The following is a 44,192-nucleotide window of genomic DNA, read 5'->3' on the forward strand; positions in this document are numbered from 1 at the left end:
CTCAGGTGAGGTCGCGCACGACCGCGTCGGCGAGCAGACGGCCTCGGCGGGTCAGGGCTGCGTATCCGCGGGCGTGGGCGCCGGGTTCCAGCAGCCCCTCCCCCACCAGGCGTTCGGCGGTGGTCAGACCGGAGGCGTCGAGCAGCTCCAGGGGACAGCCCTGTTCCATCCGCAGTTCGAGCAGGACGCGTTCGAAGCGGCGCTCGTCGTCGGTGAGGATCTCCCTGGCCTGTGCCGGTGTCTCCCGGGCGGCCAGGCGCGCGGCGTAGGCCGCCGGGTGCTTGACGTTCCACCAGCGGGTGCCACCGACGTGGCTGTGCGCGCCGGGGCCCACGCCCCACCAATGCCCACCGGTCCAGTACAGCGAGTTGTGCGCGCTGCGGCCCTCGGGCGTGCGGGCCCAGTTGGACACCTCGTAGGGGGTGTATCCGGCGGCGGCCAGGGCCTCGTCGGCCATGAGGTAGCGGTCGGCCATGGTGTCGTCGTCGGGTTCGGTGAGTTCGCCGCGGCGCACCCGGGCGGCCAGTCGGGTGCCCTCCTCGACGATGAGCGAGTAGGCGGAGACGTGGTCGGGGCCGGCGCCGATCGCGGCCTCCAGGGACGCCGCCCAGTCGTCGTCGCTCTCGCTCGGGGTGCCGTAGATCAGGTCGAGGTTGACGTGCTCGAACCCGGCCTCACGTGCCCAGGCCACGCACTGTTCGGGTCGTCCGGGCGTGTGGCCTCGCTCCAGCACGCGCAGGACGTGCGGGCGGGCGCTCTGCATGCCGAAGGAGACCCGGCTGAAGCCGGCCTCGCGCAGGCGGCGCAGGTAGTCGGGGGTGACCGTCTCCGGGTTGGCCTCGGTGGTGACCTCGGCGTCGGGGGTGAGACCGAAGCGGTCCCTGATGGCGGCCAGTACGCTCCCCAGGTCCTCGGCGGGCAGCAGGGTGGGCGTTCCGCCTCCGATGAACACGGTGCTCACCGGGGGGCGCTCGCCGGTCAGGACCCTGTCGGCGAGGTCGATCTCGGCGATGGCCTGTTCGGCGTAGGTCTCGCGGGAGGAGGTGGCGGTGCCGTCCCGGGAGACGAGTTCCTCGGCGGTGTAGGTGTTGAAGTCGCAGTAGCCGCAGCGGGTGACGCAGAAGGGCACGTGGACGTAGAACCCGAGGGGCCGGTCGCCGAGTTCGGCGAGGGAGTGCGCGGGAAGCTCCCCGGTGCGGGGCACCGGTTCGCCGTCGAGGGCTACGGAAGGCATGTTCCCAGTGTCGCCGACGGGGCGGGGTGGGCGGGCACGGTCACGGCCCGGCTGTGGCGGAGAGCTCGTGTCCCCGAGAGCTCGGACACACGCCGACCGGCCGCGGACGTGCGCGGGTGCGGTGATCCGGGGCTTGTCCGGAACGCCCGCCGAGGTGGGACCTTCGTCCTTGGGGGCCGTTACCACCGGGCCTCGAAAGGCGCTCGTACAAGGGGTTGTCTTGGAGGTGACACAACAGTTCGGCGAGAGGACACACGATGTCCGACCACACGACCATCCCTCGGAACGCGCCGCTGGAGGAGCGACCCCTCATCGGGTCCCGCGCGGCCCGTTACGTCTTCGCCGTCACCCGGATCTCGATCGGCTGGGTGTTCCTGTGGGCCTTCTTCGACAAACTGCTGGGTCTGGGGTTCGCCACCCCCGCCGAGGCCGCCTGGATCAACGGGGCGAGTCCCACCGAAGGGTTCCTCACCAACGCGGTCAGTGGTCCCTTCGCAGGAGCGTTCGGCTCGATCGCCGGGACGTTCTGGGCGGACCCGCTGTTCATGGCGGGGTTGCTGGGGATCGGAGCCGCCCTGGTCCTGGGCGTCGGTGAGAGGATCGCCGCCGCCACGGGCGCGCTGATGATGGTCCTGATGTGGGCGGCGGTGCTGCCCCTGGAGACCAACCCGTTCATGGACGACCACCTCGTCTACGCCCTGGTGCTGGTGGGCCTGGCGTGCGTGCGGTCGGCCCGAACGCTCGGTCTGGGCCGCTGGTGGGGTTCCACCGCCCTGGTCCGTAGGTTCCCCGCCCTGCGGTGACCCGAACTCCCGTCCCGCGGTGGGTGCGGGACGGGAAGCGGGGGTGCGTGCGCGCGGCACGCACCCCCCCTTTTTTCGTGTTCGTGCCTTTTCGTGTTCGTGCGCCCGGCCGGTCAGTGGCCCTGGGCGGTGACCCTGGGTTCGTACCGGGAGGGCGCCGCGACGGTGTGGGAGGGGGTGGCCGGTACGGCGGTGGTGGAGCCGCGCACGACCAGTTCGGGGTCGAAGACGTACTCGGCGTGGGAAACGGGGTGTCCGGCGATCTCGTCGCACAGGGCGCGCACGGCGGCCAACGCCATGGCGTTGATCGGCTGTCGGACGGTGGTCAGGGGCGGGTCGGTGAAGGCGATGAGCTGGGAGTCGTCGTAGCCGACCACGGAGAAGTCCTGGGGGACGCGCAGACCGCGCTGGCGGGCGGCGCGGATGGCGCCCAGCGCCATGATGTCGGAGCCGCAGACCATGGCGGTGACGCCGCGTTCGATGAGGCGATTCGCGGCGGCGTGCCCGCCCTCGACCCCGAACAGGGAGAGTTCGACGAGATCGTCGGCGTCCAGACCGTGTTCGGTCAGCGCCTGGTGGAATCCCTCGAGCTTGCGGTGGACCGGGACGTAGCGTTCGGGTCCGCTGGTGAAGCCGATGCGGGTGTGGCCGAGGGCGACCAGATGGTTGACGGCCAGGCGGCCGGCCTCACGGTCGTCGGCGGAGATGAACGCCGCGGGGATGGCGTCGGAGTAGCCGTTGACCAGCACGATCGGCAACCGCCGGGCGACCAGGGCGTGGTAGCGCTCGTGCGAGGCGGAGGTGTCGGCGTGCTTGCCCGAGACGAAGAGGATGCCGGAGACGTTGCGTTCCAGTAGCAGCTCGACGTATTCGTCCTCGGATATTCCGCCGGGGGTCTGGGTGCACAGCACCGGGGTGTAGCCACGCTGGGCGAGGGCCCCCTCCGCGGCTTGGGCGAACATCGGGAAGACCGGGTTGTCGAGCTCGGGGATCACCATGCCGACCAACCCGGCCGAGCGTTGTCGCAGTCGGGCCGGACGCTCGTACCCGAGGACGTCGAGGGCGGTCAGGACGGCTTTTCGGGTGTCGCCGCCGACGCCGGGCTTGTCGTTCAGCACTCGCGAGACGGTCGCCTCGCTGACGCCTGCGTGCCGCGCGATGTCGGCAAGTCGTGGACCCATAACGACAACTCTAGTCGAGATCGGCGTCACATGACAGAAAGTTGACGGTAATCTTGCGCAAGAACTTGCAACCACTCTTACGGAAGGATCCCGCTGATGCAGCACGAGGCGCACTGGTGGCGTGAAGCAGCCATCTACCAGATCTATGTGCGCAGCTTCGCCGACTCCAACGGGGACGGAGAGGGTGACCTGGCGGGGATCCGCGAGCGTCTCCCCCACCTGGCGGAGTTGGGCGTGGACGCGATCTGGTTGACCCCGTTCTACGTCTCCCCGCTCGCCGACGGCGGATACGACGTCGCCGACTACCGTGACGTCGACCCCCGGTTCGGAACCCTCGACGACTTCGACGCCCTGCTCAAGGACGCACACGAGCAGGGCATCCGTCTGATCATCGACGTCGTCCCCAACCACTCCTCCTCGGAGCACGTGTGGTTCCGCGAGGCCGTGGCCGCCGAGCCGGGCGACCCGGCTCGCGCGCGCTACATCTTCCGGGACGGCAAGGGCACCGATGGCGCGGAGCCGCCGAACAACTGGAAGTCGATCTTCGGCGGTCCGGCCTGGACCCGGCTCACCCGCCCCGATGGCACCCCCGAACAGTGGTATCTGCACCTGTTCGACCCCGGCCAGCCCGACTTCGACTGGACCCACCAGGAGGTGCACGACGAGTTCGACGACGTCCTGCGCTTCTGGTTGGACCGTGGGGTGGACGGCTTCCGGATCGACGTCGCGCACGGCATGGTCAAGGACCCGGCCCTGCCCGACATCGACCCCGACGCCAAGGCCGACATGCTCGACGGCAGCACCTCGCTGCCGTACTTCGACCAGGACGGCGTGCACGAGATCTACCGTCGTTGGTCGCGGATCGCCTCCACCTACGAGGGCGACCGCGCCCTGGTGGCGGAGGCCTGGGTCGAGGACTCGAACCGGATCGCGCGCTACCTGCGTCCGGACGAGCTGCACCAGGCGTTCAACTTCGAGTACCTGACCGCCCCGTGGGACGCGGCCCGGCTGCGCGAGGTGATCGACGGTTCCCTGAAGGCCAACGGAGCCGTGGGCGCCACCACCACGTGGGTGCTGTCCAACCACGACGTCGTCCGGCACGTGACCCGTTTCGGCGATGGGGAGCAGGGCCTGCGTCGTGCGCGCGCGGCCGCGCTGCTCATGCTCGGTCTGCCCGGTTCGGTGTACATGTACCAGGGCGAGGAGCTGGGCCTTCCGGAGGTCACCGACCTGCCCGAGGAAGCGTTGCAGGACCCCAACTGGGAGCGTTCGGGTCGCACCGAGCGCGGCCGTGACGGGTGCCGTGTGCCGCTGCCCTGGGAGGGCGAGGAGGCACCGTTCGGGTTCGGCCCCGAGGGTTCCACCCCGTGGCTGCCCATGCCCGATCGTTGGGCCGGCTTGACCCGGGCCTCCCAGCGTGGCGTGGAGGGCTCCACCCTGGAGCTGTACACGACCGCGTTGCGGCTGCGTCGGGAGCTGGACGCGCTGGGCGACGGCTCCATGAACTGGCTGGAGTCGCCCGGGGGCGTCCTGTACTTCGAGCGCGAGCCCGGTGTGCGGGTGGCCGTGAACATGACCGAGGCGCCGGTGGAGCTGTCCGCCTCCGGTGAGGTCCTGGTCGCCAGCGGCCCGGGGGTCGAGGTGTCCGAGGGCACCTTGACGCTGCCCGCCGAGAGCTCGGCCTGGCTGAGCGTCTGATCACCGACGCCGGGTGGTCCTCGTCCCGGACCGCCCGGCGTCACCCCCCTGTTCCACCCCCGGATCCCCTGACGCGGGGCCACCCCTTCCGTGTGTCCACGGTCCCCGCCGGCTCTTCCTTGGAGTGCATCATGAGGAAACTTCCTCTCTCACTGTGCGCGGGCACGCTGGCGTTGACCCTGACCGCGTGTTCGGGTGCGGAGGAGGTCGACGACTACTCGTCGATCCCCTTGACCATCTGGGCCGACGAGGACCGCGCACAGGCCATGCGGACCTTCGCGGAGGCTTTCTCCCGCGACGTCAATCAGCAGGTGGAGGTGATCGTGATCGAACACGAGGAGCTGCGCGCCAGCTTCCTGAGTTCGCACGCCACCGGCCTGGGCCCGGACCTCCTCGTCGGTCCCCATGACTGGACCGGTGAACTGGCCGCGGCGAAGTCGATCGTCCCGGTGGGGCTGGACTCCTCCCAGGCCGACCTGTTCTCACCGGGTGCCCTGGAGGCGGTGGCCTACGACGGTGAGGTGTACGGGGTCCCGTACGCCACCGAGAACCTGGGGCTGTTCCGCAACACGGACCTGGTCCCGGAGGCCCCGGAGTCGATCGAGGACATGGCCAGGGTCGGAAAGGACCTCGTGGACGCGGGGTCGGCCGATCAGGCGTTGAGTCTTCAGGTCGGCGAGGAGGGCGACGCCTACCACATCCACCCGTTCTTCACCTCGGCCGGCGGTTACCTGTTCGGCGAGGACGAATCGGGCGATCCGGACCCCACCGAGCTGGGGGTGGCGGCGCCGGAGTCGATCGCCGCCTTCGAGAAGTTGGCCGAACTCGGCGAGGACGGTTCGGGGTTGCTCGACCGCGACACCACCGCCGACAACGCCACCGACCTGTTCGCCACGGGCGCGGCCCCCTTCCTGGTCAGCGGCCCCTGGAGCGTCTCCGCCATCGAGACGAACGAGATCCCCTTCGAGGTGAGCCCGATCCCCGGGTTCGCCGACGGCGCCGCGGCGCGCTCCCTCATCGGCGTGCAGACGTTCTTCGTGGCCTCGGGCGCGGCCGACCCGGCGTTGGCCCAGGAGTTGGCCGAGGCCTTCCTCGCCGACCCCGAGCTGTCGGTGATCCTGTACGAGTCCGACCCCCGTGTGCCCGCGCTGGACGCGGCGATGGAGATGGTGGCCGGCCAGGACCCCCACATGGAGGCGTTCCAGCGGGCCGGGGAGGGCGGCGTCCCGATGCCCGCGATCCCGGAGATGGAGGCCGTGTGGAACCCGTTCTCCCAGGCGACCGCGGACATCATCGGTGGGGCCGACCCGGCGGATGCGCTGACCGAGGCCGAGCGCCTGATCCTGGAGGGTTTCACTCCCTGATCCGGCCCCTCGAACGAGCACCGGTTCGCGCACTCCGAGTGACCATCACCCGACTGTTTCCAGGGTGTATCCACATCTTTATCCCCAGAGTTTGCAAGGACTTTCATGTCCTGCAAGTTATTGCTAACGTCACATCATCAAGCATGCCCGCAACGGACCCGCAACCTCCAGAACCGCATGCATGCCCTCCGTCAGTCCTCCCGGAAGGAAGACACCATGAGATCTCGAAGCGCGTCAGCGGTCGCAGGCATCGCCGCGATCGCCTTGATGGCGACCGCGTGTGGCGGCGACGGCGACACCGGCGGCGGTGAGGAGGGCTCCGCAGAGGGCACCCTCGTCATCTGGTCCGACCCCGAGCGTGCCGACGCCATCCAGAGCGCCGCCGCCGAATTCGCCGAGGCCAACGGCATCGAGGTCGACGTCCAGAACGTCTCCTTCGACGACATCCAGGGCGACATCGTCAACGCCCACCAGGCCGGCAACGCCCCCGACGTCTTCATCGGTGCCCACGACTGGACCGGCAACCTGCTGCGCAACGGCACCGTCCAGCCGATCGAGCTGCCCACCGACCGCGCCGAGTCGCTGGACGAGACCGCCGTGGAGGCCATGACCCTGGAGGGTCAACTCCTGGGCGTTCCCTACGCGCAGGAGAACATCTTCCTCATGCGCAACACCGAGTTGGCTCCGGACGCCCCGGAGACCTTCGAGGAGCTCGTCGAGGTCGGCACCGACCTCAAGGACGACGGTGAGACCAGCGAGGTCCTGGCGATGGCGGTCGGTCAGGAGGGCGACCCCTTCCGCATGAACGCCCTGATGACCTCGGCCGGCGGCTACCTGTTCGGTCAGGACGACAACGGCGACTGGGACCCCGAGGACCTCGGCATCGGCTCCGACGAGACCATCGAGGCCATGGAGAAGATCGCCGAGTACGGCGAGGAGGGCGAAGGGGTGCTGCGCCGCTCCATCGACCTGGAGAACGAGGCCTCCCTGTTCTTCGACGGCGAAGCCCCGTTCTTCGTCGCCGGTCCCTGGAACGTCGGTGACGCCAACACCTCCGACATCGAGTACGAGATCAGCGCCATCCCCGGTTTCGACGGGCTGGACCCCGCCAGCCCCTACATCGGCTACCAGGGCTTCTTCGTGACCGAAGGCAGCGCCAACAGCGCGCTGGCCGAGGAGTTCGTGGTCAACTACGTCACCGACTCCGACTTCATCCAGACGCTCTACGACGCCGACCCGCGCACCCCGGTGCAGGCCGAGGCCCTGGAGGCCGTCTCCGAAGCGGACCCGAACATCGCGCTGATGGCCGAGACCGGTGAGAACGGCATGCCGATGCCGAACATCCCCGAGATGGGTGAGACCTGGGAGCCGCTGGGTGTGGCCCAGGCCCAGATCATCAGTGGCGCGGACGCCCGTGAGGCGTTGGAGACCGCCCACGAAGCCGTCGCCGAGCGGATCGGCCGGTAACTGTGGCGGCAGACCGTTCCGGTACCGCGGGCGCCTCCTCCAAGGGGGCGCCCGCGGGCCGCAAAAGCCCGGGAGGCCCACAGGCGGGTGGCTCCCTCGGCGGCCAGATCACGAAGATCCTCCTGTTGGGACTCTTCACCGCCCTCGGCGTGTGGGCGGTCCTGCCCCTGTACCTCGCGGGTCTGTGGTGGGGAATCGGTCTGGTCGTGGCCGTGGTGGCCTTCGTCTACTGGGTCTACTTCTCCAAGCGCACCGTCCCGGCCAAGTACCTCGTGCCGGGCGTGCTCTTCCTGATGGCCTTCCAGATCTTCCCGGTGCTCTACACGATGAGCACCTCGCTCACCAACATGAGCGATGGTCACCGGGGATCCAAGGACCAGGCGATCGCGTCCATCGAGGCGTTCTCGGTGACCCGCGACGCCGACTCCCGCGAGTTCGTCCTCACCGTGGCCGCCAACGGCGACCCCGAGACCGGTGAACTGGTCTTCCTCCTCAGCGACGGCGAGGGTGGAACCTACGCCGGCACCGAGGAGGGGCTGACCGACCTGGTCGGCGCCCAGGTCGACGACTCGGGCAAGATCACCGACACCATCGGTTACACCGTCCTGACGCCCGCCCAGGTGAACTCGCGCAGCGACGAGCTGCAGGAGTTCGCCGTCCCCACCGACAAGGGCGCGGGCATCCGTTCCAGCGGTCTGTCCAGTGCCTTCGAGGGCAACGCCGTTCGCGTCTACGACGAGTCCTGCGACTGCATCGAGGACACCGAGACCGGCGTCGTCTACCACGCGGACGACGAGCGCGGCGCGTTCTACGACGAGGACGGTCAGCGCCTTCCCCAGGGGTGGCAGGTCGGGGTGGGACTGGACAACTTCCTCCGGTTCCTGTTCGACCCGACCTTCGCGTCCTCCTTCTTCGGCACCCTGGTGTGGAACATCGTGTTCGCCGTAACGGTCACCTTCCTGGTGTTCGTGGTCGGCCTGGCGGTGGCCCTGACCCTGCACGTGCCCAAGATGCGCGGCAAGGTGGTCTACCGAATCCTGGTCGTGTTGCCCTACGCCATGAGTTCGCTGGCCATGTACCTGCTGTGGCGGGACATGTTCAACGCCGACTTCGGCCTGTTCAACCGCATGCTCGGGTTGCAGGTGGACTGGTTGGGCGACGTGTGGGCGGCACGGTTCGCGGTGATCCTGGCCAACGTGTGGCTGGGTTATCCGTACATGTTCCTGGTCGCCACCGGAGCGTTGCAGGCCATCCCCCGGGAGCTGGGCCAGGCGGCGCAGCTGGACGGGGCGGGGCCCTGGCAGGCCTTCAGACACGTCACCCTGCCGCTGCTGATGGTCGCGATGACACCGATCCTCATCTCCACGTTCGCGTTCAACTTCAACAACTTCAACGCGGTGTGGCTGATCACCAGGGGTGGGCCGTTCGGTTCGGAGGGCACCACCGCGGGTGGCGCCACCGACCTGCTCATCACCTACACGTACAGACTGGCCTTCAGTGAGGCCACCGCGCAGTACGGCTACGCGGCGGCGTTGTCGGTGATGATCTTCCTGATCGTCTCGGTGATGTCCGTGGTCACCCTGAGTCGGACCAAGGCCCTGCAGGAGGTGGAGCGATGAGCGTCTCCGAAGTCGCCGCCCGGCCCGTCTACCGACGCAGCCCGAGCACCCGGCTCACCCTGTGGGCCGGTCGGCTGGGTTGGCGTCACGCCGTCATGTGGGTGATCGCGGCGTTCGCGATCTTCCCCGTGCTGTTCGTGGTCTCGGCCGCGATCAACCCACTCGGTACCCTGAGCAGTTCCCAGTTGTGGCCGACGGGCGCCAGCCTGTCCAATGCCATGGAGCTGTTCCGCAACACCCCGTTCACCACCTGGTACGCGAACTCGCTGTTCTTCGCGCTCACCAACGCGGCGGTCACCGTGCTGCTGTCGGCGCTGGCGGCCTACGCCTTCAGCCGGATGCGGTTCAAGGGCCGTCGGGTGGGGCTGATCGGGCTTTTGGTCATCCAGATGTTCCCGCAGTTCCTGGCGATCGTGGCGATCTACCTGATGTTCTCCAACATCGGCGAGCTCTACCCGGCGATCGGCTTCGACACCCGTTGGGGCCTGATGCTGGTGTACCTGGGCGGTGCGCTCAGCATCAACACGTGGTTGATGAAGGGTTTCTTCGACACCGTGCCCAAGGAGCTGGACGAGTCCGCCCAGATGGACGGGGCCACGCACGCGCAGGTGTTCTTCCGGATCATGCTGCCGTTGGTCACCCCGGTACTGGCGATCGTGGCGCTGCTGGTGTTCATCAACACCATCAACGAGTTCCTGTTGGCCAGCGTGTTCCTGCGGGACACCGACTCCCAGACCCTGGGCCTGGGTCTGTACCAACTGGTGGACTCCCAGCGCAACGCCAACTTCGGCATGTTCGCGGTGGGCGCCATCATGCTGTCCCTGCCCACCCTGGCGGTGTTCTGGTTCCTCCAGCGCTACATCAGTGAAGGCCTGACCTCCGGAGCGGTCAAGGGTTAGCGAGTACGAACGACGCCTCGTTCATCGACGAAGGGCGGTGGGGACCTCCCCACCGCCCTTCGTCGTCGCCCACCGGCCGGAGCCGGCGACGGACCACTACTTCTTCTTCTTGTCCTCGGACGCGGACTCCGTGGACAGCGCGGTGATGAAGGCCTCCTGGGGCACCTCGACCCGGCCGACCATCTTCATCCGCTTCTTGCCCTCCTTCTGCTTCTCCAGCAGCTTGCGCTTACGACTGATGTCGCCGCCGTAGCACTTGGAGAGCACGTCCTTGCGGATCGCGCGGATGTTCTCGCGGGCGATGATCCGGGCGCCGATGGCCGCCTGGACCGGGACCTCGAACTGCTGCCTGGGGATGAGTTCGCGCAGCTTCTTGGTCATCTCCACGCCGTAGGCGTAGGACTTCTCCTTGTGCACGATCGCGGAGAAGGCGTCCACGGGCTCACCCTGCAGGAGGATATCGACCTTGACCAGGTCGGCCGCCTGCTCGCCGATGGGCTCGTAGTCCAGTGAGGCGTACCCCTTGGTGCGGGACTTGAGCGCGTCGAAGAAGTCGAAGACGATCTCGGCCATGGGCAGGATGTAGCGCATCTCCACCCGGTCCTCGGAGAGGTAGTCCATGCCCTGGAGCTCACCGCGGCGCTCCTGGCACAGCTCCATGATCTGACCGATGTGGTCGGCGGGGGTGAGCAGGGTGGCCTTGACCATGGGCTCGTGGATCGAGTCGATCTTGCCCTCGGGGAACTCGCTGGGGTTGGTCACCACGTGCTCGGTGCCGTCCTCCATCTCCACCCGGTAGATGACGTTGGGGGCGGTGGAGATCAGGTCCAGGTTGAACTCGCGCTCCAGGCGGGCACGGGTGATCTCCAGGTGGAGCAGGCCCAGGAAACCACAGCGGAAACCGAAGCCGAGGGCGGCGGAGGTCTCCGGTTCGAAGTTCAGGGCCGCGTCGTTGAGCTGGAGCTTCTCCAAGGCGTCGCGCAGCACCGGGTAGTCGGTGCCGTCGATCGGGTAGAGCCCGGAGAACACCATGGGCTTGGGTTCCTGGTAGCCGGCGAGCATCTCCGTGGCCGGCCGGTTCAGTGCGGTGATCGTGTCACCGACCTTGGACTGGCGCACGTCCTTCACACCGGTGATGATGTAGCCGACCTCGCCCACCCCGAGGCCCCCGGACTTTTGGGGCTCGGGCGCGCTGACGCCGATCTCCAGGATCTCGTGGGAGGCCTTGGTGGACATCATCTGGATGCGCTCGCGCGGGCTGAGCTTTCCGTCCACGACCCGCACGTAGGTGACGACTCCGCGGTAGGTGTCGTACACCGAGTCGAAGATCATCGCGCGGGCGGGGGCGTCCGCGTCACCGACCGGGGCCGGGATCTGGTTGACGATCTCGTTGAGGAGCTCCTCGACGCCCTCACCGGTCTTGGCGCTGACCTTGAGCACGTCGGAGGGTTCGCAGCCGATGATTCCGGCGATCTCCTCGGCGTACTTCTCCGGCTGGGCCGCGGGAAGGTCGATCTTGTTGAGCACCGGGATGATGTGCAGGTCGTTCTCGAGCGCCATGTACAGGTTGGCGAGCGTCTGCGCCTCGATGCCCTGCGCGGCGTCGACCAGCAGGATCGCGCCCTCACAGGCGGCCAGTGAACGCGACACCTCGTAGGTGAAGTCGACGTGGCCGGGGGTGTCGATCAGGTCGAGCGTGTAGGTCTTGTCGTCCAGGGCGGTGAACGGGATTCGTACCGCCTGGGACTTGATGGTGATGCCGCGCTCGCGCTCGATGTCCATGCGGTCCAGGTACTGGGCGCGCATCTGGCGGTCCTCGACGACCCCGGTGATCTGGAGCATCCGGTCGGCCAGCGTCGACTTGCCATGGTCGATGTGCGCGATGATGCAGAAGTTGCGAATCAGCGCGGGATCGGTCCAGTTCGGCTGTGCCACCGTGCTCCGTTCAACGGGTTTGGTTCAGGGTCGTGTGCGCCTGTGGGGGCGGTTGCCCGCCTCGGCCGTGGGCACACGGCGTCCTCCATCCTCCCATGACGCGGGTACCGCCCTCACCGGGTGTCTCCCGAGGCGGTACGGCAGTATGGGCGCGAGGCGCGGGTGTCGATGTCCAGATTATGCGAACCGACGCCGGGAACGGACCCGGTGGGTGAGAGCGGGTGGCGTAGGGGTGAAGTGGTTTCTGACACGGCTGCTGGCCGGGGTCGCGGCGGTCCTGGTCCTGATGGTCGCGGCGGGCGCGCTGTTGAGCTTCCAGTTCTCGGGCACGCCGAGCGACGGGGCCCTCTCCCAGGAGACGGACGCGGCCTGGGTGGGTTCGTGGGAGGACACCGGCGCCCTGGCCGAGCTGTTGGACACCGGCGCGGTGAACACCCTGTACGTGTACGCGGGCGACGTGGCCGCCGACGGAACCGTGGAGCGGGTGCCCGACACCGGGGATCTGCTCTCGTGGCTGAGCTCCACCTACCCGCAGGTGCGTCCGTTGGCGTGGTTGCGGCACGTGGAGTCCGGGTCGTCGTTGCTGCGGGACCGTTTCCCCACCGAGGCCCGTGAGGCGCTCGCGCCGGCGGTCGCCGAGGTGGCGGCGGAAGGTTTCGCCGGACTGCACATGGAGGTCCGGCCGGTGACGGTGAACGACCCGTCGATCCCCACTCTGATGGCGATGGTGCGGGAGGAGCTGGGTGAGGAACCGGTGCTGTCGGTGCAGGCCCACCACGTGGAGCTGATCCCCGGTGGTCGCGTGGCGTCGTTCGTCGCCGACGGCGAGGAGAAGTACTGGTCCAAGGGGTATCTGGACCAGGTGACCGAACACGCCGACGAGGTCGTACTGCCGGGGGTGGACGCGAACATGCCGACCGAGGGGATGTACGGCGGGTTCATGGTGCGGCAGGTGACCGAGTCCGTGGCGGCGCTGGGTGCGCGCGAGGACCTGACCCTGCGTTTCGGGGTGCCCGCCTACAGCGGCGAGGAGTGGGGGCCCGACCATGGGAACGAGAACGCGCTGACCGCGATCGCCGCGATCAGGTTGGGGCTTTCCAGGACGGAGCCGCCCGAGGAACTCACCACGGGTGTGGCGCTCTACCTGGCCGACGAGGCCGAGGAGGCCGACCTGGACGCCTATCGCACGGGGTGGCTGGGACCGATACCGTGAGCAGTGTTCTTCGGGGCCTCCGCTAGCGCTTCGGCCCGTGTTCGGGCAACCCCTGGGTCCCGAGTGGTCCAACGGATACGGCATAATGGGGAGTCCGTGTCTCGGACCTCCACGTTCGAATTCGAGCCCTTCTGGTCTCACACACACCCTGCGTCGGCGCCCACGCGAGCCACTCATGGAACGGCTGCCCATGAGACGAGCCGCCGGATCGATCGGCGCGCAGATCAAAGTTACTGGAGCACGTTTTCGCATGGCGAACATCAAGTCGCAGAAGAAGCGCAACCGGCAGAACGAGAAGGCTCGTCTCCGCAACCAGGCGGTGCGCTCTTCGCTGAAGACCTCCATCCGGAAGTTCCGCGAGGCCGCCGAGGCCGGGGACGTCGAGAAGGCCACCATCCTGCAGCGTGACGCCGCCCGTACCCTGGACAAGGCCACGAGCAAGGGCGTCATCCACAAGAACCAGGCCGCGAACCGCAAGAGCGCGATCGCCAAGCGTCTGGACGCTCTCCGGTCCGCCTAGTGGCCGGGTAGCACACGCGACCTTCAGGGCCTGGTCTCCTCCGAGGAGACCGGGCCCTTTCGCGTCCCCAAGCTCGTCCGGGTGGGTCACCCGTGAGTTATCCACAGGATGGAATCACCCGGTGACAGCCGGTCATGGCGGCCCTAGCGTTGAATCCATGACCGCTTCGCGCCGGTCACGGCGCCGCCCTCCCATCTCGACCCCCGAGGAACGACTCCGCGCACTCGGCCTGGACTCCTCCCCCTCCGCCAGGCGTCTGCGCGCCCGTATCCCGCGTCCACCCGCCGCTCCCGCGGCCGATCCCGTGCCCCGACCGGGCACCGACATCCCGAGCGCGCCCTACGCCGTACGTGACGTCCGCACCTCCTATCGGCCCGCCGGGCGGGACTGGCCCGAGCGCGCCCCGGAGGACGTGCTCACCGTCCCCGCCCCCGTTCCAGGGCCCGGAACGGAGCGGCCCGAGCCCGCTCCTTCCACGAAGGGGCCCGACACCGATTCCGGCCCGTGGCGGGACCCCGGCCGCCGTGGACGTTCGGCGCCGGACAGGCCCACCGGAACACCCCGCCCGCCCTCCGGGTACACGGAGTTGGTCCCGGACGAACCCGTGGCGGCCCTGGATCGGATCACCCGGGGCTGGGCCACCGAGACCGCCTTGTCACGTCGCTCCCTGGCCGTGCTGGTGGTCTTGGGTCTGCTGGCGGTGGGGGTCGCGTTCCTGATGCTGCGTGAACGCCCCGAGGAGGTCGTCGCACCAGAGCTGGTCACCCAGGCGGCCTCCGGCGACGCCCCATCACCCGTCTCCGGTACTCCCCCACCGGGCGACGCCGTCCCGGGCTCCCCCGCCCCGGACGGCGAGGTGGTGGTGCACGTGGGCGGCGAGGTGAACGAACCGGGCCTGTACACGATGCCCGCGGGTTCCCGCGTGGCCGACGCCGTGGAGGAGGCGGGAGGCGCGCTGCCCGACGCCGATCTGGACCTGCTCAACCTCGCCAGGACGCTGACCGACGGCGAACGCGTCCTCGTGGGGGTTCCGCAGGAGGAGATACCGGGTGACGGTGGCGCGGCGGCGAGCGGTGGGGAGGGAGCGACGGTGAACATCAACACCGCCGACGAGGAGGAGTTTCGCTCCCTCCCGGGAATCGGGGAGAAGAAGGCGCGCCAGATCATCGACCACCGGGAGGCCATCGGTGGTTCCTTCGCCACCGTCGAGGACCTGCTCGGGGTGGACGGGATCGCGGAGAAGACCCTGGAGAACCTGCGGCCGCACGTGACGGTGGGGTGAGACGGCCATGGTGACGTGGTTGGGGACCGACGCGCACGGGTTGGGACGTCCACCGGACCTACGGCTGATCGCTCCGGCGTTGGCGTCCTGGGCGGCGGCGCTGGTGGCCTTGGCCGTGCCCGCCTGGGCGGCGTGGTCGTTGGCGGGTGCGATGGCCCTCACCGCGACGGTGGTGTTCCTGGGAGGACGGGTGTCCGCACTGCTCGGGGAGGCTCCGCTCACCGCCATCGCGGCGACCCTGGTGTGCGCGGCGACGGTCACGGCGGTGGCCGGCCTCCACGTGCATCGGACGGTGACCAGCGCCGCGGTGGCCGCCGCCGAGCGGGGCGGTGAGGTGGAGTTCCGCGCGGTGGCGACGGTCGATCCGCGGTCTCGGGCGGGCATGCCACGGCCGGGGCGTGCGGAATGGGTGGTGCCGGCCCGCACCGTGTGGGTCCGTGTGGACGGTGAGATCCGCGCATCGCGGGCTTCGGTGGTGGTGTTGGCCTCCGGCGCGGAGTGGTCGGGGCTCCTGCCGGGCCAAGAGTTCACCGCGCGCGGGGCGTTCTTGGCCGCCGAGGACGAACCTCTGACGGCGGCGTTGGTGCCGGTGCGCGGCCCTCCGGAGGAGACCGGCGAGCCGGGGCGGCTCCAGGCCTTCGCCGGTGGGGTCCGCGCCGATCTGCGGGAGGCCTCGTCGGCGCTTCCTCGACCGGAACGCGATCTGTTGCCGGCCTTGATCGTCGGTGATGCCTCCGAACTGCGAGAGGAGACCGCGGAGGACTTCCGAGCCACCGGGATGACGCACCTGTTGACGGTCAGCGGGGCCAACCTGGCGATCCTGACCGGGTTCGTGTTGGCGGTGGCGCGATGGGCGCGAGCGCCGACGTGGTGTTCGGTCCTGGGCGGCGCGGTGATGATCTGGCTGTTCGTGCTGGTGTGCCGACCGGAACCGAGCGTGGTGCGGGCCGCGTTCATGGGCTCGTTGGGGTTGTTGGCGCTGGCCACGGGGCGGGCGCACACCGGTCTGGGCGCGTTGGGCGTGACCGTGGTGGGCGTGCTGTTCGTGGCGCCGGGGCTGGCGACCTCCTTCGGGTTCGCGTTGTCGGCGTTGGCCACGGCCGGGATCCTGCTGCTGGTACCGGGGTGGTCGTACGCCTGGTCTGCACGGATGCCCCTTCCCGTGGCGGAGGCCCTGGCGGTGGCGGTGGCGGCGCACGTGGCGGTGGCCCCGGTGCTGGTGCTGTTGTCGGGGGAGGTGTCGTGGGTGGCGATACCGGCCAATGTGTTGGCCGCTCCGGTGGTGGCGGTGGTGACCGTGGCGGGGTCGGCGTTGGCCGCGTTGGCGTCGGTCTGGTCGGGTGCGGCGGCGATCCTGGTGCACTTGCCGGGGCTCGGGGTGTCCTGGATCGCCGCGGTGGCGACGGTGGGGGCGCGGGTTCCGTACGGGGCGCTGCCATGGCGTTCCGACGTGGCCGGGGCGTTGCTGTTGGCCGCCCTGGTGGCGGCGTTCCTGCTGACCCGCGGTCGGCCACGCCGGGTGTTGGCCGCCGTGACCGTCGCGGTGCTCCTGTTGGGACTGTCGGCCCGTTGTCTGCCGGGTGGTTGGCCACCGAAGGGGTGGGCGCTGGTCTCCTGTGACGTGGGGCAGGGAGACGCGTTGGCTCTGTCCGTCGGCCCCGGGGAGGCGGTGGTGTTCGACACCGGGGACGACGTGGAACTGGTGGACGGGTGCCTGGAGCGGCTGGGGATACGAGAGGTCCCGTTGTTGGTGCTCAGTCACGACCACTCCGACCACGTGGACGGTGCTCCTGGGGTGCTGCGGCACCGCCGGGTCCCGGCTGCGTTGGCCCCCGCGGGGTTCGAGGACACCGCGGTGGGTCGCCTGTTGGCGGAGGAGGGCGTGGAGCTCCTGGCCGCCGAGCGAGGGCAGACCTTCAAGGTGGGTTCGTGGACGCTGCGGGTGTTGTGGCCACGGCCGGGTTACGCGGGGACGGTCAACGACACCTCGGTGGTGATCCGGGCGGACGGCACGCACCTGTCGGCGCTGTTCACCGGGGACATCGAGGTACCGGCCCAGGGTGAGCTGCTGCGCGGGCCGGACTCCGAACTGTTGGCGGTCACCGTCCTGAACACCCCGCACCACGGTTCCGGCACCCAGGACCCCGCCTTCCTGGCCGCGACTCGGGCGAGGGTGTCGGTGACCTCGGTCGGCGCGGACAACCCCTACGGGCATCCGGCACCGTTCACCCGGAACATCCTGGAACGGATCGCGCCGGTGAACGCGCGTACCGACACGGACGGGGACGTAGCGGTGCTGGAGGACCCGGTGCGCGTGGTCTCCCGTGGGCCCACGCCGGGCCGATGACCCACCGAACGGCACCGGCCGGTCGGTGGGTCGTGGCATGCTCGTTGTATGCCTGCACCCGCCCTCATCACACTCATCGTCGGCGACGAGGAACTGCTCGTCGACCGGGCCGTGGCCGCGGTGGTCGCCGCGGTCCGCGAGTCCGATCCGGAGGTGGAGGTCCACGACCTCGTGCCCTCCCAGGTCGGCCTGTCCACCCTGGTGGAGGTCACCTCGCCCTCCCTGTTCGGCGACCGCCGGGTGGTGGTGCTCCGTTCCTCCCAGGACCTGACCAAGGACCTGGCCACGACCGTCATCGACTACCTCAAGAGCCCCGCCGACGACGTGAACCTGGTGCTCACCCACGCCGGCGGCGCCAAGGGCAAGGCGCTGGCGGAGGCCGCCACCAAGGCCAAGGCGCGGCGGGTGGACTGCAAGGGCCCCAAGAAGGGGCCGGAGCGGGTGGCGTTCGTCAGGGGCGAGTTCACCGCGGCCAAGCGCCAGATCACCCCCGACGCCGCCGAGACCCTGGTCGACGCGGTCGGCACGGACCTGCGGGAGATCGCCGCGGCCTGTACCCAGTTGATCGCCGACACCGAGGGCCGTGTGGACGCCGCCGCGGTGGCCCGCTACCACTCGGGCAAGGCCGAGGCCTCCGGGTTCACGGTGGCGGATCGAGCCGTGGAGGGGCGCCTGCCCGAGGCATTGGAACAGCTGCGCTGGTCGTTGGCGGTGGGCACCGCACCGGTGCTGATCAACAGCGCCCTGGCCGGGGCCGTACGCGGGATCGCGGTGGCCTCCCAGCCCCCGCGCGGGATGAGCGAGGCCGATCTGGCCAAGCGGGCGAAGGTGCCGCCGTGGAAGATGCGGTCCCTGCGCCAGCAGGCCAGGGGGTGGAGCCCCGCCGGGGTCACCCGTGCCATGTCGGTGGTCGCGGAAACGGACGCCCTGATCAAGGGTGCCGGTCGTGACCCCGAGTACGCGTTGGAGCGCGCGATCATCGAGATCGCCCGTGCCCGCGGCAACCGCTGAGACCGTCAGCCGATGGTCTGACCGCCCTGCCACACGCGCAGGGTCTTCAGCCCCATGGACCACGCGAAGGCACCCTCGTGGTCGGCGTCCCACTGCACCAGGTCGGCGAGACCGCCCGGGACGATCAGTCCACGGTCGTTGAGCCCGAGGGCCCGTGCGCCGCCGACCGTGGCGGCGTTGAGCGCCTCCTGCACGGTCATCTCGAACATGGAGACCGCCAGGGATATGACCAGGGGCATGGAGGTCGTGCCGGACTGGGCGGGGTTGTGGTCGGTGCCCAACCCGACGGGGACACCGTGGTCGAGCAGTGCCCGCACCGGCGGGGTGCGGCGTTCGTGCAGGGCCGTGGTGGGGCAGGCGACCACCGGTGTGCGGGTGGTGGCCAGGGCGAGCATGTCCTCGTCGTCGGCCTCGTGCATCAGGTCCACGGAGGTACAGCCGAGTTCGGCGGCCATGCGCACGGCGCCGTGGCGTGGCCGTGAACAGGCGTGCATGGTGGTGCGCAGCCCCACGGACTGTCCCACGCCGAGCAGCATGTGGGCGTCCTCGGTGGTGAACTGCTGGTTGTCGCAGTAGATGTCGACCCCGTCGGCGCCCGCCATGGCGGCGTCGCCGAGCCAGGACGCGGCGGTGGCCACGTACTCCTGGGGACGGCCGAAGAACTCGGGCGGTACCCCGTGCGCGGGGAAGAACGTGACGTGCAGGCGAGGCATGCCCGGTTCCTCCTCCAGGGAGCGCAGCAGGCGCACGTCGGCGAGTTCGCCGTCCCGGGTGAGGTGGTAGCCGGTCTTGGCCTCCATGGTGGTGCAGCCGGAGAGCACCCAGTGCCGGAGCCGTTCGCGGACGGCGTTGCACAGGGTCCAGGGGTCGGTTCCACGGGTGATGGTGACGGTGGTGGACACTCCACCGCCCGCGGCGAAGATGTCGGCGCGGGTGGCGCCCTTGGCCCACATGTTGACCTCGGCGTAGCGGTCGCCGGCGTACACGGGGTGGCAGTGGGCGTCGATGAGCCCTGGGGTGAGGAGCCCTCCACCGATGTTGACGATCTCGTCGACGTCGGTGAGGTCCTCCATCACTCCGGGAATGTGCTGCGGCAGCTCGGCGGCGGGTCCGACCCAGGCGACGCGGTCGTTGTCGATGAGGACCGCGGCCTTGGTCAACAGCTCGTTACCGGTCCAGAGGCGGCCGATGTTGGTGAGGAGTACTACCGGCATCAGATGGTCCGCCCCCGCCGGTCAGGTCCGTTGCGCGCCACGCGAACGGGGGGCGCGTAGAGCACGGACGGACATGGCGACCTCGTATCTGGATGTGATTCCGACAGGGCCGTGGGCGGCCTGGGGCCACCGCGCGGTACCGGGTCAGTGGGGGTGCACCATCGGGGGACAGTGGTCACTGCCGGCCAGTGCTCCAAGACCGTAGTCCATTCGCCGGCGCCATGTACACCTCCCCGCAGGGACGAATGCGAACGTTCCGGAGCGAAGTTCGCAGAATCGTTGAGTGACGAAGACCACTCGAAACACGCTTGAGCTGCGATGACCCGTGCCACGGGTGGAAAACGGCCGATCTCTCAGAACACGAGAGACCCGGAACGCGCTCGGGGCCGGGGAATCCATGCGGACTCCCCGGCCCCGAGCGTGTCATCCTTCGGAGGACGGCCCGCGGTCAAACGGTGCTCAGTGCGTACCCCTCGAACCTGGCCGCGAGCGACGCGGGCACGAACGCGTGCAGCTCGGTGCCGTCCGCGGTGTGCCCCTCGGTGACCACGCGCCCTTCGTCGTGGGCGCGGGCGATGAGGTCGCCCCGCGAGTACGGGACGAGCGCGCGCACCTCCTCGGCGATCTCGGGAAGCGCATCGGCCAGGGCCGTCACCAGACCCGGGATGCCTTCGCCGGTGCGCGCCGAGACCTCGACCAGGTCGGGGTATCGGGTGCGCAGGGCCTTGACGGTGTCGGGGTCGGCGGCGTCGACCTTGTTGAGCACCATGAGCTCACGGACGTCACCGGCCTCGATGTCGGCGAGGACCTCGTGCACGGCGGAGATCTGCGCCTCGGGGTCGGGGTGCGAACCGTCGACCACGTGCAGGATCAGGTCGGAGTCGGCGACCTCCTCCAGGGTGGAGCGGAAGGCCTCCACCAACTGGTGCGGCAGGTGGCGCACGAAGCCGACCGTGTCGCTGAGCGTGAAGCCGCGGCCGTCGGGCGTACGGGCCTGACGGACCGTCGGGTCCAAGGTGGCGAACAACGCGTTCTCCACCAGCACCCCGGCTCCGGTGAGCCGGTTGAGCAGACTGGACTTGCCCGCGTTGGTGTACCCGGCCAAAGCGACCGAGGGCACCTGTCGGGCACGACGGACGTCGCGCTTGACGTCGCGCGCGGTGCGCATGTGGACCAACTGCCGACGCAGCTTGGCGACCCTGTCGTGGATTCGACGGCGGTCGGTCTCGATCTTGGTCTCACCGGGACCGCGCAGACCCACACCGCCGTTGCCGCCACCACCGGCGCCGCCGGCCTGACGGGACAGGGAGTGACCCCAACCGCGCAGTCGTGGCAACAGGTAGTTGAGCTGGGCGAGTTCGACCTGGGCCTTGCCCTCGCTGCTGCTCGCGTGCTGGGCGAAGATGTCCAGGATGAGCGCGGTGCGGTCGATCACCTTGACCTTGACCACGTCCTCCAGCTGGATCAGCTGGCCGGGGGTGAGCTCGCCGTCGGTGATGACGGTGTCGGCACCGGTGGCCTCGACGATGTCGCTGAGTTCGGCCGCCTTGCCCTTACCGATGTAGGTGGCGGGGTCCGGCTTGGAACGGCGCTGGGTGATGCCTTCCAGTACCAGGGCACCGGCGGTCTCGGAGAGTGCGGCGAGTTCGGCGAGCGAGTTGTCGGCGTCGGCCTGGGTTCCCCGGGTCCACACTCCGATCAGGACCACGCGCTCCAAGCGCAGGGCCCGGTTCTCGACCTCGGTGACGTCGGTGAGTTCTGTGGACAGCCCCTGAACGCGACGTAGCGCGTGGCGTTCGGCCAGTTCCATCTCGCCCTGATCGGGCGAGCCCTCACGGAACGCGTCCTCGGCCTCGTGGCCGGTTCGGTCGTCTCCGTGGAAGTCAGCAGTATTCATATCCCTCCAGTTGGGTCAACGCGGGTGTCTCCGGGAATCTTCCCTGGCTCGATGGTGGCATCCCGCCTCGAGTGAAGGCACGTTAATTATCGCAGGTGGTGTGACACAAGCCACCAGGGCCTGGTCGCCGTGTAATCTTCGAAAGCGCGAAGAGACCGAAGAATCTCCTTATTTGCGGAAGAAGATTCACGAACCTTCTCCTATCGGAAACTTCAGCCCCCATCGATCCCGCGAGTGACGTTGACCGCTTGACATCGAGATAGTAGTTTCACTTCCACATACCAGAAGCTTATTTCGTATTGCGGAAGGTTTTCCATGGGCGCCACGCACGGGGTCGAGATCACGGGACCCCTCAACGACCGGTTCGACGAGATCCTCACCGACGACGCCCTCGCGCTCGTCGCCGAGCTGCACCGCACCTTCGAGTCCCGCCGCCAGGACCTCCTGGCCGCGCGCAGGACCCTCGAGGCGCGGGTCGCGGCCGGGGAGGACCTCGACTTCCTCCCCGAGACCAAGCACATCCGTGAGGACGACAGCTGGAAGGTCGCACCGGCCGCCCCCGGCATCACCGACCGCCGCGTGGAGATCACCGGTCCGACCGACCGCAAGATGACCATCAACGCGCTCAACTCCGGCGCGAAGGTGTGGCTGGCCGACCTCGAAGACGCCAACACCCCGCTGTGGGAGAACATGATCCAGGGGCAGCTCAACCTGCGCGACGCCCTGGACCGCGAGATCGACTTCACCTCCCCCCAGGGCAAGACCTACGCCCTGAAGGAGGACTCCGAACTGGCCACCATCGTCGTGCGTCCCCGTGGCTGGCACCTGGACGAGAAGCACGTCCTCGTCGACGGTCAGCGCACCAGCGGCGGCATCGTCGACTTCGCGCTGTACTTCTTCCACAGCGCCAAGCGTCAGATCGCCAAGGGCAAGGGCCCGTACTTCTACCTCCCGAAGATGCAGAGCCACCTTGAGGCCCGCCTGTGGAACGACATCTTCGTCCTGGCCCAGGAGCGTCTGGGCATTCCGCGCGGCACCATCCGCGCCACCTGCCTGATCGAGACCATCCCGGCCGCGTTCGAGATGGAGGAGATCCTCTACGAGCTGCGTGAGCACTCCGCCGGTCTCAACGCCGGTCGCTGGGACTACCTGTTCAGCATCATCAAGACCCACCGCACCCGCGGCCGCAGGTTCCTGCTGCCCGAACGCAACGCCGTCACCATGACCGCCCCGATGATGCGCGCCTACACCGAACTGCTGGTCAAGACCTGCCACAAGCGCGGCGCCCACGCGATCGGCGGCATGGCCGCGTTCATCCCGTCCCGCAAGGACGAGGAGGTCAACAAGAACGCCTTCGCCAAGGTCCGCGACGACAAGTCCCGCGAGTCCGGCGACGGCTTCGACGGCTCCTGGGTCGCCCACCCCGACCTGGTCCCGATCTGCCGCGAGATCTTCGACGGTGTCCTGGGAGACAAGCCCAACCAGATCGACAAGCAGCGCCCCGACGTCGAAGTGACCGCGGCCGACCTGCTCGCCGTCGACCAGACCCCCGGTGGCGTCACCAAGGCCGGTCTGCGCGCCAACATCAACGTCGCGCTGCAGTACCTGGCCGCCTGGATGGGCGGAAACGGCGCGGTGGCCATCCACAACCTCATGGAGGACGCAGCCACCGCCGAGATCTCCCGTTCACAGATCTGGCAGTGGCTGCACAACGACGTCACCCTCGACGACGGGCCCAAGGTCACCGCCGAGCTCGTCAAGCAGATCATCGAGGAGGAGCTCGTCACCATCCGGGAGTCCTTGGGCGCCGGCTACGACGATGACCTGTTCGAGCAGGCCAAGGAACTGTTCACCGAGGTCGCCCTGGACGACGAGTACGTCGACTTCCTGACCCTGCCCGCCTACGAGCGCATGCCGTAGGGCCCCGCCGGGTAGAGCGATTTCATAAAACGGAAGATTGTTTCCACCGCACCCCTTGTCTCGGCAAGGGGTGCGGTCGTACGGTCCCCCTGCGAGGTCGCAGTCCTTCCGACCGCACCAGGGGAGACGCCCATGGCCACGTCCGCACACCAGACGAACATCCCGGCGGCGCTGACCGCCCTGGTCCCCCGACTGCGCGAGATCTGCGGTGAGGACGGCGTCCTCACCGACCTCTCCCGACGCCGCGTCTACGAGAGCGACGGCCTCACCTACCACCGCGCCACCCCGGGCGTGGTCGCCCTGCCCACCACCACCGCGCAGGTCGCCGCCGTGGTCTCCCTGTGCGCCGAACACGGTGTCCCCTACGTGCCCCGCGGCGCCGGCACCGGCCTGTCGGCGGGAGCGCTCCCCCACGCGGACGGGGTCCTCCTCGTCACCTCGCGCATGCGACGCGTCGTAGAGATCGACCCGGAGAACGAGTGCGCCGTGGTCGAGCCCGGCGTGACCAACCTCGACATCACCCGCGCCGCCGCGCCCCACGGCTACTACTACGCACCCGACCCCTCCAGTCAGCAGGTCTGTTCGGTCGGCGGCAACGTCGCGGAGAACTCCGGCGGAGCGCACTGCCTCAAGTACGGGTTCACCTCCGGGCACGTGCGCGGCCTGGAGATCGTCACCCCGTCCGGCGAGGTCGTGGAACTGGGCGGCAAGGCCACCGGAGCGCACGGCTACGACCTCATCGGCGCGTTCATCGGCTCCGAGGGCACCCTGGGGGTGGCCACCCGCGTCACCGTCTCCCTGACCCGCTCGCCGCAGAAGACCGTCACCCTGCTGTCCGCGTTCACGTCCATGGACGCCGGCGGCGAGGCCGTGGGCGCGATCATCGCCGCCGGGGTGCTTCCTTCGGCGATCGAGATGATGGACGCTCTGGCCATCGAGGCCGCGGAAGCGGCGGTGGCCTGCGGCTACCCGGCGGGTGCGGCCGCGGTGCTGGTGGTGGAGCTGGACGGGCCGACCTCGGAGGTCGACGCCCAGGTGGAGCGGGTCACCGAACTGTGCGCCGCCAGCGGGTCCTTCGAGACCCGTACCGCCAGCGGCGCGGTGGAGCGGGCGCTGATCTGGAAGGGCCGCAAGTCCGCCTTCGCGGCGGTGGGCCGGATCAGCCCGGCCTACATCGTGCAGGACGGGGTGGTGCCGCGCACGGCGCTGGGCGAGGTGCTGGGCCGCATCGCCGCGTTGTCCGCCGAGAGCGGCATCCGGGTGGCCAACGTCTTCCACGCCGGTGACGGCAACCTGCACCCGCTGGTGCTGTTCGACGACGCCGAACCCGGCGCGGGAGAACGCGCCGAGGAGGTGTCGGGGGCCATCCTCGACCTGTGCGTGGAACACGGGGGTTCCATCACCGGCGAACACGGGGTGGGCGTGGACAAGGCGTGCAAGATGCCGCGCATGTACTCCGACGACGACCTGACCACCTTCGACCTGTTCCGGCGGGCGTTCGACCCCGCCGGGATCGCCAACCCGGACAAGCTGTTGCCCACCCCGCGTCTGTGCGGTGAGCGGCCCGGGGTACGCACCGGGGTACACCCCCTGGTGGAGTCCGGTCAGGCCGAGCAGTTCTGACCCCGAACGGCGAGAGGCGGGAAGACCCAGCGTGAAGGACCTGGACGTCGAGGGCGTCACCCTGTGGAAGGGGACCGAGGCGGACGCGGTGTGCGGGGTCGTGCCCGACCGTGTGGCTCGCCCGAAGGACACCGAGGCGCTCGGGCGGCTGCTGGCCGCCGCCCGCGCCACCGGGGCCACGGTGACCCCGCGCGGGGGCGGCACCGCCCTGGACTGGGGTTCACCGCCCCGCTCCCTGGATCTGATGGTGGACACCTCCGCGCTGTCCTGGATCGACCACAACGCCGGTGACCTGGTCGTCGAGGTCGGTGCGGGCACGCCGCTGGCCGAACTCCGACGGACCCTGGCCGACGCCGGGCAACGCCTTTCCTACGATCCGTTGCGTGTCGGTGGAACCGTGGGCGGGGCGCTGGCGACCGGGGTGAGCGGGCCACGCAGGTTGCTCGCCGGAGGGCTGCGGGACCTGGTGATCGGGATGACCTTGGTGCGCGCCGACGGGGTGGTGGCGCGCAGCGGTGGTCGCGTGGTCAAGAACGTGGCCGGATACGACCTTGCCAAGCTGCACACCGGTGGGTACGGCACGCTCGGGGTGATCGCCTCGGCGGCGTTCCGGCTGCACCCGCTACCGCCGGCCGTTCGGGTGGTGAGCGTGCCTCTGCGGTCGCGGGAGGACACCGAGCGGGCCTTGGCGGACCTGCGGGCCACCACGGTGGTACCCGCCGCGGTGGAACTCGACCGGGACCGGTTGTGCGTGGTGTTGGAGGGGACCGCCGAGGGTCTGGTCCCCCGGGTCGAGGAGACCCTCCGGGCCTTGGGCGAGGACGGGGCGGAGGTCGCCGAGGAACTCCCCGAGGACTGGGGCCTCCTGCCCACCGAGGGAACCCTGGCGCGGGTCCTGGCGCCTCCGGCCGAGCTACCGGGCCTGGCCTGCGACCTGGACGCCGACGTCCGAGGGTACGGATCGGTGCCCGCGGGGACCCTGTACCTGGCGTTCGCCCCGGGCACCCCCGCCGACGTCGTGGAGAAGCGATTGGCCGCGGTCCGCCACGTACCCGATCGGACCGCGGTGCTTCTGCGCGCCGAACCGCACGTGCGCGAGGCCGGAGTCGACCCCTGGGGCGAGGTGCCGGGGCTGTCGCTGATGCGGGCCGTCAAGGACTCCTTCGATCCCGACCACCGTCTGTCGCCCGGCCGCTTCGCGGGCGGGATCTGAATCGTCCACCGCGCCCCCTGGGAGGATCCCGTGACCGAACGCCCCGGACCCGAGCGGCTCTTCGGCGACCTGTTGAACGACTGCGTGCACTGCGGTTTCTGCCTGCCGACCTGCCCCACCGACGTGCTGTGGGGTCAGGAGATGGACTCCCCGCGCGGGCGCATCCACCTGATGTCGCAGATGCACGAGGAGGACGTGCTCACCGAGACGGCGGTGGACCACTTCGACAACTGTCTGGGCTGTCTGGCGTGTGTGTCCTCCTGCCCGTCGGGGGTGGCCTACGACGCCCTGCTGGAGCACACCCGCCACCGGGTGGAGACCGAACACGAACGGCCCCGAGGCGAACGGGTGTTGCGCGCGGCCGTGTTCTCGCTCTTCCCGTACCGCGCCCGGTTGCGGGCCCTGCGCGGACCGCTGCGCGCCTACCGGTCCGGCGGGGTCTCCTCACTGGTGCGACGCTCCGGGTTGCTGGACCGCCTCTCCCCCACCCTGGCCACCATGGAGCGCATCGCGCCGCCGCTGTCCTCTCCGCCACCGCCGCTGCCCGAACTGGTTCCTGCGGTCGGCGCCCGGCGTGCCCGGGTGGGCATGTTGGTGGGCTGTGTGCAGGGGGCGTTCTTCCCTGAGGTGAACACGGCGACCGCACGGGTGCTGGCCATGGAGGGCTGCGACGTGGTGATCCCGCGTGCCCAGGGGTGCTGTGGCGCGCTGTCGGGCCACGCGGGTCGTCTCCGGGAGGCGGTGGAGTTCGCCAAGCGGTTCGTGGAGGTGTTCGAGGCCGGCCAGGTGGAACGAATCGTGGTGAACTCCGCCGGGTGCGGATCCAGCATGAAGCACTTCGACCGCACCATGGCCGAGGCCGGGGAGAGCGATGCCTGGGTGGAGCGCGCCCAGAAGGTGTCGGCCAAGGTGGTGGACCTGACCGAGTTCCTCGTGGAGCTGGGACCGCGCGCCGAGCGCCACCCGCTACCGCTGCGCGTGGCCTACCACGACGCCTGTCACCTGTCCCACGGCCAGGGCGTGACCAGTCAGCCCCGCGAACTGCTCACGCAGATCCCCGGGTTGGAGGTGTCCGACCTGCCCAACAAGGAGATCTGCTGTGGTTCGGCGGGGGTGTACAACCTGTTCAAGCCCGAGGCCGCCGCCGAACTCGGTGACCGCAAGGGGCAGGACGTGGCCGCGACCGGAGTCGGGGTGCTGGTGTCGGGCAACCCGGGTTGTTCGCTCCAGATCGCCTCGGCGATGGAACGCGCCGGCACGCCGGTGACGGTGACCCACACCGCCCGCCTGCTCGACGCGTCCCTGCGCGGCCTGAGCGTGGAACAAGCTCTCGGAAAGGTGTGAGATTTTCCAAAAAGAGAGCGGAGATAAAGGCACATAGAGCGCCTGTCGCCGCTTTTTTCATGCCTGCCGGAAACACACCCTACCCATTGATCAGACCCGGCTGGCGACAACGCGCCACCATGGGGATCGCTGGCGAGCATGAAATTGCAGGTCACACCGTTTCCCTATGGCCCGCACCACTGCCATGGCCACATCCGGACACCCAGAGTTCCCCAGAAGCCGCGCATGGCAACCGGACGAATTCGACCACGACGGAAGACACAAGCGGCTAACCAGCAAGAATACCCGAAGTGCGCACTTACTCACCTCCTACAAGCGATCCGAACCACCCGAGACAAGAGGATCCCCACCACACCGAGAAAACGACCGGACACCATCGCGACAACCTGCAAAAATACCGGAAAACCGCAGCCCGATTCCGAATTCGAGATCGACCTGGAGAGAAAAGCGGACCTGCCATAAGTTCTTCCTCGGACAACGGAGAAACGTTACCAGGAATCCCCCGGGAAGGAAGCATGAACAGAAGCAAGAAAGTCCTTGTGACCGTTCTGGTTGCTGCGGGCATCAGCGTCGGAACGGCCGGAGCCGCCTCCGCGGTCGTCTCGAACGTGGGCGGTGGAACCTGGGACCGCGGCATCGTCGCTGAACGCGTCTACTCGAACTATCTCCACAACAGCAGGTGCCACGGCTCCACCGCTGTGGGGACCAGCACCGTTCGCTCGCCGAACACCAGCGCTGGCTCCTGGGCACGAGCGAGTGTCCAGAAGTCGTGGACGAACAACCAGACGTACTGGCGCAACAGCTGCTGATGACGAAACAGGAGCAATCCCCCATGAAACTCACCAAGCGCGCTCTCGTGACCACGGCCCTGGCCCTTGGCATCGCCGCCGGTGCCGCCTCGGCCGCGCACGCCGCACCTCCGAACGAAACCTGGAACCGCGGCGTCACCGGCATTCCGGGTGCCGGTACCAGTTACTCGCACTACTTCCACCCCAGTGCGTGTCACGGCGCCACCGCGGTGGGGAAGACCACCGTGCGCACCGCCAACATCGCCGCGGGATACTGGGCGTGGGCCACCGCCGATCGCGCCATCGGCAACAACCAGGCCTACCGACGCACCTGCTGATCCCCCGACGAACAAGCCCGCCGGTGCCACGGCACCGGCGGGTTCCTGACAGGACGAATTCGTGCCCAACAGAACCCTCGCCTTCGCCTACGTGGCCTGTGCCGTGTTCGCCGCGGTTATCGCGTTCCTCCTGGCCACGACGGCCGAGCGCACGATCTACGTGCTGGAGGACTCCCAACTGGTGTGGATCTCCCAGAGCGACGGGACCCACGACAACGACGAAGTGGCTGCCTCGGTACAACAGGTCGCCGACGACCAGGACGCCTCTATCGGCTACGTCATCACCGACGTCAACGAACCGTCCTCGGTGGTCCACCTCTACCTCGCCGTCGCGAACTCCGAGTCCCGCCACCAGCAGTGGCTGGAGGACGGCTACCCCGCATTCGGCCGGGACCTCACCGTCACGACCCACCCCATCACGGACTTCGGTGAGGTGGGGCCGAATGGCATATACCTGATCTTCGGTGACACCGAGGCGGAAGCGGCGCTGCGCGCAGCCCTGTCCGAACACGGCCTCCATGAGGCGGCCGGCACCCAGGTCACCCAGATGTGGCACTACTTCACCGGCGGGCACCTTTTCAACCTCCTGGCGGTCGCCCTCCTGGGGTCGGCGGCCGCGACCGGGGCCGGAGTCCTTCTCTCCGCCCGCGACTACGGTGTCATGCGCCTCCAGGGACGCTCCTACCTCGACATCCTCGGCGGAGACCTCAGGAAGATCCTCCTGCTGTCCGCGATCGCCCTGCCATCGGTGGTGGCCGCGACGCTGGCGTTCCTCGGGGTATACAACGGGTGGAACCAAATCGGCCTCTACTCCCTGCTGGCCGTGGTGTTCCTGGCCCTACTGGCGGTCCCCTGCCTGCTCGTGCACGCGGCGGTCCTGGGTCTGGTCCACACCACGGGCATCCTGCCGGCGCTCAAGGGACGCCTCCCCGTGGGCAGCACCACCGCGGCGGTCTACCTGGTCAGGGTCCCCGTACTGGTACTGACCCTGATCATCCTCGGCGGAGTCCTCAGTGCCGCCCAGGACGTCCGTGACCAGCGCGCCGGGCTGGCACTCCTGGCGGACCGCGGCGACACGTCCTTCCCCTCCCTCTCGGCCAACTACGGGTGGGCGGACTCGGAGGCCGTGGACGAGGCCCTGGGGCCGTGGCTGCGAGAAGCCGATGCCGCGGGTGACATGGTCCTGACCATCCACGGCAACATCGACGAGTTCCTTCCCGTCGACCAGGCGCAGCCGTGGACCACCTCCTCGACGGTTCGCCCGGTCCTCGTGGTGAACGACACCTACCTCGCCGAAGAAGAGGTGCTTTCCCCCTCCGGTGAGCGCCACGGCTCCGGGGACACCGTTCGGATCATCGTGCCGGATAACGCCCGGGAGCTCACCGACGAGCTTGTCGATGACGTGGCCAACGGCTGGCTCACGATCAACGGCCGAGGAGAGCAGGCGCCGGAGGTGGAGGCGCTGGTGGCGGCCGACGGCCAGACACTGTTCACCTACGCGGCCAAGGGCATGAGCGATCCCCAGCACTTCCTGCCCCTGGTGCACGACCCCGTCGTCATCGCGCTGCCGAACGGCGCGATCCTGTCCGACGACGACTACGTCAACTACCTGACCGGCCGCTCGACGGCCTTTCCCGATCCCTCGGTGGTCGAGGACTTCCGTGAAGAGAGCCCGGAGGCGTCACGGTACCTCTCGATGGTGGAGACCCTCACCGTCAGCGCGCTGAAGGACCACCACTACTCATTGAACGTCCTGCGCAGTGAGACGTTCAACCTGCTCGGGGCGGGCGCCGTGCTGCTGCTCACCGCCATGGCCGCGTGCATCGTCCACGTGCGTACCCGGGCCCAGGAGATCTTCGCCCGGCACATCAGCGGCTGGACCTTCGCCGCCACCCACCGGCGCCTGCTCCTGGTAGAGGGCGGCCTCGCCGTGGCCTTTCTGGGCTGGGCGACGTGGGACACGCTCCGCAAGCTGGCTATGGCTTCCGACGCCATGTACGGAGGCCCAGGAGGCATGGGACCCAGCGGGGCCGAGCCGTTCTACGCGCTGGGCATCGTGTTGGTGAGCATGGTGATCACCATCGCCGCGCTGGCCCTCTTCCACCGAAAGATCGTCCGCGAAGGCGCCTCCCAGGCCTGACCACCGAAGAACCGAGGAACACCGTGATCACCCTGAAGAACCTCAGCAAGTCCTTCGGTCGCCGCGTCCTGTGGGACGACTTGGATCTGGCCGTCGAACCCGGCCGCATGCTCGCCTTGGTCGGCGCCAGCGGATCGGGCAAGACCACCCTGCTCAACTGCATGGGCCTGCTGGAGAAGCCGACCGGCGGGCGGATCCTGTTCAAGGGCACCGACGTCACCCGGTTGGGCCCGGGGAAACAGCGCCGGTTCCGCCGCGACCACCTGGGCTACCTCTTCCAGAACTACGCGCTGATCGAGAACGCCACCGTGAAGGCCAACCTGGACGTGGCCCGCCGTCGCGGCACCCGCCCCGACCACGCGACCGCTCTGGAGAGGGTCGGCTTGGCCGGGCGGGAGAAGGAGAAGGTCCACCACCTGTCCGGCGGCGAGCAGCAGCGCGTGGCCCTGGGCCGGCTCATGGTCAAGAGGCCGTCTCTGGTCCTGGCGGACGAGCCCACCGGCGCTCTGGACCACGACAACGGGACAATGGTCGTGGACGTGCTGCGCAGGATGAGCCGTGAAGGCTGCGCGGTGGTCATCGCCACGCACAACGACTCCGTGCGCGACGCCTGTGACACGGTCTTCGACGTCGCATCCCAAAAGGAGCTCGCTGCGCGCTGACCCGGTGTGCGGCCCCGTCAGATCAGGGAGGTCTCGCCCTCGGCGATGATGACGGCGGGGCCCCGGAGGCGGGCGCCCGAAACGTCCAGGTGCACGGTGCACTCGCCGCCCAGGACACGCACCTTCCAGGTGGAACTTCGGCCCTCGGGGGCGGCAGCGGCCGCGGCCGCGACGATGCCGGTGCCGCAGGAGCGGGTCTCACCGGAGCCACGCTCGAACACCCGCATGTCCAGCACCCCGGGAGCGACCTCGTTGTAGACCTCGACGTTGGCGCCCTCGGGGAAGGCTTCGGGGTCCAGTTCCGGGGGCAGGCTCAGGTCGACGTCGGCGACCGGAATCTCGACCTCGCAGGCCAGGTGCGGGTTGCCCACGGAGATCTGGTCACCGTGGACGACCTGGCGGGCGAGCTTGGCCGAGGAGGTGCCCTGCATCTCCACCCGGCCCATGTCTATGGTGACTTCACCGTCGTCCTCGATGGTGACCTCCTTGGCCCCATCACGCGTGCCGACCTCGAACCGGTCGGTGTCCACCAGCCCGGTGTGCAACAGGTAGCGGGCGAAGACGCGCACCCCGTTGCCGCACATCTCGGCGACGCTGCCGTCGGCGTTGCGGTAGTCCATGAACCACTCGGGCCGTTCGGCGGTACGCGCCGCCGGGGCGAGGGCCTCACCGAGCTCACGCGTGCGGATCACCCGAAGGACGCCATCGGCGCCGATGCCCGCTCTGCGGTCGCACAGCAGCCGGACGTCCTCCTCCGTGAGTCGAAGCTCCCCATCGGGGTCGGGGAGGATCACGAAGTCGTTCTCTGTTCCGTGGCCCTTGGCGAATCGCATGCGGCCATCCTAGGGGCGCTCGTGGACACGACCTGACCGTCGATCCTCCGTTGATGGTCACGAACCGTGCCCGGCGTGGTTACGCTGGAGGAATGATCAAGGTGATCGCGGTCGTGGGCCCGACCGCTGTGGGCAAGTCGGACCTGGCCGTCGACCTGGCGGAGCGGTTGGAGGAGAGCACCGGACGCCGGGGCGAGGTGATCAACGCCGACTCCATGCAGCTGTACCAAGGCATGGACATCGGCACCGCCAAACTCTCCGAGGCCGAACGTCGCGGTGTCCCCCACCACCTGTTGGACGTGTGGGAGGTGCACCAGCCCGCCGACGTGGCCAGCTACCAGAGCATGGCCCGCGAACTCGTGGACGACTGCGCCGACCGGGACGTCATCCCCGTACTGGTGGGCGGTTCCGGACTGTACGTCCGAGCGGTCCTGGACCACATGGAGTTCCCCGGCACCGACCCTGGGGTGCGCGCCCGTCTGGAGGCCGAGTTGGCCGACGTGGGGCCGGGTCTGCTGCACGCCCGTCTGGCCGAGTCCGACCCCGAGGCGGCCCGCACCATCCTGCCCGGCAACGGACGACGGATCGTCCGCGCTCTGGAGGTCATCGAACTCACCGGCAGGCCGTTCACCGCCAACCTTCCCGACCACACGTCCTTCTACCCGTGTCTACAGTTGGGGCTGACCGCCCCGCGCCCCGAACTGGACGAACGCATCGACCTGCGCGTGGAGCGCATGTGGGACCAGGGTCTGTTGGAGGAGGTCCGCCGGCTGGACAAGCAGGGGCTGCGCGAGGGCCGCACCGCCGCCAAGGCCCTGGGGTACGCCCAGGCGTTGGCCCAGCTGGACGGGGAGATCACCGCGCTGGAGGCCAAGGAGAGCACCGCCCAGGCCACCCGTCGGTTCGCCCGCAGGCAGGAGTCCTGGTTCCGCCGGGACCCGCGCGTGCGCTGGCTGCCCTACGATTCCCCCGCCCTGACGGAGCGGGCGATGGCCCTGGTCGAGGCTGCCCTGACCGGACGCGACGAGGAACCGGGCGAGGCCCTGGTGGACGTGGCCACCATGGTCCCCTTCCCGCAGGGCCGCGACCAGGACGCCTGATCAGGCTCGGTTCCACAGGGCGACGTGGTAGCCCACGCCGTAGGGGGCCTCGTAGGCCAGCACTTCTCCGTTGAAGGGCCGTTCCCCCGCCGCGCCCGCCAGGGCCTGCCAGGCGGGGCGGCCCGCGACCATGAGCGCGCGGGCGGTGTCGGGGTCCAGCCCGGCCAGATGAGCCGTGTCGGCCTCGGCCAGGGCTTCGGCGACGGCGTCGTCGTAGGGGATCGCTCGCTCGTCCACGTATCCGGGTGAACTCTTCGTGCGGCGCGCGCTACCGTCCCCCATCACCAGCAGGACCACCCTCGCGGCGGAGTCGGCCAGGGCCGCGCCCCGTTCGGCGGCCCGCTCCGGGGTGAGGTCGTCGGGTAGTTCCAGGTAGCCGTCCGGGGTACGGCCACCGCGTTCGGCCAACCATCGCCCCGTGGTCGCCGCCAGGTTCAGTACCCCTGGAGCCGGCCCCACGCGTACGTCCACGCCGTAGGCACGTAGGTCCCCACCGGTGTCCGCTCCGTACTCCCGGTCGATGGGGCCACGTCCCACCACGTACAGCCGGTCGGCCCCACAGCGGACGAGCTCGGCCACGGCACGGTCACAGGCGGCGCGCAACGGGTCGAGTTCGGTGGAGGAACCCTGGGCGACCTCGGGGAACAGTACTGGCGGATGGGGACACACGGCGGCGGCGATCAACACACGAGGAGGCTATCGCCGAATCATCGACACCCCTTGTGCGGGGCGTCGGGCCGACCTATCGTTGACTTCGTGACCGTTTTTGAAATCTGGTCAGGAAGTCAGCGATCATCGACCCGAAGACGACGGGGTACCACCGTGACGACGAGAAGCGGCTCCAGGACGGCCAGGGAGGCCGAACGCGCCCGACGCGCGGCACGCATCCTGGACGTGGCCGGGGAACTCCTCGTCACCTGGGGATACACCAAGATCACGATGGAGGACGTGGCGCGCCGGGCCGACGTCGGCAAGGGCACCGTGTACCTGCACTTCCCCACCAAGGAAACGCTGTTCAGCACGGTGCTGGTGCGCACGCAGATCGAGGTCGGCACCCACCTGATCGAACGTTTCCGGGCGGATCCCGCGGCGATCCTGCCGAGTTCGATCGCCCGTGAGATCCACCTCGCCCAGGAGCGGTGGCCGATCCTCAAAGCACTGCTCACCAGTGACAACACCACCCTCGGTTCGATGATCACCGCCGTCGGCGAGGAACGCGGCGACCTGATCAGGGGCCGGGCCCGGGTGATGCTCACCTACACCGAGCTGCTGCGGAGCCACGGTCTGCTCCGTGCGGAGCGCACCTCCGAACAGCAGAACTACGTGTTCGTCTCGACCGTGCTGGGAGCGCTCGCCACACCACCGCTCCTGGAACTGCAGTCCTATCCGCTTCCGAACCTCGCGACACGGGCGGACATCCTCGCCGACACCGTCCACCGCGCCCTGGAGTCACCCGCGAGCCCTGAGGCGTTGCTCGCGGCCAGAGACGAGATCCTCCCCCTGTTCGACGCCCTGCTGGACACGGCCCGGGACGTCCTGGCGGAGTATCTCCCACCCGTAGGCTGACCTCCCCTTTGGAGGGGACATGAGCACTCCGACGCTTCCCGACCTGACCTCACCCGAGGCGGCCGCAGAACTGCCCCACATCCTGGAACGCCTCCGCGAGGCCGGGGGTTCGGCCCCCGCCTCCTTCGGTGGATCACCCGCCCGACTGTTCGTCGACGACACCGACTCGCGCACCATCCTCAGCGACAGGCGCTTCGTCGTGGACACCGCGAACCTGGAGGGGGAGACCACCGCGCTGTCCCGCCCCGAACTCCTGCGCCACATGGGGGTCGAACCCGACCTGATCGTCTACGCCACCCAGGGCGTGCTGGACAAGGACGGGATCGACCACGTGCGCCTGCGCAAACTGGTCTCGCGCACCTTCACCGTGCGCCGGGTCCAGGCGATGCGCCCGGGCGTCCAGGCCATCACCGACGAACTCCTGTCCGACCTGTCAGGACACGTCGAGGACGGCTCGGTCGACCTGCTCCGGCACTTCGCCTACCCGTTGCCCATCAGGGTCATCTGCGACCTGGTGGGAGTGCCCGAAGAGGAACGCGACCTCTGGCAGGTGTGGAGCCACGCCCTTACCTCGTTCGATCTGAGGGATCCCGCACAACTCAACTCGACCCTGGAGGAACTCGGCGCCGCCTCACGACGGCTCATCGCCGCCCACCGGGCCCGGGAACACGACGACCTGTTGAACGACCTGGTCCGGGTGACCGACGACAACGGCGAACGCATGTCCGAGGACGAGCTGATCACCATGATCCTCTCACTCGTCATCGCCGGGCACGAGACCACCGCCAACCTCATCGGAAACGGCACTCGCGCCCTGCTCACCCACCCCGACCAGCTGACGCTGCTCAAGGACGACCCGGAGCTGCTGCCCGCGGCCGTCCACGAACTGCTGCGCTGGTGCGGCCCGGTGTTCCAGACGAGGATGCGTTACGCGACCGAGGACGTGGAACTGAACACCGGCACGGTCCGACGTGGTGAGGCGGCCATCGCGATGATCGCCGGCGCCAACCGCGACCCGAAGGCGCACCCTGATCCCGACCGGCTCGATCTCACCCGCCACCAGGGCGTTCCCGGTGAGGCCCACGTGGCGTTCGGGCACGGCATGCACTACTGCCTGGGCGCCGCCCTGGCCCGATTGGAGGGTCAGGTGGCCTTCGGGTCCTTGTTCGAAGCCTTCCCGGGCCTGTCCCTGGATCCGGACAGGCCCGCCTCCCGACAGCCCAACTTCGCCTTCAACCGCTTGGAGAACCTGTACGTGCGGCTGTAGGTCCGGCCGAGGTCGGGGTCAGACGTCGCAGCAGCCGCCAGCGGGGGCCGGCTGTTCGTCGGGGACCCCGATCTTCGGCATACCGAGCAGCACCTCGGGCTTGCTCACCTGGACCGGCCTGCCCTGGCGAGCGTCCCAGGCGTCGCCCGCGCGGGTCCGGCGCAGCTTCCGGATCCCCGAGTCCGCGACCAGGTGGTGCGGGGCGGCGTAGGTGATCTCGACGGTGACCATGTCGCCGGGGCGGGGCTCCTCGCCGTCGCCCAGGCCGAAGTGCACCAGACGGTTGTCGGGGGCGCGGCCGGACAGGCGGCGGTGTTCGCCGTCCTTCTTGCCCTCGCCCTCGGCGACCATGAGCTCGACCTCCCGGCCGACCAGCTTCTGGTTCTCCTCCCAGGAGATCTGGTCCTGCAGGGCCACCAGGCGCTGGTAACGCTCCTTGACGACCTCCGGCGGCACCTGCTCGTCCATGGTGGCCGCCGGGGTCCCTGGGCGCTTGGAGTACTGGAAGGTGAACGCCATCGCGAACCGGGACTCGCGGACCACGTGCAGGGTCTCCTCGAAGTCCTCCTCGGTCTCGCCGGGGAAGCCCACGATGATGTCGGTGGTCAGGGCGGCCTCCGGCATGACGGCGCGCACCTTCTCCACGATGCCCAGGAAGCGCTCCTGGCGGTAGGAGCGACGCATGTCCTTGAGGACCTTGCTCGACCCCGACTGCAACGGCATGTGCAGCTGCGGCATGACGTTGTGCGTCTGGGCCATGGCCTCGATGACGTCGTCGGTGAAGTCGCGCGGGTGCGGGGAGGTGAAGCGGACCCGCTCCAGCCCCTCGATCTCACCGCAGGCACGCAGCAGCTTGGAGAAGGCCTGGCGGTCGCCGAACTCGCTGCCGTAGGCGTTGACGTTCTGTCCGAGCAGGGTCACCTCGGTGACGCCTTCCTCGACCAGCGCGCGCACCTCGGCCAACACGTCACCGGGACGGCGGTCCTTCTCCTTGCCACGCAGCGCGGGCACGATACAGAAGGTGCAGGTGTTGTTGCAGCCCACCGAAATCGACACCCAGGCGGCGTACGCGGACTCGCGGCGGCTGGGCAACGTGGACGGGAAGTGCTCCAACGACTCGGCGATCTCGACCTGCGCCTCCCGTTGGACGCGCGAACGCTCCAGCAGGGTCGGCAGGGAGCCGATGTTGTGCGTTCCGAACACCACGTCCACCCACGGGGCGCGGCGCACGATCTCACCACGGTCCTTCTGGGCGAGGCAACCACCCACGGCGATCTGCATCCCGGGGTTGGCGTCCTTGACCGGACGCAGGTGCCCGAGGTTGCCGTAGAGGCGGTTGTCCGCGTTCTCCCGGACCGCACAGGTATTGAAGACGACGATGTCTGCGGTGGTGTCCTCGGCTGCGCGCGCGTACCCAGCGTCCTCCAGCAGACCGGAGAGGCGCTCGGAGTCGTGGACGTTCATCTGGCAGCCGTAGGTCCGCACTTGGTAGGTACGACTCTGGCTCACCGGTCCAGGCTATCCGCTCTTGGACGGGCCGCCGTCCCGGAGCCGGAAGCGAGCGCGGACACGGTGGGTGGCCGGTATCGGCCGGCCGGTGGGAACTCCGACCCTGACCTGGGTATCTCCCGAAGGCCTCCGCACGGATGGGGCCCGACGAGATCACGGGGAGTCACGAATGAGACGCTACAGAACGGAACCGCCACTCGTTGCGACGAGGGCGGATTCATGCGTGTCCTCACATAACGGTTTCGCGAATCACGCCGTAACAAGTCTGCTACTGGCGAGACCAGGCGGCGTTTTCGTGATGACACGGCAACTTGGACCCATTAGGTTCCGATCATGACTTCAACTCCTCTCGTCGTGCTGGAGAACGTCAACAAGCACTTCGGCGACCTGCACGTGCTCCGCGACATCGATCTGACGGTGAACTCCGGCGAGGTGGTAGTCGTCATCGGTCCGTCCGGATCCGGCAAGTCGACGCTGTGCCGCACGATCAACCGGCTCGAGACGGTCGACTCCGGCACCATCTCCCTCGACGGACAACCGCTGCCCGCCGAAGGTCGTGGTCTGGCCAAGCTGCGCAGCGACGTCGGCATGGTCTTCCAGTCCTTCAACCTGTTCGCGCACAAGACCGTTCTGCAGAACGTGACGCTGGGCCCGATGAAGGTGCTCAAGCAGTCCAAGTCGGACGCCGAGGCGCGCGGCATGGAACTGCTCGACCGCGTGCAGATCGGCGACCAGGCGAACAAGTACCCGGCCCAGCTCTCCGGCGGCCAGCAACAGCGCGTGGCCATCGCCCGAGCCTTGGCGATGAACCCGAAGGTGATCCTCTTCGACGAGCCGACCTCGGCCCTGGACCCCGAAATGGTCCAGGAAGTCCTCGACGTCATGACCGACCTGGCGAACGAGGGCATGACCATGGTCGTGGTCACCCACGAGATGGGGTTCGCCCGTCGCGCGGCCAACCGGGTCGTGTTCATGGCCGACGGACAGATCGTCGAGGAGAACACCCCCGATGAGTTCTTCACGTCCCCCCGGTCGGACCGGGCCAAGGACTTCCTGTCCAAGATCCTGACCCACTAGTCCGCCCCCGGACGACGTCCCAGCAGCTTCGCACGCTCAAGGAAGAGGTACCCCACATGCGAGCCCGTCGCATCAACACCGTTCTGGGCGGCGCCGCCGTCCTCGCCCTGGCCCTGACCGCCTGTGGTACCGCCGAGGTCGGCGACTCCGGCGGAGACGGAGACGAGGGCGGTGGCGACACCATCACCATCGGTGTCAAGTACGACCAGCCCGGCCTCGGCCTCGATGAGGGTGGTTCCCCCGTCGGCTTCGACGTCGACGTCGCCACCTTCATCGCCGAGGAACTCGGCTACTCCGCCGACCAGATCGAGTGGACCGAGGCCGCCTCGGCCAACCGCGAGTCCTTCCTCCAGCAGGGCACCGTGGACATGATCATCGCGACCTACTCCATCACCGACGAGCGTCGCCAGGTCGTCGACTTCGGCGGCCCCTACTACGTCGCCCAGCAGGACATCCTGACCCAGGCCGACGACTCCGACATCACCGGGCCCGAGGACCTCGACGGCCGCGTGCTGTGCTCCGCCTCCGGTTCCCGTTCGGCCCACAACATCACCGACGACATGGAGATCGACGCCGAGCTGCGCGAGGCCGGCAACTACTCCGAGTGCCTGGAGCTGCTCGGCAACGGCACCGTCGACGCCGTGACCACCGACAACACCATCCTCGCGGGCTTCGCCGCCCAGAACCCGGACGAGTTCCGGATGGTCAACAACCCGTTCGGCGAGGAGAAGTACGGCGTCGGTCTGCCCGCCGGCTCCACGGAGCGTTGCGAGGAGGTCAACGCGGCCATCACCAAGATGTGGGAGGAGGGCGCGGCCACCGAGTACCTCGAGGACGCCTTCGGCACGACCGACTTCGCCTACGAGGAGGAAGTCCCCGAGCTCGAGGCCTGCGCCTAAAACCGTCATCTGACCTCGTTCGGAAGGTGGGGCCGACAACCGGCCCCACCTTCCGGGCCTTGACCGGCTGGGACCCATGGAAGCCTTTCTCAGCAATATCGACAGGGTCGTCGACGGTTTCTCATGGACCGTCAGGCTGACCCTGCTCAGTGCCTTCTTCTCATTCATCCTGGGCATCCTGCTCACCGCGATGCGGGTCTCCCCCGTCCCGCTGCTCCGCGGACTGTCCACCGCCTACGTCGAAGGCATCCGCAGCACCCCGCTGACCCTGGTGCTGCTGTTCTGCGGTCTGGGCCTCAACAGCGCCCTGGGCGTGAGCCTGGCCGACAGCGTGGCGATGGACGTGTTCTGGTGGGCGGTGATCGGTTTGTCCGCCTACACCTCCTGCTTCGTGTCCGAGACCCTGCGCTCGGGCATCAACACCATCCCCCTCGGGCAGGTCGAGGCGGCCCGTTCCCTGGGCCTGACCTTCACCCAGAACCTGCGCATGATCGTCGTACCGCAGGCGTTGCGCACCGTCGTGGGTCCGCTGGGCAGTGTGCTCATCGCGCTCACCAAGAACACCACCGTCGCCTCCGTCGCGGGGTTGGGCGTCCAAGAGGCGTCCCGGGAGATGAAGCTCATGTTCGACCAGGGCATCGCTCCGGTCCTGCCGACCTTCGTCGGATTCGCGATCGGGTTCCTGATCCTGACCCTGCCGATGGGTTACTTCTTCGGCTGGCTCGCCAAGCGCGTGGCGGTGGTCCGATGAGCATCCAGACCTCGGTCCTCTTCGACGTTCCCGGCCCCCGGGCCCGGAAGCGCAACATCCTCTACACGGTCCTCACCGTCTTCCTGGCGTTGATCGGCCTTTCCATCCTGTACCTGGGGTTCAACCGGACGCTGAGCGACCGCGAGTCGAGCCTGTTCAGCGCGGAGACCTGGGCGGTGAACCCGGCGGGTCAGTGGGCCGCCGACATGTGGGCGCCGTTCCTGCGCGCCGACACCTGGACCGGATACGTCATCCCCGGTCTACAGAACACGCTGACCGCGGCGCTGACCGCCTCGGTGCTGGCCATCGTGTTCGGTCTGGTCTTCGGCATCGGCCGGCTGTCGAAGCACTGGTGGATCCGCGTGCCCTCCGGGGCCATCGTGGAGTTCTTCCGTGGCATCCCTCTGCTGATGCTGATCTTCTTCACCATGGCGCTGCCCATCGTGGCCTGGCAGGTCTTCGACGTTCCCACCGGCACCTTCCAGGTGACCGCGCTGGCCGCGGTCGTCACCGGTCTGACCCTGTACAACGGGTCGGTGCTGGCCGAGGTGTTCCGGGCGGGCATCCTCGCGGTGCCCAAGGGGCAGAGCGAGGCCGCCGAGTCCATCGGCATGAGCCGGACCCAGACGATGTGGACGATCCTGATCCCTCAGGCCGTCACGTCGATGATGCCCGCGATCGTGGCCCAGCTCGTGGTCCTGTTGAAGGACTCCGCGCTCGGCTACATCATCGCCTTCCCGGAGCTGCTGCGCAGCTTCACCCTGCTGGCGACCCGGGAGAGCAACGTCATCCCGGCGGCGATCATCTGCGCCCTCATCTACATCGTGATCAACCTGACCCTGAGCAGGGTCGCGATCTGGTTGGAGCGTCGCAACGCCCGGCGCGGCAAGCCCTCGGCCACGCCCACCGCCGCGGGAGGCGCTCCGTCCGAGGTGAACGGCGCCCGTGGTTCCGACGAGAAGCCGACGGAGGAGCCCGGACCCCACAAGGGTTGACCGGTCCGCTCCACGGCCCACAGCGCGGCCCCGACGAACGCACCCCGAGTGCGATCGGCGGGGCCGCCTCCGTTCGTCCCTTCGAGTACCGATCGGGGCTGCACAGCGACTCCGTGGAGCACTAAGGTCGACATGTCATCTCATAACCCACGACCCATCCTGAGCGGGACATGTCTGAACTGTCGAGCCCTCATGGCCGCTGGCCATCGCCTATCAGCGCCGGAGACGTCGCCCGAGGAACGCTGCTGCCCGCGTTCCCCTCTGTTCGGGGCGACGAGGTCTGGTGGCAGGAGTACCGACCGGCCGAGAACGGCCGCACGACCCTGGTACGGCGGGACTCGGACGGGTCCGTGCACGACCTGCTTCCCGAGCCCTGGAACGTGGGAACCCGGGTGCACGAGTACGGAGGGCGCTCCTACCTGCCCGTCCCCCGCCGTGACGACAAGGCCATCCCCCGCGTGGGCGTGGTGTTCGCCGACCACGACACCCAGCGGTTGTTCCTCCTGGAACGGGGGGCCAAGGAGCCCCTACCCCTCACCCCCGAGCCCACGCGCAAGGCGGGGTTGCGGTACGCCGACCCGGTTCTGAGCCCGGACGGCAAACAGATCCTCTGCGTGCGCGAGGACCACACCGGTGCGGACCTGAGCCGCTCCATCGTGTCGGTGCCGCTCTCCGGGCGCGGCGCAACGGACCCGGCCGCCGTCCGCGAACTGGTCACCGGGGCGCGCTTCTACGCCTCCCCCGCCCCGTCCCCGGACGGACGCCACCTGGCCTACGTGCGCTGGAACCACCCTCGGATGCCCTGGGACGGTACCGAACTGCGCGTGGGTGAGCTCACCGAGACCGGTCTTATCGGTGAGTACACGCTCAAGGGCGGGGTCGACGAGTCCGTACTCTCCCCCACCTGGGTCGATGACGACTCCATGTACCTGGCCTCGGACTGGCCGGGTTTTTGGAACCTCTACCACGCCGGGCTCAAGGGCCAGGCGATCGCGCTCTACCCGGCCGAGGAGGAGTTCCACGAGGCGCCGGGGCGCCTGGGCAACCGTTCCTTCTGCGCGCTGGAGAACGGCAAGGTGGTGACGCTGCACGGCGACACCGCGCTGCGCCCCGCCCTCTACGACCCCGACACCCTGGACCTGGAGGACGTCCCCACCGATCTCACCTCCTGGTCCCAGGTCGACTCAGATGGGCTCAACGTCGTCGCGGTGGCCGCCTCCCCCGACTGCGCGCCCTGCGTGGTGCGCCTGGACCCGGCCCGCCGCAGCGTGGAGGTCCTGCGCCGATCCCTGGAACGGGCCCCGGACGCCGCCTACCTTCCCGCCCCCACCCGGGAACGCCTTCCCGGCCGCTACGGGGCCACTGTGTACGCCAACGTGTACCCGCCGACCCACCCGGACCACGATGGAAGCGAGCCCGCACCGTACGTGGTGTGGGCGCACGGCGGGCCCGTCGGCCACTCCCGCCGGGAACTGGACCTGAACAAGGCCTACTTCACCAGCCGCGGCATCGGTGTGGTGGACGTGGACTACGGAGGTTCCACCGGCTACGGGCGCTCCTACCGCAAGCGTCTGCACAAGGAATGGGGCGTGGTGGACGTGGAGGACTGCGCCGCGGTCGCCCGTGCCCTCGTCGACCGTGGTGTCGCCGACCCCGAGCGCCTCGCGATCCGCGGCGGCAGCGCCGGGGGTTTCACCGCGCTGTTGGCGCTCACCGGTGACACCTTCGCCTGCGGGGTGTCCTACTTCGGTGTCGCCGACCTGCTCGGCCTCGCCGAGACCACCCACGACTTCGAGTCGCGTTTCCTCGACACCCTGCTCGGCCCGCTCCCCGGCTTCATCGAGACCTACAAGGAACGTTCCCCCATCAACCGGATCGCCGAGATCGACGTACCGGTGCTGCTGCTCCAGGGCATGGACGACCCGGTGGTCACCCCGGACCAGGCCTTCTCCATGGCCTCGGCCCTGGGCGAGCGCGGTGTTCCGTACGCCCTGCTGGAGTTCGAGGGCGAGTCGCACGGCTTCCACACCGAGGAGGCCCGCGTGCGTTCCTTGGAGGCCGAGCTGGCCTTCTACGGGAAGGTGTTCGGGTTCGAACCCGAACCCGACGTGCCGGCCCTCGAGCTGAGCACCACCCCACCCGAGCCCCGACCCGAACCGATCCCGGACCCAGCCCTGGAACCGGTCTCCGCCGAAGCCGGGACCGAGAGCTCCGGCGCGGGCACCGATCCGCACGAGGTGTCCGAGGACGACATCCCGGTGGCCGAACAGCTCCCGGACGTCACCCCGGCCGCGGGTGTCACCGCGAGAACCGGAGAGCCCGTCACCAAGGACGAATGAGAAGCCGGTGAAGGGGACCGGCGGTCGGAGATCGAGCTGATCGCCCCTGATCACCTCCCTCGGGTCGGGAGCCGGCCTACAGGCGTTGTGGTCGCCGAGAGTGATCTGGGTGGGGAGAGTGGACTGCTTCTCGGGTGTGTGGGC

35 protein-coding genes are annotated in these 44,192 nt (G+C 68.9%); 27 read left to right on the forward strand and 8 right to left on the reverse strand.

Annotated features, from left to right (window positions below; all coding sequences use genetic code 11):
- Position 1 precedes the first annotated feature (1 nt).
- Positions 2-1,234, reverse strand: coding sequence for a radical SAM family heme chaperone HemW (hemW, locus tag NLI01S_RS17175; protein WP_067605778.1), 1,233 nt, complete (start codon positions 1,232-1,234; stop codon positions 2-4).
- 257 nt (positions 1,235-1,491) lie between these two features.
- Between hemW and NLI01S_RS17180 the strand changes: the two genes are divergently transcribed.
- Positions 1,492-2,037, forward strand: a complete 546-nt coding sequence (locus NLI01S_RS17180) for a hypothetical protein (RefSeq protein WP_067605781.1) — start codon at positions 1,492-1,494, stop codon at positions 2,035-2,037.
- A gap of 113 nt (positions 2,038-2,150) precedes the next feature.
- On the opposite strand, the gene NLI01S_RS17185 is transcribed toward NLI01S_RS17180, so the two are convergent.
- On the reverse strand, positions 2,151-3,218 hold the full coding sequence (locus NLI01S_RS17185) for a LacI family DNA-binding transcriptional regulator (RefSeq protein WP_067605783.1): 1,068 nt from the start codon (positions 3,216-3,218) through the stop codon (positions 2,151-2,153).
- Positions 3,219-3,314: 96 nt separating this feature from the next.
- Here NLI01S_RS17185 and NLI01S_RS17190 point away from each other — a divergent pair, with 96 nt between their 5' ends.
- The 5 genes from NLI01S_RS17190 to NLI01S_RS17210 all read left to right on the forward strand — a co-directional run bounded on the left by NLI01S_RS17190 (position 3,315) and on the right by NLI01S_RS17210 (position 10,265).
- Entirely contained in the window at positions 3,315-4,916 is a 1,602-nt protein-coding gene (locus tag NLI01S_RS17190; protein WP_067605786.1) for a glycoside hydrolase family 13 protein, read from the forward strand.
- 131 nt (positions 4,917-5,047) lie between these two features.
- A complete protein-coding gene (locus NLI01S_RS17195; protein WP_067605789.1) occupies positions 5,048-6,280 on the forward strand; it encodes a sugar ABC transporter substrate-binding protein in 1,233 nt (410 codons plus the stop codon).
- A 216-nt stretch (positions 6,281-6,496) separates the two neighbouring features.
- The gene (locus NLI01S_RS17200) at positions 6,497-7,747 is read left to right on the forward strand and encodes a sugar ABC transporter substrate-binding protein (RefSeq protein WP_067605791.1); all 1,251 of its coding nucleotides are present in this window, start codon (positions 6,497-6,499) and stop codon (positions 7,745-7,747) included.
- 2 nt (positions 7,748-7,749) lie between these two features.
- Positions 7,750-9,366 carry an ABC transporter permease subunit gene (locus NLI01S_RS17205; protein ID WP_067605794.1) on the forward strand — a complete coding sequence of 539 codons (1,617 nt, stop codon included), beginning with the start codon at positions 7,750-7,752 and terminating at the stop codon, positions 9,364-9,366.
- Positions 9,363-10,265 carry a sugar ABC transporter permease gene (locus NLI01S_RS17210; RefSeq protein ID WP_067605796.1) on the forward strand — a complete coding sequence of 301 codons (903 nt, stop codon included), beginning with the start codon at positions 9,363-9,365 and terminating at the stop codon, positions 10,263-10,265. Before NLI01S_RS17205 ends, NLI01S_RS17210 begins: the two co-directional genes overlap by 4 nt.
- Before the next feature lie 96 nt (positions 10,266-10,361).
- On the opposite strand, the gene lepA is transcribed toward NLI01S_RS17210, so the two are convergent.
- On the reverse strand, positions 10,362-12,200 hold the full coding sequence (gene lepA / locus NLI01S_RS17215; RefSeq protein ID WP_067605799.1) for a translation elongation factor 4: 1,839 nt from the start codon (positions 12,198-12,200) through the stop codon (positions 10,362-10,364).
- A gap of 232 nt (positions 12,201-12,432) precedes the next feature.
- Between lepA and NLI01S_RS17220 the strand changes: the two genes are divergently transcribed.
- The 5 genes from NLI01S_RS17220 (at position 12,433) to holA (ending at position 18,573) form a co-directional block, all read left to right on the forward strand.
- The gene (locus tag NLI01S_RS17220; protein WP_067605802.1) at positions 12,433-13,413 is read left to right on the forward strand and encodes a hypothetical protein; all 981 of its coding nucleotides are present in this window, start codon (positions 12,433-12,435) and stop codon (positions 13,411-13,413) included.
- A gap of 250 nt (positions 13,414-13,663) precedes the next feature.
- Positions 13,664-13,933 carry a 30S ribosomal protein S20 gene (gene rpsT, locus NLI01S_RS17225; RefSeq protein WP_067605805.1) on the forward strand — a complete coding sequence of 90 codons (270 nt, stop codon included), beginning with the start codon at positions 13,664-13,666 and terminating at the stop codon, positions 13,931-13,933.
- A gap of 157 nt (positions 13,934-14,090) precedes the next feature.
- Positions 14,091-15,215 (forward strand): helix-hairpin-helix domain-containing protein, encoded by a 1,125-nt coding sequence (locus NLI01S_RS25365; protein ID WP_084392675.1) that lies wholly within the window; start codon positions 14,091-14,093, stop codon positions 15,213-15,215.
- 7 nt (positions 15,216-15,222) lie between these two features.
- A complete protein-coding gene (locus NLI01S_RS17235) occupies positions 15,223-17,562 on the forward strand; it encodes a ComEC/Rec2 family competence protein (protein ID WP_067605808.1) in 2,340 nt (779 codons plus the stop codon).
- Positions 17,563-17,610: 48 nt separating this feature from the next.
- Entirely contained in the window at positions 17,611-18,573 is a 963-nt protein-coding gene (holA, locus tag NLI01S_RS17240; RefSeq protein WP_067605811.1) for a DNA polymerase III subunit delta, read from the forward strand.
- A 5-nt stretch (positions 18,574-18,578) separates the two neighbouring features.
- Here holA and NLI01S_RS17245 read toward each other — a convergent pair whose 3' ends face one another.
- A complete protein-coding gene (locus NLI01S_RS17245; protein WP_067605814.1) occupies positions 18,579-19,787 on the reverse strand; it encodes an amidohydrolase family protein in 1,209 nt (402 codons plus the stop codon).
- A gap of 448 nt (positions 19,788-20,235) precedes the next feature.
- Complete coding sequence (gene hflX, locus NLI01S_RS17250; RefSeq protein WP_067605818.1) at positions 20,236-21,684, reverse strand: GTPase HflX; 1,449 nt, start codon at positions 21,682-21,684, stop codon at positions 20,236-20,238.
- 315 nt (positions 21,685-21,999) lie between these two features.
- On the opposite strand from hflX, the gene aceB reads away from it, so the two are divergent.
- The 8 genes from aceB (at position 22,000) to NLI01S_RS17285 (ending at position 31,712) form a co-directional block, all read left to right on the forward strand.
- Positions 22,000-23,604: a malate synthase A gene (gene aceB / locus NLI01S_RS17255; RefSeq protein WP_067605822.1), complete on the forward strand. Its 1,605-nt coding sequence runs from the start codon at positions 22,000-22,002 to the stop codon at positions 23,602-23,604.
- A 132-nt stretch (positions 23,605-23,736) separates the two neighbouring features.
- Positions 23,737-25,227 carry an FAD-linked oxidase C-terminal domain-containing protein gene (locus NLI01S_RS17260; RefSeq protein ID WP_067605824.1) on the forward strand — a complete coding sequence of 497 codons (1,491 nt, stop codon included), beginning with the start codon at positions 23,737-23,739 and terminating at the stop codon, positions 25,225-25,227.
- Positions 25,228-25,258: 31 nt separating this feature from the next.
- A complete protein-coding gene (locus NLI01S_RS17265; RefSeq protein ID WP_067605827.1) occupies positions 25,259-26,440 on the forward strand; it encodes an FAD-binding oxidoreductase in 1,182 nt (393 codons plus the stop codon).
- Between the two features lie 30 nt (positions 26,441-26,470).
- A complete protein-coding gene (locus NLI01S_RS17270) occupies positions 26,471-27,784 on the forward strand; it encodes a (Fe-S)-binding protein (protein ID WP_157091064.1) in 1,314 nt (437 codons plus the stop codon).
- Positions 27,785-28,299: 515 nt separating this feature from the next.
- Positions 28,300-28,593: a lactococcin 972 family bacteriocin gene (locus NLI01S_RS25370; protein WP_084392676.1), complete on the forward strand. Its 294-nt coding sequence runs from the start codon at positions 28,300-28,302 to the stop codon at positions 28,591-28,593.
- Between the two features lie 23 nt (positions 28,594-28,616).
- Entirely contained in the window at positions 28,617-28,910 is a 294-nt protein-coding gene (locus tag NLI01S_RS17275) for a lactococcin 972 family bacteriocin (RefSeq protein ID WP_067605831.1), read from the forward strand.
- A gap of 61 nt (positions 28,911-28,971) precedes the next feature.
- Entirely contained in the window at positions 28,972-31,050 is a 2,079-nt protein-coding gene (locus NLI01S_RS17280) for a hypothetical protein (RefSeq protein ID WP_067605832.1), read from the forward strand.
- Positions 31,051-31,073: 23 nt separating this feature from the next.
- Entirely contained in the window at positions 31,074-31,712 is a 639-nt protein-coding gene (locus NLI01S_RS17285; protein ID WP_067605834.1) for an ATP-binding cassette domain-containing protein, read from the forward strand.
- A gap of 17 nt (positions 31,713-31,729) precedes the next feature.
- On the opposite strand, the gene dapF is transcribed toward NLI01S_RS17285, so the two are convergent.
- Positions 31,730-32,545: a diaminopimelate epimerase gene (gene dapF / locus NLI01S_RS17290; RefSeq protein WP_067605836.1), complete on the reverse strand. Its 816-nt coding sequence runs from the start codon at positions 32,543-32,545 to the stop codon at positions 31,730-31,732.
- Positions 32,546-32,637: 92 nt separating this feature from the next.
- On the opposite strand from dapF, the gene miaA reads away from it, so the two are divergent.
- On the forward strand, positions 32,638-33,645 hold the full coding sequence (miaA, locus tag NLI01S_RS17295; protein ID WP_067605837.1) for a tRNA (adenosine(37)-N6)-dimethylallyltransferase MiaA: 1,008 nt from the start codon (positions 32,638-32,640) through the stop codon (positions 33,643-33,645).
- Here miaA and NLI01S_RS17300 read toward each other — a convergent pair whose 3' ends face one another.
- Complete coding sequence (locus NLI01S_RS17300) at positions 33,646-34,332, reverse strand: class III extradiol dioxygenase subunit B-like domain-containing protein (RefSeq protein ID WP_067605839.1); 687 nt, start codon at positions 34,330-34,332, stop codon at positions 33,646-33,648.
- Between the two features lie 135 nt (positions 34,333-34,467).
- Between NLI01S_RS17300 and NLI01S_RS17305 the strand changes: the two genes are divergently transcribed.
- Entirely contained in the window at positions 34,468-35,211 is a 744-nt protein-coding gene (locus NLI01S_RS17305; RefSeq protein ID WP_067605841.1) for a TetR/AcrR family transcriptional regulator, read from the forward strand.
- Positions 35,212-35,230: 19 nt separating this feature from the next.
- Complete coding sequence (locus NLI01S_RS17310) at positions 35,231-36,478, forward strand: cytochrome P450 family protein (protein ID WP_067605843.1); 1,248 nt, start codon at positions 35,231-35,233, stop codon at positions 36,476-36,478.
- Between the two features lie 18 nt (positions 36,479-36,496).
- Here the strand turns inward: NLI01S_RS17310 and miaB are convergent, their stop codons facing one another.
- Complete coding sequence (miaB, locus tag NLI01S_RS17315; RefSeq protein ID WP_223809282.1) at positions 36,497-37,963, reverse strand: tRNA (N6-isopentenyl adenosine(37)-C2)-methylthiotransferase MiaB; 1,467 nt, start codon at positions 37,961-37,963, stop codon at positions 36,497-36,499.
- 357 nt (positions 37,964-38,320) lie between these two features.
- On the opposite strand from miaB, the gene NLI01S_RS17320 reads away from it, so the two are divergent.
- The 5 genes from NLI01S_RS17320 to NLI01S_RS17340 all read left to right on the forward strand — a co-directional run bounded on the left by NLI01S_RS17320 (position 38,321) and on the right by NLI01S_RS17340 (position 44,048).
- A complete protein-coding gene (locus tag NLI01S_RS17320) occupies positions 38,321-39,064 on the forward strand; it encodes an amino acid ABC transporter ATP-binding protein (protein ID WP_157091065.1) in 744 nt (247 codons plus the stop codon).
- A 56-nt stretch (positions 39,065-39,120) separates the two neighbouring features.
- Positions 39,121-39,963, forward strand: a complete 843-nt coding sequence (locus NLI01S_RS17325) for a glutamate ABC transporter substrate-binding protein (protein ID WP_067605846.1) — start codon at positions 39,121-39,123, stop codon at positions 39,961-39,963.
- Positions 39,964-40,039: 76 nt separating this feature from the next.
- Positions 40,040-40,714 (forward strand): amino acid ABC transporter permease, encoded by a 675-nt coding sequence (locus tag NLI01S_RS17330; RefSeq protein WP_067605848.1) that lies wholly within the window; start codon positions 40,040-40,042, stop codon positions 40,712-40,714.
- Positions 40,711-41,709, forward strand: a complete 999-nt coding sequence (locus tag NLI01S_RS17335; RefSeq protein WP_067605849.1) for an amino acid ABC transporter permease — start codon at positions 40,711-40,713, stop codon at positions 41,707-41,709. Before NLI01S_RS17330 ends, NLI01S_RS17335 begins: the two co-directional genes overlap by 4 nt.
- A gap of 170 nt (positions 41,710-41,879) precedes the next feature.
- Positions 41,880-44,048, forward strand: coding sequence for a S9 family peptidase (locus NLI01S_RS17340; RefSeq protein WP_067605851.1), 2,169 nt, complete (start codon positions 41,880-41,882; stop codon positions 44,046-44,048).
- Positions 44,049-44,192: the final 144 nt, after the last annotated feature.

It is taken from the genome of Nocardiopsis listeri NBRC 13360, from assembly GCF_001570765.1.
Classification (GTDB): Bacteria; Actinomycetota; Actinomycetes; order Streptosporangiales; family Streptosporangiaceae; genus Nocardiopsis; species Nocardiopsis listeri.

Excerpts from the sequence above, each read along its gene's own strand:
- hflX (WP_067605818.1), bottom strand. The coding sequence starts at position 21,684 with ATGAATACTGCTGACTTCCACGGAGACGACCGAACCGGCCACGAGGCC.
- NLI01S_RS17190 (WP_067605786.1), top strand. The coding sequence starts at position 3,315 with ATGCAGCACGAGGCGCACTGGTGGCGTGAAGCAGCCATCTACCAGATC.
- aceB (WP_067605822.1), top strand. The coding sequence starts at position 22,000 with ATGGGCGCCACGCACGGGGTCGAGATCACGGGACCCCTCAACGACCGG.
- dapF (WP_067605836.1), bottom strand. The coding sequence starts at position 32,545 with ATGCGATTCGCCAAGGGCCACGGAACAGAGAACGACTTCGTGATCCTC.
- NLI01S_RS17235 (WP_067605808.1), top strand. The coding sequence starts at position 15,223 with ATGGTGACGTGGTTGGGGACCGACGCGCACGGGTTGGGACGTCCACCG.
- NLI01S_RS25365 (WP_084392675.1), top strand. The coding sequence starts at position 14,091 with ATGACCGCTTCGCGCCGGTCACGGCGCCGCCCTCCCATCTCGACCCCC.
- NLI01S_RS17245 (WP_067605814.1), bottom strand. The coding sequence starts at position 19,787 with ATGCCGGTAGTACTCCTCACCAACATCGGCCGCCTCTGGACCGGTAAC.
- NLI01S_RS17330 (WP_067605848.1), top strand. The coding sequence starts at position 40,040 with ATGGAAGCCTTTCTCAGCAATATCGACAGGGTCGTCGACGGTTTCTCA.
- rpsT (WP_067605805.1), top strand. The coding sequence starts at position 13,664 with ATGGCGAACATCAAGTCGCAGAAGAAGCGCAACCGGCAGAACGAGAAG.
- NLI01S_RS17335 (WP_067605849.1), top strand. The coding sequence starts at position 40,711 with ATGAGCATCCAGACCTCGGTCCTCTTCGACGTTCCCGGCCCCCGGGCC.
- NLI01S_RS17310 (WP_067605843.1), top strand. The coding sequence starts at position 35,231 with ATGAGCACTCCGACGCTTCCCGACCTGACCTCACCCGAGGCGGCCGCA.
- NLI01S_RS17210 (WP_067605796.1), top strand. The coding sequence starts at position 9,363 with ATGAGCGTCTCCGAAGTCGCCGCCCGGCCCGTCTACCGACGCAGCCCG.
- miaA (WP_067605837.1), top strand. The coding sequence starts at position 32,638 with ATGATCAAGGTGATCGCGGTCGTGGGCCCGACCGCTGTGGGCAAGTCG.
- NLI01S_RS17325 (WP_067605846.1), top strand. The coding sequence starts at position 39,121 with ATGCGAGCCCGTCGCATCAACACCGTTCTGGGCGGCGCCGCCGTCCTC.
- NLI01S_RS17275 (WP_067605831.1), top strand. The coding sequence starts at position 28,617 with ATGAAACTCACCAAGCGCGCTCTCGTGACCACGGCCCTGGCCCTTGGC.
- NLI01S_RS17260 (WP_067605824.1), top strand. The coding sequence starts at position 23,737 with ATGGCCACGTCCGCACACCAGACGAACATCCCGGCGGCGCTGACCGCC.
- holA (WP_067605811.1), top strand. The coding sequence starts at position 17,611 with ATGCCTGCACCCGCCCTCATCACACTCATCGTCGGCGACGAGGAACTG.
- NLI01S_RS25370 (WP_084392676.1), top strand. The coding sequence starts at position 28,300 with ATGAACAGAAGCAAGAAAGTCCTTGTGACCGTTCTGGTTGCTGCGGGC.
- hemW (WP_067605778.1), bottom strand. The coding sequence starts at position 1,234 with ATGCCTTCCGTAGCCCTCGACGGCGAACCGGTGCCCCGCACCGGGGAG.
- NLI01S_RS17195 (WP_067605789.1), top strand. The coding sequence starts at position 5,048 with ATGAGGAAACTTCCTCTCTCACTGTGCGCGGGCACGCTGGCGTTGACC.
- NLI01S_RS17200 (WP_067605791.1), top strand. The coding sequence starts at position 6,497 with ATGAGATCTCGAAGCGCGTCAGCGGTCGCAGGCATCGCCGCGATCGCC.
- NLI01S_RS17340 (WP_067605851.1), top strand. The coding sequence starts at position 41,880 with ATGTCTGAACTGTCGAGCCCTCATGGCCGCTGGCCATCGCCTATCAGC.
- NLI01S_RS17185 (WP_067605783.1), bottom strand. The coding sequence starts at position 3,218 with ATGGGTCCACGACTTGCCGACATCGCGCGGCACGCAGGCGTCAGCGAG.
- NLI01S_RS17180 (WP_067605781.1), top strand. The coding sequence starts at position 1,492 with ATGTCCGACCACACGACCATCCCTCGGAACGCGCCGCTGGAGGAGCGA.
- NLI01S_RS17320 (WP_157091065.1), top strand. The coding sequence starts at position 38,321 with ATGACTTCAACTCCTCTCGTCGTGCTGGAGAACGTCAACAAGCACTTC.